Annotated in this window: 58 protein-coding genes and 3 tRNA genes (2 of these 61 running past the window's edge); 29 read left to right on the forward strand and 32 right to left on the reverse strand. The window is 71.5% G+C overall.

Annotated features, from left to right (window positions below; genetic code table 11):
- Both ACFO4E_RS19430 and ACFO4E_RS19435 read left to right on the forward strand, forming a co-directional pair.
- Window positions 1-337 carry the 3' portion of a CU044_5270 family protein gene (locus ACFO4E_RS19430; protein ID WP_378576813.1) on the forward strand. 728 nt of this gene lie to the left of the window's left edge, so the window shows 337 of its 1,065 coding nt (coding positions 729-1,065); the start codon falls outside the window, past its left edge; it ends in the stop codon at window positions 335-337.
- A 326-nt stretch (window positions 338-663) separates the two neighbouring features.
- Window positions 664-1,116 carry a hypothetical protein gene (locus ACFO4E_RS19435; protein ID WP_378576815.1) on the forward strand — a complete coding sequence of 151 codons (453 nt, stop codon included), beginning with the start codon at window positions 664-666 and terminating at the stop codon, window positions 1,114-1,116.
- Window positions 1,117-1,237: 121 nt separating this feature from the next.
- On the opposite strand, the gene ACFO4E_RS19440 is transcribed toward ACFO4E_RS19435, so the two are convergent.
- Window positions 1,238-1,618, reverse strand: coding sequence for a hypothetical protein (locus tag ACFO4E_RS19440; protein WP_378576816.1), 381 nt, complete (start codon window positions 1,616-1,618; stop codon window positions 1,238-1,240).
- Window positions 1,619-1,888: 270 nt separating this feature from the next.
- On the opposite strand from ACFO4E_RS19440, the gene ACFO4E_RS19445 reads away from it, so the two are divergent.
- A complete protein-coding gene (locus ACFO4E_RS19445) occupies window positions 1,889-2,137 on the forward strand; it encodes a tyrosine-type recombinase/integrase (RefSeq protein WP_378576818.1) in 249 nt (82 codons plus the stop codon).
- Window positions 2,138-2,261: 124 nt separating this feature from the next.
- Here ACFO4E_RS19445 and ACFO4E_RS19450 read toward each other — a convergent pair.
- Window positions 2,262-2,338, reverse strand: a tRNA-Pro gene (locus ACFO4E_RS19450).
- Between the two features lie 322 nt (window positions 2,339-2,660).
- Here ACFO4E_RS19450 and ACFO4E_RS19455 point away from each other — a divergent pair.
- Complete coding sequence (locus ACFO4E_RS19455; RefSeq protein ID WP_378576819.1) at window positions 2,661-2,996, forward strand: hypothetical protein; 336 nt, start codon at window positions 2,661-2,663, stop codon at window positions 2,994-2,996.
- Between the two features lie 74 nt (window positions 2,997-3,070).
- On the opposite strand, the gene ACFO4E_RS19460 is transcribed toward ACFO4E_RS19455, so the two are convergent.
- The 3 genes from ACFO4E_RS19460 to ACFO4E_RS19470 form a co-directional block, all read right to left on the reverse strand.
- Entirely contained in the window at window positions 3,071-6,127 is a 3,057-nt protein-coding gene (locus tag ACFO4E_RS19460) for an AfsR/SARP family transcriptional regulator (protein ID WP_378576821.1), read from the reverse strand.
- Between the two features lie 126 nt (window positions 6,128-6,253).
- A complete protein-coding gene (locus ACFO4E_RS19465) occupies window positions 6,254-6,481 on the reverse strand; it encodes a hypothetical protein (protein ID WP_378576823.1) in 228 nt (75 codons plus the stop codon).
- 39 nt (window positions 6,482-6,520) lie between these two features.
- Window positions 6,521-6,715: a hypothetical protein gene (locus ACFO4E_RS19470; RefSeq protein ID WP_378576824.1), complete on the reverse strand. Its 195-nt coding sequence runs from the start codon at window positions 6,713-6,715 to the stop codon at window positions 6,521-6,523.
- Between the two features lie 394 nt (window positions 6,716-7,109).
- On the opposite strand from ACFO4E_RS19470, the gene ACFO4E_RS19475 reads away from it, so the two are divergent.
- The 3 genes from ACFO4E_RS19475 to ACFO4E_RS19485 all read left to right on the forward strand — a co-directional run bounded on the left by ACFO4E_RS19475 (window position 7,110) and on the right by ACFO4E_RS19485 (window position 9,365).
- Window positions 7,110-7,817, forward strand: a complete 708-nt coding sequence (locus ACFO4E_RS19475; protein ID WP_378576826.1) for a hypothetical protein — start codon at window positions 7,110-7,112, stop codon at window positions 7,815-7,817.
- A gap of 4 nt (window positions 7,818-7,821) precedes the next feature.
- Complete coding sequence (locus ACFO4E_RS19480; protein WP_378576828.1) at window positions 7,822-8,439, forward strand: DUF4352 domain-containing protein; 618 nt, start codon at window positions 7,822-7,824, stop codon at window positions 8,437-8,439.
- Between the two features lie 398 nt (window positions 8,440-8,837).
- On the forward strand, window positions 8,838-9,365 hold the full coding sequence (locus ACFO4E_RS19485; protein WP_378576830.1) for a hypothetical protein: 528 nt from the start codon (window positions 8,838-8,840) through the stop codon (window positions 9,363-9,365).
- A gap of 42 nt (window positions 9,366-9,407) precedes the next feature.
- On the opposite strand, the gene ACFO4E_RS19490 is transcribed toward ACFO4E_RS19485, so the two are convergent.
- On the reverse strand, window positions 9,408-10,691 hold the full coding sequence (locus tag ACFO4E_RS19490; protein ID WP_378576831.1) for a hypothetical protein: 1,284 nt from the start codon (window positions 10,689-10,691) through the stop codon (window positions 9,408-9,410).
- Between the two features lie 164 nt (window positions 10,692-10,855).
- Here ACFO4E_RS19490 and ACFO4E_RS19495 point away from each other — a divergent pair, with 164 nt between their 5' ends.
- The 4 genes from ACFO4E_RS19495 (at window position 10,856) to ACFO4E_RS19510 (ending at window position 14,046) form a co-directional block, all read left to right on the forward strand.
- On the forward strand, window positions 10,856-11,749 hold the full coding sequence (locus ACFO4E_RS19495; protein ID WP_378576833.1) for an NUDIX hydrolase: 894 nt from the start codon (window positions 10,856-10,858) through the stop codon (window positions 11,747-11,749).
- Window positions 11,750-11,988: 239 nt separating this feature from the next.
- Window positions 11,989-12,420, forward strand: a complete 432-nt coding sequence (locus ACFO4E_RS19500; RefSeq protein ID WP_378576835.1) for a hypothetical protein — start codon at window positions 11,989-11,991, stop codon at window positions 12,418-12,420.
- Between the two features lie 86 nt (window positions 12,421-12,506).
- Window positions 12,507-13,316, forward strand: a complete 810-nt coding sequence (locus ACFO4E_RS19505; protein ID WP_378576934.1) for a DUF2786 domain-containing protein — start codon at window positions 12,507-12,509, stop codon at window positions 13,314-13,316.
- A gap of 301 nt (window positions 13,317-13,617) precedes the next feature.
- Window positions 13,618-14,046: a PPOX class F420-dependent oxidoreductase gene (locus ACFO4E_RS19510; RefSeq protein WP_378576837.1), complete on the forward strand. Its 429-nt coding sequence runs from the start codon at window positions 13,618-13,620 to the stop codon at window positions 14,044-14,046.
- Between the two features lie 4 nt (window positions 14,047-14,050).
- On the opposite strand, the gene dnaN is transcribed toward ACFO4E_RS19510, so the two are convergent.
- Together dnaN and ACFO4E_RS19520 are read right to left on the reverse strand one after the other, a co-directional pair.
- Window positions 14,051-15,196 carry a DNA polymerase III subunit beta gene (dnaN, locus tag ACFO4E_RS19515; protein WP_378576838.1) on the reverse strand — a complete coding sequence of 382 codons (1,146 nt, stop codon included), beginning with the start codon at window positions 15,194-15,196 and terminating at the stop codon, window positions 14,051-14,053.
- A 147-nt stretch (window positions 15,197-15,343) separates the two neighbouring features.
- Entirely contained in the window at window positions 15,344-15,811 is a 468-nt protein-coding gene (locus ACFO4E_RS19520) for a DUF4442 domain-containing protein (RefSeq protein ID WP_378576840.1), read from the reverse strand.
- Between the two features lie 236 nt (window positions 15,812-16,047).
- Between ACFO4E_RS19520 and ACFO4E_RS19525 the strand changes: the two genes are divergently transcribed.
- Both ACFO4E_RS19525 and ACFO4E_RS19530 read left to right on the forward strand, forming a co-directional pair.
- A complete protein-coding gene (locus tag ACFO4E_RS19525) occupies window positions 16,048-16,206 on the forward strand; it encodes a glycine zipper domain-containing protein (RefSeq protein WP_378576842.1) in 159 nt (52 codons plus the stop codon).
- A 271-nt stretch (window positions 16,207-16,477) separates the two neighbouring features.
- A tRNA-Ser gene (locus tag ACFO4E_RS19530) sits at window positions 16,478-16,566 on the forward strand.
- Window positions 16,567-16,609: 43 nt separating this feature from the next.
- Here ACFO4E_RS19530 and ACFO4E_RS19535 read toward each other — a convergent pair.
- The 3 genes from ACFO4E_RS19535 to ACFO4E_RS19545 all read right to left on the reverse strand — a co-directional run bounded on the left by ACFO4E_RS19535 (window position 16,610) and on the right by ACFO4E_RS19545 (window position 18,442).
- A complete protein-coding gene (locus tag ACFO4E_RS19535) occupies window positions 16,610-16,858 on the reverse strand; it encodes a hypothetical protein (RefSeq protein WP_378576844.1) in 249 nt (82 codons plus the stop codon).
- 143 nt (window positions 16,859-17,001) lie between these two features.
- Window positions 17,002-17,289: a hypothetical protein gene (locus tag ACFO4E_RS19540; RefSeq protein ID WP_378576845.1), complete on the reverse strand. Its 288-nt coding sequence runs from the start codon at window positions 17,287-17,289 to the stop codon at window positions 17,002-17,004.
- 373 nt (window positions 17,290-17,662) lie between these two features.
- Complete coding sequence (locus ACFO4E_RS19545; protein ID WP_378576847.1) at window positions 17,663-18,442, reverse strand: GntR family transcriptional regulator; 780 nt, start codon at window positions 18,440-18,442, stop codon at window positions 17,663-17,665.
- A gap of 30 nt (window positions 18,443-18,472) precedes the next feature.
- On the opposite strand from ACFO4E_RS19545, the gene ACFO4E_RS19550 reads away from it, so the two are divergent.
- Window positions 18,473-18,919 (forward strand): NUDIX hydrolase, encoded by a 447-nt coding sequence (locus ACFO4E_RS19550; RefSeq protein WP_378576849.1) that lies wholly within the window; start codon window positions 18,473-18,475, stop codon window positions 18,917-18,919.
- A gap of 509 nt (window positions 18,920-19,428) precedes the next feature.
- Here ACFO4E_RS19550 and ACFO4E_RS19555 read toward each other — a convergent pair.
- The 7 genes from ACFO4E_RS19555 to ACFO4E_RS19585 are packed head-to-tail and all read right to left on the reverse strand — an operon-like array spanning window position 19,429 to window position 24,336.
- On the reverse strand, window positions 19,429-20,589 hold the full coding sequence (locus tag ACFO4E_RS19555; protein ID WP_378576851.1) for a DgaE family pyridoxal phosphate-dependent ammonia lyase: 1,161 nt from the start codon (window positions 20,587-20,589) through the stop codon (window positions 19,429-19,431).
- Between the two features lie 14 nt (window positions 20,590-20,603).
- The gene (locus tag ACFO4E_RS19560; RefSeq protein WP_378576853.1) at window positions 20,604-21,296 is read right to left on the reverse strand and encodes a DUF4310 family protein; all 693 of its coding nucleotides are present in this window, start codon (window positions 21,294-21,296) and stop codon (window positions 20,604-20,606) included.
- Window positions 21,296-22,084, reverse strand: a complete 789-nt coding sequence (locus ACFO4E_RS19565; protein ID WP_378576855.1) for a DUF4311 domain-containing protein — start codon at window positions 22,082-22,084, stop codon at window positions 21,296-21,298. The genes ACFO4E_RS19560 and ACFO4E_RS19565 overlap by 1 nt, the downstream gene beginning before the upstream one ends.
- A gap of 35 nt (window positions 22,085-22,119) precedes the next feature.
- Window positions 22,120-22,455, reverse strand: coding sequence for a DUF4312 family protein (locus ACFO4E_RS19570; RefSeq protein ID WP_378576857.1), 336 nt, complete (start codon window positions 22,453-22,455; stop codon window positions 22,120-22,122).
- Window positions 22,455-22,835 (reverse strand): SFCGS family glycine-rich protein, encoded by a 381-nt coding sequence (locus tag ACFO4E_RS19575; protein WP_378576859.1) that lies wholly within the window; start codon window positions 22,833-22,835, stop codon window positions 22,455-22,457. The genes ACFO4E_RS19570 and ACFO4E_RS19575 overlap by 1 nt, the downstream gene beginning before the upstream one ends.
- Window positions 22,836-22,838: 3 nt before the next feature.
- Window positions 22,839-23,213, reverse strand: a complete 375-nt coding sequence (locus ACFO4E_RS19580) for a hypothetical protein (protein ID WP_378576861.1) — start codon at window positions 23,211-23,213, stop codon at window positions 22,839-22,841.
- The gene (locus ACFO4E_RS19585; RefSeq protein WP_378576863.1) at window positions 23,197-24,336 is read right to left on the reverse strand and encodes an amidohydrolase/deacetylase family metallohydrolase; all 1,140 of its coding nucleotides are present in this window, start codon (window positions 24,334-24,336) and stop codon (window positions 23,197-23,199) included. The genes ACFO4E_RS19580 and ACFO4E_RS19585 overlap by 17 nt, the downstream gene beginning before the upstream one ends.
- A gap of 83 nt (window positions 24,337-24,419) precedes the next feature.
- Between ACFO4E_RS19585 and ACFO4E_RS19590 the strand changes: the two genes are divergently transcribed.
- A complete protein-coding gene (locus ACFO4E_RS19590) occupies window positions 24,420-25,265 on the forward strand; it encodes an IclR family transcriptional regulator (protein ID WP_378576865.1) in 846 nt (281 codons plus the stop codon).
- 12 nt (window positions 25,266-25,277) lie between these two features.
- On the opposite strand, the gene ACFO4E_RS19595 is transcribed toward ACFO4E_RS19590, so the two are convergent.
- Window positions 25,278-27,356: a nucleotide-binding protein gene (locus ACFO4E_RS19595; RefSeq protein WP_417618673.1), complete on the reverse strand. Its 2,079-nt coding sequence runs from the start codon at window positions 27,354-27,356 to the stop codon at window positions 25,278-25,280.
- Window positions 27,357-27,587: 231 nt separating this feature from the next.
- Here ACFO4E_RS19595 and ACFO4E_RS19600 point away from each other — a divergent pair, with 231 nt between their 5' ends.
- Both ACFO4E_RS19600 and ACFO4E_RS19605 read left to right on the forward strand, forming a co-directional pair.
- Window positions 27,588-28,571 (forward strand): NAD(P)H-quinone oxidoreductase, encoded by a 984-nt coding sequence (locus tag ACFO4E_RS19600; protein WP_378576867.1) that lies wholly within the window; start codon window positions 27,588-27,590, stop codon window positions 28,569-28,571.
- A 39-nt stretch (window positions 28,572-28,610) separates the two neighbouring features.
- On the forward strand, window positions 28,611-29,147 hold the full coding sequence (locus ACFO4E_RS19605; RefSeq protein ID WP_378576869.1) for a bacterial proteasome activator family protein: 537 nt from the start codon (window positions 28,611-28,613) through the stop codon (window positions 29,145-29,147).
- A 75-nt stretch (window positions 29,148-29,222) separates the two neighbouring features.
- On the opposite strand, the gene serS is transcribed toward ACFO4E_RS19605, so the two are convergent.
- From serS to ACFO4E_RS19645, 8 genes are all read right to left on the reverse strand, one after another.
- Window positions 29,223-30,488, reverse strand: a complete 1,266-nt coding sequence (serS, locus tag ACFO4E_RS19610) for a serine--tRNA ligase (protein WP_378576871.1) — start codon at window positions 30,486-30,488, stop codon at window positions 29,223-29,225.
- 68 nt (window positions 30,489-30,556) lie between these two features.
- A complete protein-coding gene (gene pheA / locus ACFO4E_RS19615) occupies window positions 30,557-31,504 on the reverse strand; it encodes a prephenate dehydratase (RefSeq protein WP_378576873.1) in 948 nt (315 codons plus the stop codon).
- A gap of 74 nt (window positions 31,505-31,578) precedes the next feature.
- A complete protein-coding gene (locus ACFO4E_RS19620) occupies window positions 31,579-32,073 on the reverse strand; it encodes a DUF4446 family protein (protein ID WP_378576875.1) in 495 nt (164 codons plus the stop codon).
- A 60-nt stretch (window positions 32,074-32,133) separates the two neighbouring features.
- On the reverse strand, window positions 32,134-32,973 hold the full coding sequence (locus ACFO4E_RS19625; protein ID WP_378576877.1) for a glycosyltransferase family 2 protein: 840 nt from the start codon (window positions 32,971-32,973) through the stop codon (window positions 32,134-32,136).
- Window positions 32,973-33,329 (reverse strand): STAS domain-containing protein, encoded by a 357-nt coding sequence (locus tag ACFO4E_RS19630; RefSeq protein WP_378576879.1) that lies wholly within the window; start codon window positions 33,327-33,329, stop codon window positions 32,973-32,975. Before ACFO4E_RS19630 ends, ACFO4E_RS19625 begins: the two co-directional genes overlap by 1 nt.
- A 128-nt stretch (window positions 33,330-33,457) precedes the next feature.
- The gene (locus ACFO4E_RS19635) at window positions 33,458-33,955 is read right to left on the reverse strand and encodes an ATP-binding protein (RefSeq protein WP_378576881.1); all 498 of its coding nucleotides are present in this window, start codon (window positions 33,953-33,955) and stop codon (window positions 33,458-33,460) included.
- Between the two features lie 181 nt (window positions 33,956-34,136).
- Entirely contained in the window at window positions 34,137-36,053 is a 1,917-nt protein-coding gene (locus tag ACFO4E_RS19640; protein ID WP_378576883.1) for a PAS domain S-box protein, read from the reverse strand.
- A gap of 95 nt (window positions 36,054-36,148) precedes the next feature.
- A complete protein-coding gene (locus ACFO4E_RS19645; RefSeq protein WP_378576885.1) occupies window positions 36,149-36,481 on the reverse strand; it encodes a rhodanese-like domain-containing protein in 333 nt (110 codons plus the stop codon).
- A gap of 92 nt (window positions 36,482-36,573) precedes the next feature.
- On the opposite strand from ACFO4E_RS19645, the gene ACFO4E_RS19650 reads away from it, so the two are divergent.
- Window positions 36,574-37,059 (forward strand): SSI family serine proteinase inhibitor, encoded by a 486-nt coding sequence (locus tag ACFO4E_RS19650; RefSeq protein ID WP_378576938.1) that lies wholly within the window; start codon window positions 36,574-36,576, stop codon window positions 37,057-37,059.
- 138 nt (window positions 37,060-37,197) lie between these two features.
- Here the strand turns inward: ACFO4E_RS19650 and ACFO4E_RS19655 are convergent.
- Window positions 37,198-37,280, reverse strand: a tRNA-Leu gene (locus ACFO4E_RS19655).
- A gap of 247 nt (window positions 37,281-37,527) precedes the next feature.
- On the opposite strand from ACFO4E_RS19655, the gene ACFO4E_RS19660 reads away from it, so the two are divergent.
- From ACFO4E_RS19660 to ACFO4E_RS19695, 8 genes are all read left to right on the forward strand, one after another.
- Window positions 37,528-38,286, forward strand: a complete 759-nt coding sequence (locus tag ACFO4E_RS19660) for an FhaA domain-containing protein (protein ID WP_378576887.1) — start codon at window positions 37,528-37,530, stop codon at window positions 38,284-38,286.
- A 256-nt stretch (window positions 38,287-38,542) separates the two neighbouring features.
- Window positions 38,543-39,022 carry an FHA domain-containing protein FhaB/FipA gene (locus tag ACFO4E_RS19665; protein WP_378576889.1) on the forward strand — a complete coding sequence of 160 codons (480 nt, stop codon included), beginning with the start codon at window positions 38,543-38,545 and terminating at the stop codon, window positions 39,020-39,022.
- Window positions 39,019-40,425 carry a Stp1/IreP family PP2C-type Ser/Thr phosphatase gene (locus ACFO4E_RS19670; RefSeq protein WP_378576891.1) on the forward strand — a complete coding sequence of 469 codons (1,407 nt, stop codon included), beginning with the start codon at window positions 39,019-39,021 and terminating at the stop codon, window positions 40,423-40,425. Before ACFO4E_RS19665 ends, ACFO4E_RS19670 begins: the two co-directional genes overlap by 4 nt.
- Window positions 40,426-41,859 (forward strand): FtsW/RodA/SpoVE family cell cycle protein, encoded by a 1,434-nt coding sequence (locus ACFO4E_RS19675; RefSeq protein WP_378576893.1) that lies wholly within the window; start codon window positions 40,426-40,428, stop codon window positions 41,857-41,859.
- Entirely contained in the window at window positions 41,856-43,295 is a 1,440-nt protein-coding gene (locus ACFO4E_RS19680; protein ID WP_378576895.1) for a peptidoglycan D,D-transpeptidase FtsI family protein, read from the forward strand. Before ACFO4E_RS19675 ends, ACFO4E_RS19680 begins: the two co-directional genes overlap by 4 nt.
- On the forward strand, window positions 43,292-44,782 hold the full coding sequence (locus ACFO4E_RS19685; protein WP_378576897.1) for a serine/threonine-protein kinase: 1,491 nt from the start codon (window positions 43,292-43,294) through the stop codon (window positions 44,780-44,782). The genes ACFO4E_RS19680 and ACFO4E_RS19685 overlap by 4 nt, the downstream gene beginning before the upstream one ends.
- Window positions 44,783-44,832: 50 nt before the next feature.
- Complete coding sequence (gene pknB / locus ACFO4E_RS19690; RefSeq protein WP_378576899.1) at window positions 44,833-46,620, forward strand: Stk1 family PASTA domain-containing Ser/Thr kinase; 1,788 nt, start codon at window positions 44,833-44,835, stop codon at window positions 46,618-46,620.
- Window positions 46,621-46,793: 173 nt separating this feature from the next.
- Window positions 46,794-47,048 carry a cell division protein CrgA gene (locus ACFO4E_RS19695; RefSeq protein ID WP_378538547.1) on the forward strand — a complete coding sequence of 85 codons (255 nt, stop codon included), beginning with the start codon at window positions 46,794-46,796 and terminating at the stop codon, window positions 47,046-47,048.
- 170 nt (window positions 47,049-47,218) lie between these two features.
- Here the strand turns inward: ACFO4E_RS19695 and ACFO4E_RS19700 are convergent, their stop codons facing one another.
- Window positions 47,219-48,091 carry a rhomboid family intramembrane serine protease gene (locus ACFO4E_RS19700; RefSeq protein ID WP_378576901.1) on the reverse strand — a complete coding sequence of 291 codons (873 nt, stop codon included), beginning with the start codon at window positions 48,089-48,091 and terminating at the stop codon, window positions 47,219-47,221.
- A gap of 9 nt (window positions 48,092-48,100) precedes the next feature.
- A complete protein-coding gene (locus tag ACFO4E_RS19705; protein ID WP_378576903.1) occupies window positions 48,101-48,628 on the reverse strand; it encodes a peptidylprolyl isomerase in 528 nt (175 codons plus the stop codon).
- A 261-nt stretch (window positions 48,629-48,889) separates the two neighbouring features.
- Here ACFO4E_RS19705 and ACFO4E_RS19710 point away from each other — a divergent pair, with 261 nt between their 5' ends.
- Window positions 48,890-49,492, forward strand: coding sequence for a hypothetical protein (locus ACFO4E_RS19710; protein WP_378576905.1), 603 nt, complete (start codon window positions 48,890-48,892; stop codon window positions 49,490-49,492).
- A gap of 47 nt (window positions 49,493-49,539) precedes the next feature.
- On the opposite strand, the gene ACFO4E_RS19715 is transcribed toward ACFO4E_RS19710, so the two are convergent.
- Window positions 49,540-50,178: a DUF1707 and DUF4870 domain-containing protein gene (locus ACFO4E_RS19715; protein WP_378576907.1), complete on the reverse strand. Its 639-nt coding sequence runs from the start codon at window positions 50,176-50,178 to the stop codon at window positions 49,540-49,542.
- A 258-nt stretch (window positions 50,179-50,436) separates the two neighbouring features.
- On the opposite strand from ACFO4E_RS19715, the gene ACFO4E_RS19720 reads away from it, so the two are divergent.
- Window positions 50,437-51,222 (forward strand): hypothetical protein, encoded by a 786-nt coding sequence (locus tag ACFO4E_RS19720; RefSeq protein ID WP_378576909.1) that lies wholly within the window; start codon window positions 50,437-50,439, stop codon window positions 51,220-51,222.
- A 747-nt stretch (window positions 51,223-51,969) separates the two neighbouring features.
- Here ACFO4E_RS19720 and ACFO4E_RS19725 read toward each other — a convergent pair.
- The gene (locus ACFO4E_RS19725) at window positions 51,970-53,415 is read right to left on the reverse strand and encodes an HNH endonuclease (protein ID WP_378576911.1); all 1,446 of its coding nucleotides are present in this window, start codon (window positions 53,413-53,415) and stop codon (window positions 51,970-51,972) included.
- A 410-nt stretch (window positions 53,416-53,825) separates the two neighbouring features.
- On the opposite strand from ACFO4E_RS19725, the gene ACFO4E_RS19730 reads away from it, so the two are divergent.
- Window positions 53,826-54,244 carry the start of an epoxide hydrolase family protein gene (locus ACFO4E_RS19730; protein WP_378576913.1) on the forward strand. The gene runs 886 nt beyond the window's last position, so only the first 419 of its 1,305 coding nucleotides appear in the window; its start codon is at window positions 53,826-53,828; its stop codon lies beyond the right edge, outside the window.

Below are 54,244 nucleotides of genomic sequence, written 5' to 3' on the forward strand. Positions count from 1 at the left end.
GATCAACGAGCTGTACAACGAGCAGCCGGTCGACCCGGACGTCCAGGGCGCGGTGCTGCGCCTGCTGGCCGAGCAGGACGACGTCCGGTTCGCCGGCGAGGCGGAGGACCGGTCCGGCCGGACCGGGCTGCTCTTCCTCGTGCAGTCCGACGAACTGGGCCCCGGGACGGAGCTGGAGCGCCGCATCATGTTCGACGCCGATACCGGGATGCCGCTCTACACCGAGACCGTGCAGACGGAGAACCCCGAACCCCTTGACTACGATCTCCCGGCGGTGGGCGACTACACGATGTTCCAGACGTCGGCATGGGTGCCGGAGGTCCGGGACACGCCGTAAGGAACCCGTTGCACGTCCCTCCGGACACGTCCGGAGGGACGACATCGCGTCCCGGTCCAGTCGGCGTCTGCGGCCGCGAGCCTTCCGCCGGCGAGCTGTAGGCTCGGGCACCGATCGGCTCATAGGGTCCGCACGTCACGATCGGACCTCACCCGATCTCCTCGTGCACACGCGCCCTGAGCCGACGTTGACGGGGAACTCTCGGGTGGCGCAGTGGCTTTCCGCAGCCGGGCGGACGACGGTATGCACGCGAGCGCCGCCGTGGTCCGGTCGCAGGCGCGGCCATACGGCCGCTGTCGCGCGACGGCGCGGGAAGGGAACCACAGATGGTCACGGATCCGACGATCATCCGGATCGGCCAGGTCGTGCAGCTCGGCCACCAGGGCGAGCGGGAGGCCGCCCGCCTCCGGTTCGCGGAGATCTGGGAGGAGATCGGCGGCGAGCACGGCGACCCCCTACAGCGTTGCACGCTCGCGCACGCGATGGCCGATGTGCAAGACGACGTACACCAGGAACTGCTCTGGGACCAGCGAGCAATGGCGGCCGCCGGCCTGATCACCGACGCGCGCGCCGAGCAGGCCGGGGTGTCGCCTTCGCCCGCCGGACTGTACCCCTCGCTGCACCTGAACTTGAGCGAGTGCTACCGCAACCCGGGCGATCGCGCCCGTGCCCGTGAGCACCTCCAGCACGCACGCGCCACGATCGGCGCACTCGGCGACGACGCCTACGGACAGATGATCAGGGAGGGCCTGGAACAGATGGCCGAACGCCTGCGCTGACGCGACAGCGGCGACCGCGTCGCCGGGGTTAACATCCCCGATCCTCCGCAGGCCAGAAGGGGTCTCGCGCATCACGCGAGACCCCTGTTTCCTGCGTCACCGCGGCGGCTGCCGCCCCGCGCTACTCGGCGGCCTGGCCCGGCTCGACCGGCTCCACCGGCTCCCAAGGCTGACCGGGCTCCACAGGCTCGACCGGCTCGACCGGCTGCCCGGGCTCCACGGGCTCCACGGGCTCCACGGGCTCCACGGGCTCCACGGGCTCCACGGGCTCCCAAGGCTGACCGGGCTCGACCGGCTCCGCGGGCTGCCCAGGCTCGACCGGCTCGACCGGCTCGGTGGGCCCTTCGCCCGGGAGCGCCGGAACGCCGGGCTCGCCGCTCGGCACGCCCGGCGGGTGCTCCGGCACATCCGCGGTGTCGGCGAACGCGGCGGCGGTGCCCGCACCGAACGTGATGCCCAGGCCGAGAACGACCGTGGCGACCCTGCGCAGAATCCGTGACATGGGGGTCCCCTTCTCTGGAGTAGCTCGCCCGGCGGTCGCTCCGCCGGGGCGGCCACAGCGAGTGGCTGCGGCGGGACCAATACAGCCAGACCCGCGGTTAGACCGCGGTTATCGCCAACGCCTCGTGATCTCCATAGGTCGGCCACATCCCGGCCGGGGGCGCGGGATCGCACGGAGCGGCGGACACTCCGCCACGGGCACGGATCACGAAGGACCCCGGTCGTCGCCGGTGCGTACGGTCGCGAAATCCGCGACGGCGAAGACCACAAGGTGCGCCGACCGCCGCCGTCGATCACACGTCACACCGCGGCTTCGTGGCTCGTGCAGAACGGCGTCGAGGCCACAGAGATCCAGCGGTCGCTGGGGAACGAGGATGACAACACGACGCTCCGGTACGCCCATCCGGCACCCGACAGCCACGACAAGCTCCTGGAGGCACCGACCCGGCGCTGGGAGGATCGCTGCGCCGGCGGGCCCGCGCTCGCCCTCACTCGGCCGTGGCGGTATCGGACCGCCTAGTTCGCCCCTCTCCGGGGCGACGGCTCCGAGCGGGATCGGAGGGAGATTTCAAAGATCATCTCCCGAAAATCTCCCGATACGCCGAAGGCCCTCCTCTCCCAGAAGGAGAGAAGGGCCTCTGACCTGGTCGGGGTGGCGGGATTTGAACCCACGGCCTCTTCGTCCCGAACGAAGCGCGCTGCCAAGCTGCGCTACACCCCGAAGCAACGTGCATCAGTCTAGCGGACGGGGAGAGGTGGTCGCACCCGGATTGGGGCGGGGTGCAGGCGCCTGGTGCCAGTGGGTGCGGCGGTGCTCGGCAGGGGGTGCGGGGAAGGCGGGACGGCTGATAAAGGGTGTCGCGCAACCCTTGATGTGGCGCGACCGGAACGGAGGACCGGGGAGGCCCGGTGGCGTCGCGTGGAGGTTCGCGGGGTGCCGGGTTTCTTCCGCGATCCGCTCGGCGGGAAACGTCTCTAGAGAGGATCGGCCGGAGTCGGCCGCCTCCCTTGCCTGAGCGGGGCGCGGGTCGCAGGTTGGGGGCATGGGCGCCGCGAACAACGTCCCTGACCTCGACCCGCGGCCCGCACCCTGGTGGGTCCGCCTGTCCCGCTGGCTGAACGGGACGCGTGTGTGTTCCGTATACGACTGCATCCAGCTCACCGAACCCGACGAAGTCCACTGCACGACCCACATCCGCGCCTTCCGCGCGGAGCTGGGTGAGCGCCGGTGCGCCGTCGCCCGTTGCGTCGATCCGCACGGCGACGGCGACTCCCTCTGCTTCCTCCACCGCGAGGCCGCCGTCATCGACGCGGTCGCCTCCGCCCCCGGGCAGTGGAACGCCCCCCGGAAACGCAAGCGCTTCCAAGAGCCCGCATGAGGCCGCCCGCCCCCTGACCGGCGGCACCGTCAACGAGTGCCCGGACGGCGGAACGGGGGCGGGGACGGGGACGGTCAGACGCTGTCGCGGATGCGATCGAGCGCGGTCTGCGCCTCTTCGGTCAATGGGACCCGCAGATCTCTGAAAATGGTCAGGGCCGTGGAGAGGCCGGCCATCGCCGTCGCGCGGTCGACGGTGCCGCGCGGCAGCTGTCCGATCGCCAGCAGCGCCCGCCCCTCCATGTAGCGTTCGCTGCGTTCCACCGCCAGCGTCCGGGCGCGTTCGAGTGCTAAGAGAGCCTGCCCCGGCTCTCTCGCTCGTGCATGGGTGACGCCCAGCTCCACCAGGATCTCGGCGGCGCCGCTGTACTGGGCGGTCTCCTCGCTGAGTTCGAGGGCACGCGTGTGCGATGCGACGGCGGCCTCCGTGTCACCGGCCCCCCGCTGAGCGACCCCCAGGGCGTTGTGGATGAAGATCTGTTGCTGCGGAGTTTCGGTGATCTGCGCGTAGTGCAGAGCCTCCCCGAGTTTCTTGAAGGCTCCCGCGAAGTCCCCTTGCTGTGCGCTGGCCTCGCCCAGTTGCCGCAAAGAGATGGCGGCGATGCGAGGCAGCCCATCGCCAAGGTCGGTCTGTAGCGCGGCCTCAGAGTATTCGACGACCTTCGGAATGTCTCCGAGCGTCAAATAGAGCATGCCGATGTTGTTGCGCTGAACGGCGCTGAGCCGGACGTCCCCGACGGACAACGCGTAGTCGAGGACCTGGTGGAAGCAGGCCAGCGCGTCGTGGAAGCGACCCATCCGCTCGTATACGACGCCCAGATTGCCGGCGACTCGTGCTTCACCGCGGGGGTCGGTGACGACTTTGAGGATGTCGCGTGCCTCGTTGAGTAGCTTCAGTGAAAGCTCGAACCGCCCCGCCAGGCAATGTGTGATGCCGAGCCCGATCAGGGTGACCGCACTGCCCCTGTCGTTCTTCTGAGCGCGGCTGATGCTCAACGCCCGTTCCTGGATGGCGACGAGCAGCTCGGTCTGGCCGTGCAAGGCGTAGAAGCCCCACAGGGAATCGGCGAGCTGCCATGCCTTCTCGCCGTCGCCGAGCGCCGCGTAGAAGTCGACGGCGGGCGCCAGGTTCGCCTGATGCCGACGGAACCACGAGACCGCCTCCTTGTTGCTCGTCAGCTCCCTCCGGTATCGGGACGCGCCGTTCGCGGAGACCTCGTATTCGTGCCCCCGCGGCCCTATGAGGTCGGCGGCTCGGTCGGCCATGTCGAGGTAGTGGTCGGCGAGGCGAAGGCGTGCGGCTTCGGTCTCGGCCGAGTTGATGTCGGCGAGCGCCTTCTGTCGCGCGTATGCGCCGATCAGGTCGTGGAAGCGGTAGAGATCGACCCCTGACTCGTCGAGGAGGCGGACGCTGACGAGCTCTTGGAGGAGGTCGTCGGCGGTGGGCGGGTCCTCGCCGAGGAGCGCCGCGGCTCCATGCAGGTCGATGCTGCTGCCGATCATCATGCCGAGCAGCATGAACGTGGTGCGCTGCACGGTGTTCAGGCTCTGATACGACAGCTCGAAGACGGCTTCGACGCTCTGCCCGTCGATGCGCAGCTCCCGGAAGCGCCGCTGCTGCTCGCCGAGCCGCTGCGCGACATGGGCGAAGGTCCAGCGCGGTCGGCTGAGCATCCGTCCGACGACGATGCGCAGGGCAAGGGGCAGTCCGCCACACAGCTGCGCGACCTGCTGAGCCTGCTCTTGCTCGCGCTCCACGCGCTCCGGGCCGAGCACCGTGGAGAAGAGCTGGAGAGACGTCTCGGCGCTGAGCATGTCCAGGGAGAAGTAGCGCGCCCCGCTCACCCCGGGAAGGTCGTTGCGGGTCGTCACCAGTGTCATGGAGCCGGGCGATGCGGGAAGAAGCGGGCTGACCTGCGCGAAGTTGACGGCGTTGTCGAGCACCACCAGGAGTCGCTTGCCGACGATCATGGACCGCCACAGAGCCGAGCGCTCCTCTAAAGATTCCGGCAGGGTCTCGGCCTCGGCACCGACCGCCCGGAGCAGGGCACCGAGCGCGCCGAGCGCAGCCAGCGGCTCACGGTCCACCGTATAGCCGTAGAGGTCGATGAAGAGCTGGCCGTCGGGGTAGTTGGCGGCGAGCTTGTGCGCCGCGTGGATGGCCAGCGTGGTCTTGCCGGCTCCCCCCGGGCCGGTGATCACGGCCACCTCGGCCCGTTCGGCTGCTTGGCCGCCGATGCGGAGCAGCTCGCGGAGATCGTACTCGCGCCCCGTGAAGTCCGGAATATCCCGGGGAAGGTCATTCCGGGATTGGAAATCCGGCGCCGCCGATCCTTCGGAAAATGGACCGCCGGGCTCGGTATCGGAATACACCGAATCATCATTGAAATGCGATTGTGGCTCTCCTGAAACCACATCCGAGTCTTGCAGGATGCGCTGGTACAGCTCCATTACCTCGGGGCTGGGGTCGACGCCCAACTCTTTTGCGAGGTAGCCCCGGGTCTCGTGGAAGACGTTCAGCGCGGCGGCGCGCTGTCCGCTCCTGTGGAGGGCGGCGATGAGCAGGTACTGCAAGCGCTCCCGCAGAGGATCCTCGCGCACGAGCGGGGTGAGCCGCGTCACGATGTCCGAGTATCGGAGCAGGGAGAACGCACATTCGGCCCAGGCCGCAATCGCCGCCCACCGCTCCTCCAGCAGCGGTTGGCTCACGGCGTACCAGAGCTGGTCGGACCCGGTCCCGGAAAAGGGCTGTCCCCGCCAGCAGGACAGCGCGCGATCCCAGAGGAGCAGGGCGTCGGCGGGGCGTTGGGCCCGCTGCGCCTCGGCGACGAGCCGGCGGAAGCGGTGCAGGTCAACGCGATCCGCCTGCACCTGGGCCATGTAGCCGCCGGCCGTCGTCTGGATGACGTCGGGAAACGCACGGCGCAAGTGGGAAATCTGCACCTGGATCACCGAGCGTGCGGTGCGCGGCGGATTGTCGTCCCAGAGGTATTCGATCAGGCGATCGACGGTCACCTCTTTGCCGAGGTCAACGAGGAGGACGCCGAGGACACAGCGCTGCCTCGGCCCGCCGACGGGGATGGTTTCACCGTCGGACCAAGCCGAAATCGGGCCGAGCACACCAAATTCCACAAATGGCACTGTAGCAAGGCCATTTGCGGAACATGCGGGAAGAGAAGGATGTAACGCCGCCGCATCGCAGTGCCCGTCCATCAAAGCACTGCGATACGGCGTCGTGTGCGGGATACGGAATCGTCACTACCGTCGCGCGGGCTCGGGCTCCCGAACCGGCTCGGGCTCCTCCGCGGGAGCCTCGAGTTCCGGGGTGGACTCCTTCGGCCCGTCCTCCTGATCGGTCCACTCCTCGTCGATGAGCGGATCCGTGAAGGGAGTCGCCTTCCCGGTGATGGGCTCCCCAAGCCCGGCGACGATCTCCGCAAACTCAGCGTCCAGGTCGAGCGACGCCGAGGTCAACTGCTGCCCCATATGGATTCTCCTCGATACGGATGTTTCACATCATCGTGGCTACGGCCACTCCGCGTCGCCGATCTCGACACCGTCCTCCTCTTCCAGGGGCTCGATGTCCTCATAGCGCCGGGGCGCGTCGTCCCCGTCACTGAACGGTGTCGTCTTCGCGGTCACGGGCATCTGCGCCCCCAGTCGGGCGACGATCTCCAGGAACTCGGTGTCGATCCGGCTCGACTCGGTGAGAAGCAGCATGTCTCCTACGTCCTATCCACACAGATGACCGTGCGTAGGCGCCCGCCAGGGACCGTCCCGGAAGGGGCAGGGCCCGGGTGGGATCGCCGGACCGGTGCCCGCAGGCCGTCCTCCTGCGGGTCCCGATCTCGCCTGAACGCGACTGACACTAGGAACGCCGTCTTGCGAGTGGCTTTCATCCGCCTTACGGCTGTTTTGCCCAACTACCCGTGAGTAGTGAAAGCCTCCCGCAAGCCGCCGCTCCCGGCGGGTCCGCCGCCCCTGGAAGTGGCGCCGGAACCGCCTTTCACGCTACGACGGCCGCCGGCCCCGGCCGGTTCCACCCCCGCCGATCAGTGGCCTGATCAGGCCGCAAACCCACGGAACCCGGTCATAGCATCTACACTGCTCCCTTGTGGCTCATCATGCGGCCGATCCCGGCGAGGGCTCGGGAGGGTTCCTCCCCCAGAGCCCCCTGTGGCGTGCCGTCACCGCGGTCGTCGCCGTCACCGTGGCCGGCGCGGTCACGGCCGTGCTCTGGGTGACCGGCGGGCTGGCCCCCGCCGCGGCCACCGCCGAGGAGCCCGGGGGCGAGGCGGCCAACGACATGCTCACCCTCACGGTGCACGACGCCGCCATCAACCCCGAGGGGGACTCGATGGGCCCCACCCTCGACGTCCGCGCCGACCTCGTCTCGAAGGACACCCGTCCGTTCGACGTCGGCGCCCTGAACCGGATCGTCACCGCGGAGCTCACCCCCGGCGGCCTCGAGACCGCCCAGCTGAGCGTCGTCTTCACCCGCCACCCCGACGGCTATGTCTCCGAGATCCAGCCGGACATGCCCGAAGAGGTCGTGCTGAGCTGGCTGCTGGTCGAGGCCGGGACCGAGCCCGAGGACGACAACCCGCTCGGGGCGCTCGCGGGCGAGGAGCCCCCGTCCATGGATTTCGACTGGCTGCTCGAGGAGCCCAAGGACCTGTCGGGCCTCGTCGCCGAGGAGGAGTCCGCGACCATCGTGGTCACCGATGCCGCGTTCGAAGAGGGCTTCACCGACCAGACCGAGCGCTGGACCCCCGGCGACGAGACCGTCGGCCGGTTCAGCCTGCCCTTGGACGAAGGGTGACCCGGTGAAGGGCCTGCTCGCACGGCGGTCGACCACGATCGTGCTCAGCCTGATCCTCCTCGGGCTGATCATGGGGGCCCACTCGCTCATCCCGCCGACCCTCGCGACGTCCGAACCCATCGGCTACGCGGGCGGCATCGGCACGACCGTCGACGCGCGGCAGTTCACCATCGAGGTCCGGGATGTCCGGTTCGCCCGCAGCATCACCGACGACAGCGGCGACGACGAATTCGGGGTCCCGTCCGAACCGATCGAGGCCAACGGGGTGTGGGTGGTCGTCGACGCGACCATCGAGTCGACCCGGAGCACGATGCGCAACGTCCGCGCCGAACTCGACACCGGCGAGGACTACGCCTACTCCGGCACGACCTGGTCGAGCAACGTGTTCGACTCGGCCTCCCCGAGCCTTTCGCCCGGGCGCCCCGTGACCGGGGCGTTCGCGTTCGAGGTGCCTGAGGAGCGGCTCACGGAGCTGTCCCTGCGCGCCGTCGTGAGCCACTCCCTCGACGAGCGCCTGGCCGCTCAGGCCGACATCGACCTCGGCCTGAGCGGCGCCGGGCTCACCGACAGGATCGACGGCGCGGACGACGTGACCGCGATCCCGCCGATCGAGACGCACTAAGAGGTCCTGCGGCCATGCATCCACGCGATCCCCGCCACCAGGGTCCCCCGCCCGGCTACCCGCCCCCCGGCTTCGCGCCGCCCGGCGCACGGCCGCCGTACGGACCGCCGCCGGGCCCTCAGCGGCCCATGAACCCCCCGCCGCCCCAGGTGCCCCAGGGCCCGGCCCCGCACCGGGGCGGCCCTGGAGCCCGGCCCCCGTACCCGGGCGGCCCCGGGTACGGTCCGCCGGGCGCCTATGGCCCTCCCGGCCCCCTCCGGCCCTCCGGGCCCCCGGCACCCCCCGGACCGCCCCGCGGCACCGCCCCCGCTGAACCGCCGCGCGGCGCGCGCCGGGCCCGGCGCGCGCTGCCGCTGTGGAAGCGCCTCCAGCTCCCCTACGTCGCCGGGCTCGCCGTCATGCTGCCCCTCGTGATGGGCCTGCCCTGGTACCTCGACCGCCAGGACATGCTGGAGTCCGGCGCCATGCCGCCCGACCCCGTGCCCGTATCGGGGAGCGTCGCCGAGCTCGCCGGCAGCGAATGGGACTTCCGCGGGTCGGTCGTCGGCGAGACCGGCGGCTTCCCCCTCGCCGACGACCTGGAGCTGGTCGACGCCGTGTACGCGGTGACCCCCGGCGACGCGACCGCCGGCGAGCTCCTGGAGGCGTCCTGCTCGTTCCGTGCGATCGACGACCAGGGCCGTTCGTGGGAGCCGACCTCGGAATTCGATGCGCGGGAGCTCCCCGAGGACCTCGGATCGACCGGGTTCGGCTGCACCGATGCCGACGGCGAGACCGTGCCCGCCGGGGAGGAGACCGGCTTCGTCGTCAGTTTCGTGGTACCCGACGACGCCGTCGACTCGCTGCGGTTCGAGGTGCGGTCGCCCACCAGTACCGACCCCCAGGAGTCCCGGCCCGCCGCCGTCCTCTTCTCACAGCAGGGCTGACCCTTCGGCGGTACCGGCCCCGGCCGCCGCGGCGGGTCCGCGTCAGGCCGCGCGGCTCGCGCGGCGGGCCCTGCGCCCCGTGCTGGACTCCCCCACCCGGCGCAGCGCGACCTCGAACGTCGCGGCGAGCAGGCACACCCGCAGCAGCTCGTGCAGGGCGCCCACGGCGAAGTCGATCGGCGTCAGCCACGGCCACCACCAGCCGAGGAAGTCGTCGGGCCCGACGAGCACCAGGATCCCCCGGTGCAGCCACTCGAAGCCCAGTTCCAGCAGCACGTAGTAGAGGCAGAAGGACAGGTAGAACACCGGGCTGACCCGCAGGATGAAGCGGAACGCGTTGAGGAAGGGCGTGTACTTCTCGCGCATGCCCCGCTGGGCGAAGCGGCCGATCCCGGAGGCGGCGCCGGGGAGCCGCCCGACCCGCTCCTCGATCCGGGCGGCCCGGGTCCCCTTGGAGAAGAGCTGCTCGCTGGATTCGACCTCGGCGCCGTAGATCACCGCGGCGATCGTGAGCCAGAGCAGCGGCCCGACCAGACCGTCCTTCAGGTGGCCCCACGCCGTGGCGACGCCGTCGAGCGCCGCCAGGTAGCCGGTCTCGAACGGCAGCGAGGTGAGGTCGCCGAGGGCGCGGAAGGCGTCGAGCACCCCGGTCTGCACCCCGACCCAGAACACGCGCCCTTCGAGCCACTCCTGGCCGGTCGTGGTGATCTGCACGACCGAGAAGACCGCGAAGAACATCCAGTTGGCCTCGAACAGGGCGGTGAGCACACCGAGGACCTTGTTCTCCCGGCGCACGTAGAAGGTCTCGCAGAGCATGCGCAGCAGGTAGGAGCCCACCGCGATCGCCAGCGGCAGCCCGAGCGCGCTGAGGCTGCCGGATTCGAGGTAGCCGTCGAGGCCCCGCTCGTTCAAAAGTCCCTGGCTGTAAACGCGGAACTCTTCGCCGAACATGCCCCAGGCACTGTAGAAGAGGAGGAACGGCAGGATGGCCATGGCGATCGCGTCGACCACGTGCCGTTCGCGGGCGCCGAGGGTCGTGCGCTCCGGCGGGAGCGCGCCCACGAGCTCGATGTCCACGGTCGGCAGACCGGGGCGCAGCATGTGGAACATGATGATCGTGGTGGTGAGGGTCACCAGGACCGAGACACTGAGCCCGAGGAGGGCCACGGTGGCGTCGATCTCGGAGAGGCGGACCATGCCCCGCATCAGCATGTCGTGCAGGAAGGTGCCGACCGCATAGACGAACAGCAGTGGCGCCCAGTACCGCCTCGCGAGGTCGAGGGAGTACAGGGGGAGCTTTCCGGCAGAGATCGCCATCCTGGTCATAGCGGGCACATCCTAGCGTCGTGCGAGGTCGGAGTGGTGGGCGGTGGAGGGGTAAGAGGTGGCCGAAGGCGGCCGGAACCGAACGGGATCCGGTGCGTCGGCGGACCGGAGAGACGGTGGGCGGGGGCCGCGCGCTCCCGGAGGCGACGACGGCGGGAGATCGGATGAGCGCAGGCGACGGCGACGGATGGGTGGAATTCCCCGACGGCTCTCGGCGCTGGGGCAGGTACGGGGCGGCCGGCCTGCTGCTGCACGCGGCGGGGACGACCGGGGCGAGCGCGCCGCCGGAGGGCGGCCACGTGCTGTTGCAGCACCGGGCGGTGTGGAGCCACATGGGCGACACATGGGGGATCCCCGGCGGTGCGCTCGACAGCGACGAGACCGCCGTGCAGGCGGCGATGCGCGAGTTCCACGAGGAGGTCGCGGGCGACTCCGGCGACCTGGAGCTGATCGGCGTCTACCGGCAGGAGCTCACGGTCTGGCGGTACGACACCGTGCTGGCGCGGGTCGTGGAGACGCGCCCGCTGACGCCCGGCGACGGCGAGAGCCAGGAGGTGCGCTGGGTACCGCTGGACGAGGTCTCGGCGCTGCCGCTGATCCCGGCGTTCAGAGGGGTGTGGCCGGACCTGCGCGCGGCGCTCGCGCAGCGGCTGGAGGTCGTGGTGGACGCCGCCGCCGTTCTGGGGACGCCGTCCCCCGAGCCCGACTCGGTCGTCCGGCTGCGCGACGACCTCGCCGCCCTGGCCGCCGACGGGATCACGGCCGCGGCGCTGCCCGATTCGGTCTCCCTGGCGCCGCTGGAACGCTGGTTCCCGCGGATCCGGCTGCTGGTCGGCGGCGCCGTCGCGGGTGTGCTGCCCCGCCCCGGTGTGGAGCCGGTGGCGGTGGGCGATACGGGGCCGGACCCGCTCACCCACACGTGGCCGGACGCGGCCGGCTGGGCGGCGTGGACGCAGCCCGGGACCCTGGTGGTGTCCGCGGGCCCGCGGCGCCCGGGCGGCCCGGAGGTCGTTCCCCCCGGCTGGCTGGTGGGCCCGAGCGGGCTGCTCGCGGTCTGATCCCGCGGTCGGCCGCGCCCGCGGGCACTTCGCCGCGCCGCCGGTCGTTGTCCGGGCAGAGTTCCGTCCCCAGCCTGTGGACCGCGATGTGCGGACACGGGCCGGGACAGGTGCCGATCGGCCGGGTCAGGGGTAAGTCAGGGGTGTGCCCTGATGCGCCGCCCGCGGCCACGGCGGCACCCTGGAAGCGTCGGCCGCTTGGGCACGGCGCGCACCGCTCACGAATCAAAGGAGCAGACATGACGCTGGAGCGCGGCAACGCATTCACTCCCGTCGCCTCGGCGACGATGATCTGGCCTTGGGGCACCGCGCTGGCAGCAGGGGCGGTCAGCGGTGTCGCCTCCTTCCTGCTGACCGGGCTGTCGCTGTCGAGCGGGCTGACCACCGCGATCTTCTTCTTCTCGCTGGTCGGCGGCGCCGTGGCCATCCTCGGCAGCAAGGGCGACCGCCGGGCCCGGCGCTACGCCGGGCAGTACCCGTGGCGCTTCGCCGCCGCCCCCGCCCTGCTCGGCGGGGGCGCGACCGCGGTCGTGTCCTACGCGATGATGCTGCTCGCGGGCGCGCCGATCGCGGGCCTGTTCGGTGCGGCGTGGGTCGGCCTGGGCTCGGCCGCCGTCATCTGGGTCATCCTCGGCATCATCGGCATGGTCGCGGGGAACAAGTCGGCCTGAGCCCGGGGTTGCATCGGACCATGGGCAATTCTCAGACGGGGACGACCACGCGCTCTATGTCGACGTCAACCGAAGCTCGCCAGAAGATGATCGAGCGGGTCCGCGGGCTCCTCCGCATGGCGGAGGACCCCGCGGTCACCGACGCCGAAAGCCAGGCGTTCACGGCCAAGGCCGCGGAGCTGATGACCCGGCACGCCATCGCCGAGGCCGATGCGCGTGCCCAGCGGGGCGAGGCCGCCGAATCGGTCACCCGGCTCGACTTCCCCGTCTCGGGGGTCGGGGGGCACGGCAAGGCCCGGGTGAAGGCGCTGGCCGGCATCGCCGCGGCCTACGGCTGCCAGTCGGCCGTGCGCGGCAATACGGCCGCCAACACCGAGCGGATGCTGATCATCGTCGGCACCGTCACCGCGCTCGACTCCCTGCGCGTGCTGCTGCCGTCCATCACCATGCAGATGGAGGCGTCGGCCCGGTTCACCGCGCGCGAGCACGTCACCGGCCTGCGGGAACTCCGCAATTATGATCGTTCCACATTGGCCACCGAACGCAGCCGTTTCTACCGGTCGTTCATCCGCGCCTATGGATACGCGGTGGCCGAGCGGATCCGCGAATTCCGTGCCCGGCTTCGCGACGACCCGAATGCGGCGGGCGGCACGGCCGAATCCGGGAACGACGGCGAGGCGGCACGCAGCGGTGCGGAAGTGGTGCTGCGCGCCGATGTCGATCGCGTTCACGAGGAGTTCCAGCGACGTTTTCCGCAGCTTCGCCCGACCAGGCCCGAGCGCACGCACCACCGTGCGGGGTACCGGGCGGGATATCTGCGGGGCCGCCGCGCGGAACTGGGGATGGAGACGGCGGTGGGCGGCGGGGGATCGTCGTCGCTCCCCGAAGGGGAATAACGGGGGACCGGTTCCGCGGCACCGCCGCCGATGGACTCGTGATCGGTGGAAAACCCTGTGGAAAACGCCGGAGAAACCCGATGATGGCCAGAAGTGCCTGTGGATAAACCACGTGGCGGAGGATTTTCCACGCGTACGAGCAGAGCCGTGCCGACATCTCGCAGACGGCGCACCGTCACCCGCCCGTGGCGGTTTCCCCCGCGATTTTCCGCAACCGTGCCCATGGCGAAGGTGACACAGATCACCTAATGGGGAAGGGTGGAGTGTGGAGCGTCTCCCCGCGGAGAGGAAGCACACGCCGATGTCCACAGCCACACTCCTCCGGCCGTTTCGCGCCCATAGGACCGCCCTGTTGACGACCTACCGCAGCGACGGCCTGACGTGCGTCAACACCCCAGTCACGATCGTCATCGACGACGGCCGCGTGCTGTTCCGCACGTGGGAGGACTCCGGCGAGGCCGAGCGGCTGCGCCACCACCCGCAGGCCGACCTGCGGCCGTGCACGCTGCGCGGGGAGCCGGTGGGCGGTCCCATCAGGGGGGACGTCGGGCTCCTCGAAGGCCCGGGATCGCAGCACGCCGAACGGCTGCTCGCCAGACGCCATCCGATGCTCCAGCGCTTGACCGTGCCGATCTCGCTGCGGCTGCTGCGCTACCGGACCCTGCACTACGAACTGATCCCCCGGGTCGAGAGCGAGGAGTTCGAGAACATGGAGGGCTGCCCCGACTGAAGGCTCAGGACCGCAGCGGCATCACGAGGTAGCGGAACTCCGGCCGGGCGCCTTCCCCGGCCGGCGCCTCGGCAATCACCACCGGCTTGGTGGGCTTGGTGAAGTGCAGGTACGCGGTCTCGCCCTGCACCCCCGCGAGGCCGTCGAGCAGGTATGCGGGGCCGAACGAGACCCGCATGGGCTCTCCCTCGTACCGCACGTCCATGGCCTCGGCCGCTTGGGCGTCGTCGCCGGACCCGGCTTCGAGGACGACCTCGCCGGCCGAGAACGACAGCCGGACCGGGGTGTTGCGGTCGGCGACGAGCGCGACGCGCTTCACGGCTTCGAGCAGCGGCGCGGTGGCGATCTCGGCCCGCGCCTCGAACTCGGTGGGGAAGCGGGATTCGTAGCCGACGAAGTCGCTGTCGATGAGCCGGGTGGTGGTGCGCCTGCCGCCGTTCTCGAACCCGATCATCCCCTCGCCGGGCGCCGACCCGCCCGCGGCCGCGGCGGCCGAAAGCGCGATGTGCACGTTGGAGTTCGCGACGAGCGACCGCGCGGTGTCGTGGAGGGTGCGCGCGGGAACGAGCGCCGAGGCCGAGAGGTCGGCGTGCTCCGGCTTCCACCACAGTTCGCGGACGGCGATGCGGTAGCGGTCGGTGGCGGCGAGGGTGAGGCTCTCGGCGGTGAACGCGATGTTGACCCCGGTGAGCATCGGCAGGGTGTCGTCGCGGCTGGCCGCCGGGCTCACCTGGCGCACCGCGGTGGCGAAGGCGTCGGCCGCGAGCGACCCCGCGGTGCGCGGCATGTCCGGAAGGGTGGGGTAGTCCTCCAACGGCAGCGTGAGCAGGGTGAACCGCGCGCTGCCGCAGGTGACCAGGACGCGGGTGCCGTCGGACTCGACGTCGACGGGCGCGGCGGGCAGGTTGCGCGCGATCTCGGCGAGCAGCCGCCCCGACACCAGCACCGCCCCGGGCTCGCCGCCGGTGACCTCGACCTCGGCACGGGCGGAGACCTCGTAGTCGAAGCCGGACAGCCCGAGCGCGGAGCCGGCGCCGGGCAGGTCCAGGCGCATGCCCGCGAGGACCGGCACGGCGGGGCGGGCGGGCAGGGCGCGCGCGGTCCACGCCACGGCGTCGGCGAACGCATCGCGGTCGACCCGGAACTTCACGGAGCCTCCTGTGGTGCCGGCCGGGCGTGTGGTGACCCGGGTCGCAGCAACCGTACCCAGGGGCGGGGACATTCGTATCGGGGCCGGGCGCGCTCGTATCCGGGTGGGGCACGGTCGTATCCGGGTCGGGCCGCGCAGCCGCCGGGGCTACGCGGGGGCGGCCTTGAGGGTCCACACGACCGTCATGGAACCGGTGACCGTTCCGTCCGCGGTGCGCAGCTCGATCTCGACGGGGAACTCCGGGCGCGCCCCGGCGTCGAGCTCGGCGACGACCTCGCGGGGGTCGCGGCCCAGGCGGGCGTCGGCGACGACGTCGCCCATGGCCCGTCTGGCGTAGTGGATCTCCGCCGAGACGGCGAGGGGGACGGCGCGGTCGAGCCGGTCGCCGAAGGCGGCGAGCACGATCGCCCCCGAGGCCGATTCCGCGAGGGTGAACATGGCACCGGCGTGCGGGCCGCCGATGTGGTTGTGGTGGTCCTGCCGGTCGGGCAGGCGCAGCACGGCGTGCCCGTGGTCGAGGTCGACGAACTCCACGCCCAGTGTCCGCGCGAACGGCACCGCTGCGAGGAACCCCGACTTGACCAGCTCCGCCGTTTCGGCGTTCATCGTTGCCATGGACGGCATGTTACTCACGAGTAGCACGTGCGATCCAGCCCCCGCGGGAGCCGCCGCCGGGACGCCGATCGGCGCGGCGCGCCCACCTGCCCCGACGTCGGCCGGGTCCGGACGTGGCCATAAGCGGCCGAATCGCCCCTGACGCGGCCGATGGCAATGATCATTGGAACGGAATGGACGCACGGGGCGTCCCATCGACGGCATCGGCCGGAGCGCTCCGGCCTGGAGGGGGAGGCGTGAAAAGGGGTTCGGTATACGGGGGCGGCCTCGCCGTGGGACTGGCGCTCGGCGTCGCACTGGGCCTCACCATGGAGAACCTCGCGATCGGCATCGCACTGGGCGCCGGCATCGGCGTGGCCCTGGCCATCGGCTTCGCGGATCTGAAGCGCCGATGACCCGCCGCCCACCCCGCGGGACCGTGCCGGCGAGGCCGGCCACCGGCCATCGCCGCCGGTCCCCGCGGGCCGCGGCCGAGAGCGCCGGGCGCCACCGGCGCACCGGCCCGCACCCGGCCCGCACTTCGCGGCAGGCCGCGGTCCCGCCGGGTGCCCGCCGCCCCCTGGACCGCCACCCGGCGCCTCGGCACCCCGCACGCCCCCGCGGCACCCTGAACCGGGCACACCACCGTGCGCTACTCTGGAGCTCCAGCCGATAGGCTGGCCCGATGGAGGGTTCGCATAGTGGCCGAGTGCGACGCTCTTGAAAAGCGTAAGATCCTCAACGGGATCTCGTGGGTTCGAATCCCACACCCTCCGCTCACACCCGAAGACACCGCAGGTCGTTGGTCCTGTGGAGGGTTCACGAAGGCTGGGCGTCCCCGGACCGGTGCACATTCGGTGCACATGGATCGGGACGGTCGGCCTTTGCCGTTTCACGGGGCAGGGTCGCCTTGATCCGTGCGGCGTCCATCGTTTCGGCCACCTCGCCCCGGCGGTCGGGGAACAGGTGCCCGTAACGGTCGAGGGTCATGATCGCGGCATTGCGCCCGAGCACCGCATGAACGACCTTGGCGTCCGCCCCGGCGGCGATGGCGAGTTTGGTGCTCAACTCAAACCGTCTTCAAGAGGACGACACGCGCAAACCAGGGGCCAGCGGCCCCGGCATGGATATCCGCACATACCGGAGCCCTGGTGTGGTGCGCGGCCGGGGGAAGGCCGTTACCGGTGTCCGGCCGCGCAGCTCGGTCCGCCCTACTGGCGGTTGTCGCCCCAGAAGACGCCGTCACCAAGCTCGGTCAGGTGCTGTGCGATCCACGGCGCCGAGAGCGGAGAGCGGAAGGCGGAGCCCACCCGACGCGGAGGGTCTTCGAGCTGGCGGACGAAGATCTCAATGTCCGGCTCGATCAGCGTGGGAACGTGGTCGGCGTTGCGGTCGGCGGTGCTGGCGATCCACAGGTGTTCGGTGCGGCGGATGGTCCAGCGCTCGGAGTAGTGCAGGCGCAACAGCGCCAGCAGCGGATCAGCGTCGGTCGCCATCATGGCGTACCGATGGCGTTGAAAGCCGCCCAGGCCGCCTGACGGCTCGCTTCAAGGGATGCCCGTTCCGCGGCTTCCCGCTCGCGCACCCTCCGCTCGTGAACGAGGATGTACGGCCGGACGTAGGACCGAGGAGCGCCGTATTGTCCGGAGGAAGGCATAGCTAGTCTTGTCATCGTTCCACCTGCTTTGCTCAGGTTGGGAGCACGCCCCCGGACGGCGCCCACCGTCGCGGGGGTAAGTCATCGGCAATCAGCGGCCACTTATGTATATATCTCGATCATCGGTACTCATGTATATAAGTAGTCTGAGGTAAGAGTGACGCACTCATGTACATGAGTCAAGCGATCCGGCGAGAAGACTCCGAGGCTTGCCTTCAGTCCGTCGCCGGTATGCGGTAGTCCAGGACGAATTGATCGGCGGCCATGATCGTGTCGCAGACTTCGACCACGCGGCCGGTGGTGGTCACGGCGTTGCGCGTCAGATGGATGACGGGTGACCCCGGGCTGAGGCCGAGCGCGGTCGCCTCTTGCTTGGTCGCGAGGCGAGCCCGCACCGTCTCGGTGTACTCCAGGAACTCGTGACCGTGCTCCTCGAGCCTGGCATAGATGCCACCGCCACCGGGGTTCTCTTCGAATAGCTCGGGGATGTCGCGTACGACGTCCCATGGCAGGTAGGAGGTGGCTTCCTCTGTGGCCACCCCGTCACTGAAGTACAGGCGCCGACGAGCGAGTACCTTGGCGCCTTCCGCAACGGCCAGCCGTTCGGCGATCTCGGCCGGAGCGGCCACCGGCCCAACGGACAGTACATTGACCGTCGCCTTGACCCCGGCTTGCTCGGTCTCGGCGATGTAAGCGGCCTTGCCCGCCTTGCGGTGCGAGCGCCGGAACCGGTCCGAAGACTTGCGGGTGACCGGCGGACGGGACGTCACGAACGAGCCCTTGCCCTGGTACGTCTTCACCAGTCCGATGGTGCGAAGCTCGGCGACCGCCTTGCGGACCGTGCCCGACGAGACTCCGTAGCGTGCCATGAGCGTCGCTTCGCTCGGAATCTCTTCGGCAGGGCCGAGGCGCCCGTCCTTGATCTGCGCTTCGATATCGTCAGCGATCTGGAGGTACATGGGCTTCGCCGACTTCGCCCCTGCTGTGCTCGCCATGGTCCTTCAGTTCCTCCTATGCTCCTGTACATGAGTAACAGCACCGGCGACGGCCAGTCAACGCCGCTGCACTCGGTATCCGTTGCCGGAGCAGTCGTGCGGGAAGATGGCCGGCTACTGGCGATCCGCCGCAGGGACAACGGAACGTGGGAGTTGCCCGGGGGCGTCTTGGAGATCACCGAGGCACCGGAGGACGGCGTGATCCGGGAAGTCTGGGAAGAGACCGGCGTCCGCGTCGAGGTGGACGAACTCACCGGCGTCTACAAGAACACGTCACGCGGCATCGTCGCACTGGTCTTCCGCTGCAAGCCTTCCGGCGGCATTGAGCGCCCATCTTCGGAGTCGACCGCCGTCACATGGCTCACCCCGGAGGAGGTCGCCGAGCGCATGTCCGAGGTCTACGCCATCCGGCTCCTTGACGCTTTGGACGCCGACCGGCCACATGTCCGGACACACGACGGACGACGGCTGATCTGAGAACGCTGCCGAATTGGGCTGTATGGGATCAAGGCGACGGCGCTTCGCGCCGTCGCTCCCGGCGTGCCGACCGCCCCCAGTGCCGACACGGAACCTGGCGCGACACCGGACGTGCGTCGGTGCGGACCGATCGCGCCAGAACCCGCGCCGGTCCGTTACCGTGGTCGCCCGCCGCCGGGGCCGGGAGGACTGCCACCCACCGTGAGCGCGGAGGGCGCGCGTCATCTGTGGTCGCCCGACGGTGGCTGAGCAAAGCAGTGAGCGCGGTGTGGGGCCGACGCTGGACCTGCGACGACGGCGAACGTGCCCATGCACATTCGGTGCACATGGCAGCAGGAAGCGGCCGGGAACGATGGGAGGACGTAGGAGCATCCGCCCAGGTCACCGACCGCTTTCGTGGTCTACCGGCACCTCGTGATCATGGCTCGATGTAACGGGATCTCGTGGGTTCGAATCCCACACCCTCCGCCAGTGACGCCCCCCGGGGATGACCCGTGCCCCAAGTGGGCTCAGGCCGGGTCCTGCGGTGGGGTCATGATCTCTGCCAGGCGTCGCAGGACCGCGTGCTCCTCTCCCGGTGCGAGGGGGCGGGGGTCCACGGCGAAGACGCCCTCTGCCGCGCGGTGGCCGCGGACCACGATGGCGGGGTCGCCGGCTGCCAGCCGGGCCACCACGTCCTCGGCGCTGAGGCCCGTCGCGGCCGGATCGACCCTGATCTCGCAGCGGACGATCGCGCGGCCCGCCTCGTCGGGGACCACGGCCGCGCGCAGGCCCGGGATCGCGGCGACCCCGTCACGCAGCTCCTCCATGCGCGTCCGCTGATCGGCCGCCTGCGCCGGGCCGTCCGCGTCGTCCGATCGGCCGACCCCCGTGTACGCCTCCAGGGCGGCGACCAGGCCGGCGATGGTCTCCTTGCCGACCTTCATCGCCCGGGCCACGCCCTGGTACTGCATGCGGCACGCCGCCACGAGGTCGCTGCGGCCGCAGATGAAGCCCGACGCCGGGCCGCCAACCGCCTTGCCTCCGCTGTAGACGACCAGGTCGCCGCCTGCCGCCGCGTAGGCGCGCAGGTCCTCCTCCGCCGCGGCGTCGATGATGAGCGGCACCCCGTTGCGCCGGGCCACGGCGGCGAACTCGGCCAGGGGCGGCATCCCCTTCCGCACCGCATGGTGGGACTGCACGTAGAGCAGCGCCGCGGTACGCGCCCCGATCGCGCCCTCCAAGTGGTCGGCGGTCACCGTGTTGGCGCTGCCCACCACCACGGGGCGGCCGCCCCCGAGGCGCACCATCTGGGTGACCGGCGCGCCGAAGTGCACCGCGTGGCCCAGCGGCAGCACGATCTCGTCGGGCAGCCCGCCCGTGTCGGGCAGCCGTTCGACGGCCGGCAGCGAGGTGCCCGCGATGACCGCGGCCGCGCTGATGGCGATCCCCGCCGCCGCCCCGCTGGTGGGGCAGCCGGCCTCGGTGCCCGTGGCCGCGGCGATACGGCGCCCGGCCGCCGCCATCAGGTCGTCGATCCGCACGTGCGCGCCCGCCGCCTCCGCCATGGCGGCGCTCACGCGGGGGCTCGGCAGGCTGCCGCCGAGCGCGGTCATCATGCCGCTGGCGTTGATGACGGTGGCCACGCCGAGCCGCCGGTAGACGTCCTCTTGGTGGGTGGTGTCGGGCATGCGGGACCGCCTTCCTAGGACGAGAGGGGGAAGAAGACACCGATGGCCATGGCGCCGAGGATCGCGCCCCCGGTGAGCGGCTTGTGCCACAGGTAGAAGAGGAGTGCGCCGGCGGTCGCCCCGATACCGATGGGGATCGACGCGGTGGCCGCGGCGATGATGATCAGCGGGCCCAGGTAGCGGCCCGCGGAGTTGCCGGCGCCCATCATGATGCCCGCGCCGAACGTGGAGGGGACCGCGGAGGAGTTGACGGTGTAGCGGCGGATGAGGATCACGATGGTGCCGATGGCGGCCCCCGCCACCGCCCCCACGAGAAGGGACAGCCAGAAATTCTCCAGCGGGAGGGTGAAGCCGGCGCCCAGGATCATGGCCGGCAGGCCCACCCCGATACCGGTCTGGATCGACCCGCCGATGTCGAGGATCCCGACCATCGGCCCCTCGATGACGCGCGCCACGAGGAAGCCGGTGCCGAACGCCGCCGCCGCGCCGTAGCCGCCGCCCTCCATGCCCGCGCGCAGCAGCGCCACGACGGCGATGTCGTTGAAGATGCCCGTGCCGTAGACGTAGTAGAGGTGGGTCCCGGCGAAGACGCTGGCCGCCAGCGAGGCCACCAGCAGCGGGAACGTCCACTCCGCGTACCAGAACCCGGAAGGGGCGGCGTCGCCGCCGGCACCCGCGCCCTCCGGGGCGCCGTCCGTCGTACTCATCAGTCGATCTCCGATCCGAGTGCCGTGTGCAGGCCGGCCAGCCAGTCGGGGACGGGGAGCTCCATGTCCTGGAGGAGCTGGATGTCGATACCGCGGAAGAACGCGCTCAGGGTGAACAGCAGCACGACCGCGCCGGCCAGGACGCGCGTGACCCGGTTCCAGCCGCCGTCGTCGACGCCCTTGCCGACGAGGATGCCCAGCACGATCCCCGGCACCGCGTTGCCCATGACCACGTGGGCGAGGCCGCCGAGCACCGTCGCCCAGGCGCCGGTGCGGCGCCCGGCGTCCATGGCCGCCATCCAGAAGAGGATCGGCATCACCGGGTTGATGAGCCACTCCGACGCCGGCACCAGCACCTCCGCGGCCACGGTCTGCAGGCCCGCGGGAACCGCGCTGACCGTGGAGTTCAGGGCGGTCACCAGCACGGCGCCGACCACCGTGCCGCACAGTGCCATGCGCCGCGGGTTGTGCAGGGTCTCGGCGACGGTGCGCCGGCGCAGCAGGGTGATCGACGCCGCCCAGTGCGGGATGATCCGGTGGTCGACGTCGGCGGTCAGCGCGCCGGTGCCGACCGTCGACGCCCAGGAGTTGAAGACGAACCCGAACCCGAAGGAGAAGTGCGCGACCGAGTCGTTCTCGCACGCGTTCAGCTCGCCGAGGGTGCGGAACGCGCCCATCCCCTGGACCGCTGGGGCGTGGAACATGCGGGCGACACCGGCGCTGGCGCCGAAACCCGCGAGGGCGCCGATGACGACGGATTCGAGCAGGACGATGAGGAAATCGCTCACGGGGGGGACCGCTCCCATCTCTCGCGCTGAGGGGGTCAGCGCAGGTGCAGCAGGCGCTGGATCGGGGAGAGGCGTTCGTCGCGGAGGGCGAACTCGACGTCGTCGAGGGGGAAGGCGGTCACCTGCACGGTGACGCTCACGACGAGGGTGAAGTGGCTCCTGGTCCGGGGGAGGAACAGGCCGAGGAAGCGCTCCGTGCGCCGTTCCTCGGTGGCGCGCACCAGGGCGATGCCGCGGGGCTCGATGCGGACCGGCATGCCCGGCACCCGGTCGCGGACCTGGGCCTGCACCTGGGCCATGGCGGCGCCGAAGGCGCGCTCCCGGGTCGGGCCGGCCCCGCTGACCTCGACGGCCAGCTCCTCGGCGGCCATCAGGCGTCCCCGCCGTGCAGCAGCAGGTACTCGCGGGTGATGCGGTAGCCGAGGTCGTGCTGGTCGAGGAAGCCGAACCCGACGATCCGCTTGCCCGCGCGGATCGCGGTGACGCCCGCCTCGATCGTGCGCAGCCCGAACTCCACGTCGTAGCCGTACTTGACCTTGGCGGTGATGGCTCCGGCCCCTCCGCTACCGCAGAAGCTGATCCCCAGGTCGGCGCCCTCCCTGTTCATGATGTCGCCGATCTTCATGTCGGCGCCGGGGCCGGGGATGAGGATGGCCTCGCCGCCCGCCTCGGTCACCCCCGCCGCGACGTTGTGCCCATTGCCCAGCCGGTCGCCGATGACGACCTTGATCCTGCCGGTCCTGTCGGTCATTGCTCATCTCCACGAACTGCTCTTGGCGATCTGGAAGTGGATGGCGAAGAGGAGGACTTCGTCGTCGCCGGGGCCGGCGCGGCCGCTCGCCCGGGTGTGGCCGCGCAGGAGGCCGGCGACGGCGCCGCGCACGTCGTCGTCGATCTCGTCGAAGAGCGCGGCGCTGACGGACGGCAGCGGGGGCGCGCCGCGCAGGCGCCGGACGAACCCGGCCGAATGCGCCGCGAGGCCCATGGCCCGGCCCTCGTCGAACCTGGCGCCCAGCGTTTCGGCGGTGCGCTCCGCCGCGGCCAGGAACGTCCGCAATTCGGCGGCCTCGCCGGGGCCGAGCGCCATCTCCGCGCACACGCGCCGGGCCGCGTCAGCGAGCGGGTACATGCGCACCACCCCGCACCGCTCCCACCGGGCGCACGACCCGCGTGGCGCGCAGGCGCGCGCCCGTCGAGTCGGTGAACTCGCGGTCGGCCGCCTCCACCCGGAAGACCGTCAGGTCGGCGACCGCCCCGGCCCGCAGCGCGCCGAGGTCGGGGCGGCCCAGCACGCCGGCCGGGGCGCGGGTGACGGCCGCGACCACCTCGTGCAGGGTGTAGCCGATCGCGAGGAGCTTGCCCATGGTCTCGGCGAGGCTGTGCACCGGCCCGCCGGCGTTCTCCCGGTGCAGATCGGTGCTGACCGTGTCGGCCCGGAACCCCGCGGCCAGCGCCCGGCGCGCGACGTCGAAGGAGAAGCTCGCGCTCCCGTGTCCGACGTCGAAGCGGACCCCGCGCCGCCGGGCGTCGAGCACCGGGCCGGCCACGCGCCCCTCGCGGGTGAGGAGGCCGTCGCCCTTGCCGTGCAGGGCATGGGTGATGACGTCGCCGGGGCGGAGGTGGCGGGCGACGTCGCCGAGGGACGGCGGCGCCTGGCCGACATGGGCCATGATCGGCAGCCCGAGGTCGTCGGCGAGGGCGCGGCCGTGCAGCAGGGGTGCGATGCCCTGGTCGCCGACGACGGAGCGGCTCATGCGGACCTTGATCCCGCGGATCCCGGGGTGGGCGTCGAGCAGCGCGCGGAACCGGCCGGGGTCGGGGCGCAACGGGCAGGCGAGTTCGCTCAGGCCCTGGGACAGCCCGGCCGGCGCCAGGTTGAGCCAGCTCAGTACCCGGGTGGTGGCGGCGGTGACGACGCCGCGGTGGAACGCGGCGTGGGTGTCGAGCCCCGTGCTCCCGGCGTCGGCGACGGTGGTGACCCCCTGGCCGACGCCGATCGCATCGGCGTCGACCCCGAGGCCGGTGGCCGGGGCGTCGACATGGACGTGCAGGTCGATGAAGCCGGGGGAGACGTGGCAGCCGGCGGCGTCGACGACCGGGTGCCCGGTCGCGTCGAACGCCCCGGGAGCGTCGACCGCCGCGATCCGCGGACCGTCGACGAGGACGTCCATCGGGGCGTCGAGCCCGCCGCCGGGGTCGAGGACGTGGCCGCCGCGCACCACCAAGGGGCCGACCGGACGGGGCACCGGCATGACGGACCTCCAGGATGTTCCGTAGAATGAACCGGAATTCCGTAGAATGGACTACAAGGTAATTGAAGGGTGCGGCCTGGTCAATGAGTGCACTCACGCCGGACGGCGATGCCGATACGCCGCGGGGGGCCGCGGCCGACGCCCCGCCGGACGCCTCCCCGGCCGACTCCCCCGCCGATCCCCCGCCGGGCGCCACGGCCGGGAACTCCGTGGGCAAGACCGTCCGCGTCCTGGCGGCGCTGGGGCGGCTGGGCGGGTTCGGCAGGCTGACCGAGATCGCCGACGCCGCCGGGGTCCCCAAAGCGAGCACGCACCGCATCCTGGCGACACTGATCGCGGAGGGCTTCGTCACCTCCGACGGCTCCCGGCGCTACGGGCCCGGCACCGGGCTGCGCGCGCTCGCCGCCAACATCGCGGCCAACGAGCAGCACGGGATCGAGGCCGTCCTCCAGCGGCTCCAGGCACGGGTCGGCCACACCGTGCACCTGGCCGTGCTCAGCGGCGACCAGGCCACGATCACCTACGTGGCCGACGCGGGGCGCGTCTTCCAGATCGCCTGGCACGTCGGGACGCGCCTGCCGCTGCACGCCACCGCCCTCGGCAAGGCGATCCTGGCCCACCTCGACCCCCATGAGGCCGACGAGATCATCGTCCGCACCGGCCTGCCCGCGCTGACGGAGCACACGATCACCGACCCGCGGCGCCTGGGCGAGCACCTGGCCCGGGTGCGCGAACGCGGGTACGCGGCCGACAGCGGGGAGAGCGACGACGTGCTCTGCACGATCGCCGCCCCGGTGCTCTCGGCCGAGGGGCGCCCGCTCGGCGCGGTCTCGATCGCCGCCCTCGCGCCCCTCACCCCGCCCCGGGAACTGGAGGAGCTGGCCCCGGAGGTATGCGAGGCGGCCGGGGACGTGGCCCGGCGGTCGTGACCGCCGCCGGGCTCAGCGCGGCCAGGCGAACGCCTCGCCGACGGTGGCGGCGAGCTGGAGGTAGGCGTCGCGGGTGGCCGGCGAGAGGCGGTCGAGGTCGACCTCGGCCCCCTCCTCCAGGTGGGAGTCCCACGGGACCCGCACCACGGCGCGGCAGCGGCTGGCGAAATGCTGCTCCAGCCGGTCCAGGTCGACGCTGCTCTTGCCGTCGGTGCGCACCATCGAGAGCACGACCACCGCGCCCCGCACCAGGTAGCCGTACTGGTGCGCCTCCAGCCAGTCGAGCGTGGCGCTGGCGCTGCGGGCGCCGTCGACCGAGGCGGAGCTGACCAGGACCACCTGGTCGGCCAGGCCCAGCACGCCGCGCATCGCGGAGTGCAGCAGCCCGGTCCCGCAGTCGGTCAGGCAGATCGAGTAGTAGTGCTCCAGGATCCGCGAGACCTCGCGGTAGTCGGCCTCGCTGAACGCCTCGGACACCGCGGGGTCGCGGTCGGAGGCGAGGATCTCCAGCCGGGAGGCGGCCTGGGAGGTGAAGCCGCGGATGTCGGCGTATCTGGAGATCGTGGCCTTCTCGTTGAGGAGGTCGCGGATGGTGGCCGCGGTCTCCAGCCGCACCTTGTCCGACAGGGTGCCGCGGTCGGGGTTGGCGTCGACCGCCAGCACGCGGTCGCCGCGCAGGGACGCCAGGGTGGAGCCGAGCGCCACCGTGGTCGTGGTCTTGCCGACCCCGCCCTTGAGGCTGAGCACCGCCACCCGGTGGTGGCCGCCCGCCACGTGCGTGCTGGCCCGGGCGGTCAGCTCGCGGCGCCGGACATCGGCGGCGGACTCCCCCGGGTTGAACAGGCCGAACGTCGCGGAGTTGAGCGCCTTGCGCCAGCCCCGGTGGTTGGTCTGGCGCTTGGTGTTGCTGACCAGGGTCTCGGCGTTGAGCGCCTCGGAGGTCTCGGGTGCGCCCGGCGCGGCCTGCTGCTCCCCGGTGATGTGCACGCGGTACTGGAAGGGCTGGCCCGGCTGCGGCGGTCCGGCCGGGCCGGGGAGCGGGTGCTGGGGGGGCGGCATCGGCGGGCGGGCGGCCTCCTGCGGGGCGCCCGGGTACGCCTGGCGTCCCCACCCCGGCATGGGCTGGGAGGGGTGCTGCGCCGGCGGCTGGACGGCGGGCTGCGGACCGGTGAAGCGCGGCGGGGCGCCGTCGCCGGGCGGCGCCTGGTAGGGGCCGGGCCAGGACTGCGGCTGCGGGGGCTGCTGCTGTGGCGGCTGCGGCGGGGGAGCCGGGTAGCGGTCGGCGGCCGGCCGGTCCGGCGCGGCGGGCGGCTGCTGGGGGTACCACGCCTGCTGGGGCGCCGGGTGCCCCGGGTAGGACGGCGGCGCCTCGGGCGGGGGAGCGGGTGCCTGGTACGGGGACTCCTGGGCCGCGCCGCCGGGCGGGGGCGCGGCGTAGGGGGCGGAGTCGAGCGGCGGCAGCTGCTCGGGCTCGGGGATGTCGTCGTCGAACCGGCCCTCGGGTGCCGAGGGGGCGGGGCCCGCACCGTTGCCGAGGTAGGGCGCCGTGGCCTCGGGGCCGTAGTCGGCCGTAGGCACCGACGGCGGCACGGACGGGGGCACCGGCCACTGCGCGTGCTCGGCGCCGGGGGCGCCGGCGGACGGCGCCGACCACCGCTCGTCGGCCGGGGCGGGCGCGTCGTACGCGCCGGGATCGCCGTACCCGCCAGGTCCGCCGTGGGGCTCCTGCGGTGCCGCGCCGGCGGCGTCCTGGGAACCCAGCCGGACGGTGCGCGGCTCGTCGTCATCGTCGTCGTACTGCGCGAGCGGGGCCGGAGAAGCGGGCGGAGCCCAGGGGTCGGCCGGCGCAGCGGGCGGCTGGGCGGGGCTCGGCTGCTGGTCGGCGGGTTGGGGGTCGTAGCCGGGCACCGCGTAGGGCGGCGGGGGCGGGACGTCGCCCATCGCATAAGGTGGGGGCGGCGGGAAGCCGTCGTCGCCGAACCACTGGTCGACCGGAGACAGGTCGGGCTGCTGCCCGGAGGGAGCCTCGGGGTCGCCGTCCCACGGACGCGTACCGGCATGCTCCGAACCGTCGTGCTCTCTCTGTGCCAACGCGGTTCTCCTCAAAACGCTTGCTCAGGTTCGCGGATGCCCGATCACTGTGCGTGCACGATCCGCGCTGAGGACGAGGCCGGCAGACCAGCCCCCAGCGTCGCGATTATCTCGGCCTCCGTCAACAAAGATATGACCCCCGCGCAAAGACGGGCACCACCGACCGGCGGCGTTCCCGCAATACCCGCCGCGGCGGGTGCGGCCCCTGTCCCCGGGGGTAGCGTTCGCACCATGCACGCCATTGTGATCAGCGAACCCGGCCCCGCCGACGTCCTGTCCTGGAGCGAGGTCCCCGATCCGGTCCCCGGCCCCGGCGAGGTCCTCGTCGACGTCGCCGCGACCGCCGTCAACAGGGCCGACATCGCCCAGCGCGAGGGCACCTACCCGCCGCCGCCCGGCGCTCCGGAGTACCCCGGGCTGGAGTGCTCGGGCCGTATCGCCGCGCTGGGCCCCGGCGCGGAGGACAGCGGGTGGGCGGTCGGCGACGAGGTCTGCGCCCTGCTCAGCGGCGGCGGCTACGCCGAGCGCGTGGCCGTCCCCGTGGGCCAGCTCCTGCGCATCCCCTCGGGCGTCTCCCTCGTCGAGGCCGCCGCTCTGCCCGAGGCCGCCGCCACCGTGTGGTCCAACGTGTTCATGGTGGGCGGGCTCCGCTCCGGTGAGACCCTGCTCGTGCAGGGCGGGGGCAGCGGGATCGGCACCTTCGCCATCCAGCTCGCGCACGCGCGCGGCAGCCGCGTGATCGTCACGGCCGGCAGCCCCGAGAAGCTGGAGCGCTGCCGGGAGCTGGGCGCCGACGTCGGGATCGACTACCGCCGCGAGGACTTCACCGCCCGGGTGAAGGAGGAGACGGGCGGCGCGGGCGCCGACGTCATCCTCGACATCATGGGCGGTTCCCACCTGGAGCCCAATGTGCGCTCGCTGGCCGTGGGCGGTCGGTTGACGATCATCGGGCTGATGGGCGGGCGCAAGGCCGAGCTCGACCTCGGCCGGATGCTCGTCAAGCGGCTGTCCGTGCACGCCACGACGCTGCGGTCGCGTCCGCTCGCCGAAAAGGCGGCGATCGTCGCCGGTGTGGCCGAGCACGTGTGGCCGCTCGTGGATGAGGGCGCGATCCGGCCTATCGTGGACCAGACGATCTCTTTGCCGCGCGCTGCCGAAGCGCACCGCATCATTGAGTCGAGTACGCACGTCGGCAAGATCGTGCTCTCCGTCTGACAACGCCGGGATACCGCGACACCTCAAGGTGAGGGTTTGATGAGCAACGGACCGAACGAAGAAGAGCAGCCGCACGTCCTGATCGTGGGCCCCGGCGGCTCCGTGGGCGCCGGGCAGGGCGAGGAAGGCGACGAGGAGAACGGCGAGCGCCCGCTCAGTGAGATGGTGGAGCAGCCCGCCAAGGTGATGCGGATCGGCAGCATGATCCGCCAGCTCCTGGAGGAGGTGAAGGCGGCTCCCCTCGACGAGGCCAGCCGCGCCCGGCTCAAGGAGATCCACACCAACTCCATCAAGGAGCTGGAGGACGGCCTGGCCCCGGAGCTGACCGAGGAACTGGAGCGGCTGACCCTGCCCTTCACCGAGGGCGGCACCCCCAGCGACGCCGAGCTGCGGATCGCCCAGGCGCAGCTGGTGGGCTGGCTGGAGGGGCTGTTCCACGGCATCCAGACCACCCTGTTCGCCCAGCAGATGGCCGCGCGTGCGCAGCTGGAGAACATGCGCAAGGCGCTGCCGCCCGGGCTGGGCAACGGCGGCGACCAGGACCAGGAGCGCTCAGGGTCGGGCCCCTACCTGTAGGGCCCGGGCACGGACACGGCCGGAGCGGAACGAGGTCGTTCCGCTCCGGCCGTGCCGTCCGGTGCCGGGCCCGGTCTAGGACTTCACCGGCTCCAAGACCTCGCGCCCCACGAACGGCCGCAGCGCCTCGGGCACCACGACCGAGCCGTCGGCCCGCTGGTGGTTCTCCAGCAGGGCGACGATCCATCGGGTGGTGGCCAGCGTGCCGTTGAGCGTGGCCGCGAAGCGCGGCTTGCCGTCCTCGCCGCGGTAGCGGATGTTCAGCCGCCGCGCCTGGAAGTCGGTGCAGTTGGAGGTGGAGGTCAGCTCGCGGTAGCGGCCCTGGGTGGGCACCCACGCCTCGCAGTCGTACTTGCGCGCGGCGCTCGCGCCGAGGTCGCCCCCCGCCACGTCGATCACCCGGTAGGGCAGCTCCAGCCGGTCGAGCATCTCGCGCTCCCACGCCAGCAGCCGCAGGTGCTCCTCGTGCGCGTCCTCGGGCCGGGTGTAGACGAACATCTCGACCTTGTTGAACTGGTGCACGCGGATGATCCCGCGGGTGTCCTTGCCGTAGGAGCCGGCCTCGCGGCGGAAGCACGTGGACCAGCCCGCGTAGCGGTTCGGCAGCGCGTCGGCCGGCAGGATCTCGCCCGCGTGGTACCCGGCCAGCGGGACCTCGGACGTGCCCACCAGGTAGAGGTCGTCGGCGGGCAGGCGGTACACCTCGTCGGCGTGGGCGCCGAGGAACCCGGTGCCCTCCATGGTCTCGGGCTTGACCAGGACCGGCGGGACCATCGGGGTGAACCCGTTGGCCGCGGCCTGCTGCATCGCCATGTTGAGCAGCCCGAGTTCGAGCATGGCGCCGACACCGGTGAGGAAGTAGAAGCGGGCGCCGGAGACCTTGGCGCCGCGCTCGGTGTCGATGGCGCCGAGCATCTCGCCCAACTCCAGGTGGTCGCGCGGGGTGAAGTCGAACTCCCGCGGGGTGCCCACGCTGTCGAGGACGGTGAAGTCGTCGACGCCGCCTTCGGGCGCGCCCTCCTCGACGAGGTTGGCCACCCCGGACAGGGCGGAGTCGAGTTCGGCCCCCAGGCGGTCGGCCTCGGCCTCGGCCCCCTTGACGTCGGCGGCCAGGCTCTTGGCCGCGGCCAGCAGCTCTTCGCGCTCACCGGGGGACGCCGCGGAGACGGACTTGCCGACGCTCTTCTGCTCGGCGCGCAGCGACTCGAAGCGCGACAGGGCCGAGCGGCGGCGGGAGTCGAGGTCGAGCAGGAGGTCGGCGATGGAGTCGTCTTCACCGCGGGCCCGCTGCGAGGCGCGGAGTCGGTCGGGGTCGTCTCGGAGAGCTCGGAGGTCGATCACGTGAGCAGGTTACCGGGCCCGGGCCGACGCCACACACCGGTTTCGGCGCGCGGCACGCGGCGCGCGGATCAGGCGATCTCGCCCCGGCGGATGCGTTCGAGCCACAGCGCGGCCTCGTGGAAGTCGGCGTTGGTGGTGCCGCGCGACGGCATGAAGGGGGTGAACTCGGTGTCGGCGCCCGCCCGCGGGTAGCTGCCCAGGAACCGGACGTCCTTGCAGATGCGGCGCAGGCCCATCAGCGCCTCGCCCACGCGGGCGTCGGCGACGTGGCCCACGGCGTCGAGGCAGAAGCAGTAGCGGCCCAGGCCGTCGCCGGTCGGCCGGGACTCCAGCCGGACCAGGTTGACCCCGCGCACGGCGAACTGGTTGAGCAGTTCCACCAGCGCGCCGGGGTGGTCGTCGCTGAGGAACGCCACCAGGGAGGTGCGGTCGGCACCGGTGGGCGCGGGCAGCGGGCCGGGGCGGACCATGCGGATGAAGCGCGTGGCGGCATCGGGGCGGTCGCCGATGCCCTCGACCAGGGCGGTGAGCCCGTAGCGCTCGCCGGCGATGGGCGCGGCGATCGCGGCGTCGTAGGGCGCCCCCGGCTCGGCGACCGCTTGGGCGGCGGCCGCGGTGGAGGACACGGTGAACGTCTCGGCGTCGCCGAGGTGGCGGGCCACCCAGCCGCGGCACTGCGCCAGCGCGTGGGGGTGGGTGGCGACGCGCTTGATGTCGGACAGGCCGGTGCCCTCGCGGACGAAGAGCGTGAACTGCACCGGGACCGCGACCTCGGCGTCGATGAGGAGGGGCTCGCCGGCGATCAGCTCGGCGATGGTGGCCGGCACCCCGCCCTCGACGGAGTTCTCCAGCGGCACCACGCCGCCCTCGACCTCGCCCGCGCGGACCGCGGCGAACACCGCGTCGACCCCGTTGCACGCGACCAGCGACGCGGCCGGCGCGCCGGGCTCCAGGGAGCGGAGGGCGGCCTCGGTGAAGGTGCCCTCGGGGCCGAGATAGGCGTAACGGTTCGGCATACCCAGCAGGCTATCCGCTGATCGCCCGGCCGGCGTCCACCCCCGCGCGGCGCGCGGCGCGCCGCGGGCCCGGGTCAGGCGCTCTCGGTGACCTCGCCCCGCCGCGGCTCGGGGGGTTCGCCGCCCAGCGGGCGCACCGGCGGCTCGCCGCTCTCGGGGTCGGCGGCCCCCGCATGCCCGGTGCGCGTGCCCATGTCGCCCGGCCCCTGGCCGAGCCGGGCCGCCCGCATGGCGCGGTACTCCTCGGGCGAGAGCGCTTCGTAGGCGCGCCCGGCCTCGATGATCTTGGCGTAGGTGCGGGACTCCGAACGCCCGTTGATGGAGGTGACCACGACGCCGTCGCCGGCCGAGTTGAGCATGGCCAGGGAGAACGACCGCGCCCCGCCCATCTCCTCCAGGGCGTCGTAGCGGACCACGGCGACGTCGCGGATCGCCCGGACGTCGAACCCGCTGGTGTCGGGGAGCATGCGCTGGATGAGTTCGCGGCAGTCGTCGATCGCCTGCCGGGTCCGCAGCAGCGCGTAGCCGCCCAGGGCCACCCCGCTCACACCGGTCAGCACGCCGAGCACGGCCAGAAATATAGTCAACACAAGAAGCGAGACTAATCGCTACCGTTCGCTTTCGTTGTACTACTCAGCGTGTTTCTTGGGCCTGCTTTGCACGATTTTCCGGGATACGGACCTGGCCGTGGTACGCGCATTGTCCCGGAGGGCGCGCAGGCGCCGGGCCAGGGCCGGGCGCAGCTCGCGTGCCGCCAGCGCGCGGCCGACGTCGGCGAACTGCCGCGCCCGGTGCAGTTGGGCGCGCAGGTCGGTGCCGGTGGCGCGGTGGTCGAGCGGCACCTCGACCTCGACCACCCGGAAGCCGCGGTGCAGGACGTCGATGGTCAGGCCGGTCTCGACCCCGAATCCCGGGGCGAGCGGGCGCGCGGTCTCGAAGGCCGCGCGGGTGATGCAGCGCTGGCCGTTGAGCGGCTGCTCGGGTTCCCAGCCCGTCGTGCGGCGGATGCCGTCGCGCGCGAGCCGCACGACGAAGCCGTGCCCGCCCAGGCGCATGCGGGTCGCCGGGAAGAGGGCGATGGCCATGTCGGCCTCCCCGGCGCGCACGGGGTCGATCAGCGGGGCCGCCCCCGATGCCGACACGCCGAGGTCGGCGTCGAGGAACAGCAGATGGCGTGGTGGGACCGCGGCTTCCGGGGCCGTTGCGGCCTCGTGCTCCTCGATGAGGCGGACGCCTTCGGCGCCGGTCTCCATCGCGGTGCCCTTGCCGCGGTTGCGGGCGTGGCGCAGGACGCGGGCGCCGGCCTCGGCGGCGATATCGGCGGTGCGGTCGGCGGATCCGTCGTCGACGACGAGGACGAGGTCGACACCGGGCAGTCCCCGCGCGGCGGCGACGGTCGCGGACACGCGGTCCTGCTCGTCCTTTGCCGCGATGACGACCGCGACGCGCGCGGCGGCGCCGCCGGACATCAGCCGGACGCGTTCGTGCCGGCCGCCATGGGGAGGTCGTCGGTCGAGTCGCGGATGGTGAAGACGGTGTCGAGCCCGGTGACTTCCAGGATCTTGCGGACCGCGGGCTTGGGCGCGACCAGTTCGAGGTCGCCGTTCTCGGCCCGCACGCGCTTCATGGCCGAGAGCAGCACGCTCATGCCGGTGGAATCGCAGAATTCCACCCGCGACATGTCGACGATGAGGCGGCGCGCGCCGTCGTCGACCGCGTTGACGAGCCCGCTCTGTAGCTGCGGTGCGGTATAGAGGTCGATCTCGCCGCGCACGGTGACCACCGCGTAATCGGCATGAGATCGACTTGAGATCTTCAGCTCCACAGTCGTGACTGTAGCGGTCACGGGGTCGGCTGGCCACCTCGTCAACGGTGTTTCGCGATATCGATGGCGATGCGACGATTAGAAACCGCCGAACCGGGGAACCTCGGGCCGCCCGGCGGCGTACGGGCTCAGGCCCCGGCGGCCGGGCTCCGGCCCGACACCGCCGCGAACGCCTGCGGCTCGACCGGGCCCGCCGCCTCCCCGCCGACGACGACCTCCAGCACCGCCCACACGGTGGTGACCCGGTCGTCGACCTCGGTCCCCCACTTCGCGGCGATGTGCTGGACGATGCCCAGCCCGCGGCCGCCCAGAGCGGACAGCGACGGCCGCGCGATACGCGGCAGGGTCTCGGCGCCGCCGTCGCGCACCGATATCTCCAGCCATCCGCTCCCGGCGCCGCCGGCATCGCGGCCGACCTCCCAGGAGACCTGCACCGATCCGGGTGGGAACGGTTCGGGCAGGGGAGCCGCATGGCGGAGGGCGTTGCTCAGCAGTTCGCTCAGGACCAGTGCGGCGTCGTTGACCTTGGTCGCGTCGAGATTGCAGGCGCGCAGGTCGGTACAGAGATGCCGGCGAGCGCTGGTCACGCTCGACGGCGCGTGCGGCAGCAGTACAGCCCTCGGCACGTCCGATCTCCTCCTTCCTCGGCGCGATGTCGCCCCGTGACACCGCCCTTGACCTCGATGTCGACCCGTATTCTCCGGGCCGGGCAACGGCAAAGTCCTGGTGTGCGACCCCGCCAGGGCCGAAATGCCCCGTTCGGTCCCTCTGGAAACACCGGATGACCACAGAACTGCGGCGTTGTGCCTAATCAGCCTTATTGTCCGGAGCCACCGCGTCCGAATCCGGCCGTGCACCAGGGGAATCCGTCATGTGAACGTCAGCCCTGTGTAACGTGAATCTCATCCGCGTCCCGCACAGGTCTCCGGGGTGCGCCGTGACCTCGCCGCCCTGGGCGCGCGCAAGGCGCCGCACGATGTAGAGCCCCAGCCCGATCCCGCCGAACCTGCGGCGGTCGCCGGCCTCCCCCTGCACGAACCGCCCGAAGATCCGCTCCTCGTCGCCGGCCGGGATCCCGATCCCCTCGTCCTCGACCGTCACCACGACCAGTTCGGCGTCGCCGACCGCGCGCACCACGATGCGCCCGCCCTCGGGTGAGTACTTGAACGCGTTCTCCAGCAGCTGGCCGATGACGACATCGGTGGCCACCGGGTCCCCGATCACCGGCGGAAGGGCGTCGGCCACCTCCAGCAGCAGCGTGTGCCGCGGGGAGAACGGCCGGAACACCGCCGCGGTGTCGTGCAGCAGCCGGTCGAGATCGAAGGGGCGGTTGCCGGTCGTGAACTCCGCGCCGACCGCGTCGGAGCCCAGCAAAAGGTTTTCCACCAGGTGCGCCAACGTGGCCGAGCGCTCCGCGATGGTCGCGATCGCCGCCTTGCGCGCGCCCTCGTCCAGCTGGTCCCAGCGCTGCACCAGCGTCGTGGCGAACCCCTGGACGACCGTGATCGGCGTGCGCAGCTCGTGCCCGGCGGTCGCCAGGAAGAGGTCCTTCTCCTCCTCCAGCGCCTTGGCCTCGCTGATGTCGCGGAAGTCGACGACACGCTCGCCGGTCTCGGGGATGTCGGTGATGAGGACCTCCAGCCACCGGCCCCCTTCGAGCCGGTGGCGGATGTTCTCCCCCTGCCGCGCGGGCAGCGGGAAAGGCGGCGGGCGCCCCACGACCTCGGCGATGGAGTACCCGGTCAGCTCCGCCGCCGACCGGTTCCACTTGCGCACCCGGCCGTTGCGTCCCAGCACCGCGATGCCGTCGGCGCTGGAGTCGACGACGGCGTGCTCGTGCGCGCGCTGGCGGACGATCTCCTGGTAGGCCATGGAGTTGCCGATGGCCACCCCCGCGTGCGCGGCCAGCAGCTCCAGCAATTCCAGCTCGACATGGCCCACCCTGCGTCTGCTGTAGAGGGCGTAGAGCGCCCCGTAGGGGCGGCCCTGCACGTTGGAGACGCCCAGCGCGATGGTGTGCAGCCCGTCGAGATCGGCCCAGATGAGGTCGTCGAGACTGCGGGTGTCGTCGGTGGCCAGCAGCACGGTCTTGCCGCTGCGCAGCAGCTCGCCGAAGAGGCTGGAGTCCAGGGGCGCGCTGAAACCGCGCAGGTGGTCCGAGAGCCGGGTGAGGCTGACCAGGCGCAGGCGGTCGTCCTCGATGAGGACGAACCCGCCGGCGTCGGCGCCGGTCAGCTCGGTCAGGCTGTGGGCGATCCGGTCCAGGACCGCGCCCAGGTCGAGGTCGGCGTTGATGTCGGCGACGACGTCGGTCAGCCGCCGCACGAGCCGCGCCCGCTCCGTCATGTGCGACCGCACCGACCCGGCGTCCTCGTAGGGGTGGTGGACCGCGACCCATCCGGCCACCGCGCCGTCGCGGCCCGGCAGGCAGCTGGTGTCGACCCGGACGTCGACGAGCGAACCGTCGCGGTGCAGCCTGCGGGTGACGATCGACAGCGGGCCCCCGGCCCGCACGCGCTCCAGGACGGCGTGGTGCTCCGCGGTCAGCTCATCGGGGACGATCGGCGTGGTCGCGCCCACCACCTCCGCGGCGGTCCAGCCGAACATCCGCTCGGCCGCCGGGTTCCACTGCACGATCCGCAGCTCGGCGTCCATGGCCACGATGGCGTCGGCCGAGTACGCGAGGACGGCTTCGGCGCTGAGGTGTGCACGGTCGGGGGCCACGTCGACATAGTGCCACCCGCGCGCGGCCCGGCGGCCGGCCTTTGCGGAAAAGCGGGATGCGCGGGCGGGCGACCGCCGCGCACCCCGCGCGGGTCTCACACGACCTGCGGCGGGGCCCCGTTCTCGCTCGTCATGTCGCGCCCCGAGAGCGCCCACGCCTGCATGCCGCCCGCGATGTTGGCCGCGCGCCAGCCGGCGTCGTTGAGCGCCTGCACCGCCTGGGCGGAGCGTCCGCCCACCCGGCAGAGGACATAGACCTGGCGGTCGCGGGGCACCTCGGCCGCGCGCTGCGCCAGTTCGCCGAGCGGGATGTGCACGGCGTGCGGAGCGTGCCCGGCCCGCCACTCGTCGGACTCACGCACGTCGAGCAGGAAGCCGTCGACCGGAACCGTGCTGACCTCGACGACCGGCACATTGTCTCCGAACATCCACACACTCCTCGGATGGCTTTGCGTATCCACGGAACAACGGGATGGAACCGGGATGGAACCGCGGCCACCGCCCCCGCGTCGAACAGGGTATGCGCAAGGACGACCGATCGACCGCGCTGGTCCGACTCGCCTCACTCGCGGCCCTGGGGTTCCTGGCCGCGGGGTGTGGCGGCACCACCGCGGTATCGACACCAGAGGACGAACCGACCCCTGCCCCGGAAACCGAACTGACCATCACGGTGTCCACGGCCGAGGACGGCGCCGCCGGCGCCCCTTCCGCGAGCCCGTCGGACCCGCCGTCCGGCGCGCCCGCTGAGGAGTGGACGCTGACCTGCTCGCCGGCCGGCGGCGACCACCCCGATCCCGAGACCGCCTGCGCCGACCTGGAACAGGCGGGGGCCGAGCCGCTCGCCGAGGTGCCCGCCGACCAGATGTGCACCCAGATCTTCGGCGGCCCGGAGGTCGCGGCCGTGTCCGGCCATGTCGGCGACGCGGAGGTCGACACCGAGTTCACCAAGAGCGGCAGCTGTGAGATCGAACGCTACGAGGACATGGGCGCGGTCCTGACCCCATGAGCAGGGCGCCGGCCCGCCCGGTCCCGCTCCATGGGAGAAGAGCGGGAACGACGAAGGTCCTGGCTCCGTGGGGTAACCTCAGGGAACCAGGACCTTCTACCGCATGTGTGCGATCCGATTCGCACCGGATGCGCTGTGTGGGCGAGGAGGGATTTGAACCCTCACATCCTTTCGGACACACGGACCTGAACCGTGCGCGTCTACCGTTCCGCCACCCGCCCGAGTGACATATACATGGATGTGTCGACCAGGCCCGATGGTCCGGTTTCCGGCCGTTCGCCTGGCGACAGAAGTAAGGCTAGCACGGTCACAACACCGGTCGCGCACCCTTTTCCTCCCGTCCCCGCGCTCCCCTCCGACCCCGGGCGGAGCTCCGGGAACGGCGGCTCGGGCAGCTCGTGAAACCAAGGACACGATTACCCGGTTACGATCGTCAGTACATCGGGAGTGAAGTAAGGGAGGTACCTCGTGGGAGTGCTCCAACGCTTCGAGCGCAGGCTTGAAGGCATGATCGAAGGCACCTTCGCGCGGGCCTTCAAGTCGGAGCTACAGCCCGTCGAGATCGCCAGCGCGGTACAGCGAGAGATGGACGAGCGAGCGGCCATCGTCGCCCAGGGCCGGACCCTGGTGCCCAACGACTTCGTCGTCGAGCTTTCCGGCGACGACAAGGAGCGGATGGACGTCCTGGCCGACAGCATCGGCCAAGAGCTCGCCAAACTGGCTCGCGACTACGCAACGGAGCAGGGGTACTCCTTCGTCGGTCCGGTCCGTGTCCACTTCAAGGCCCAGGACGACCTCCAGACGGGGCGGTTCCGCATCCGTTCGGGCGTCATCCGCGGAACCACCGTCGAAAGCGGCGAGATCCGCCAGCCGGTCAGCGACCAGCCGCGGGAATCACTCTCGCCGGGACGCCCCCGCCTGCTGATCTCCCCCGGCGGCGCCGCGGTCGAGGGCACCTCCGCGGCGCAGGGCATGCAGCAGTCCTTCGAACTGAACACGCCGGTGACCCTGCTGGGGCGGGGCACCGACTGCGACCTCAGGCTGGTGGACAACGGCGTCTCCCGGCACCACGCCGAGATCCGCGTCGAGGATGAGGAGGCCACCCTCATCGACCTGGGGTCGACCAACGGCACCTTCGTCAACGGGCAGCAGGTCAAGCGGGCCCGCCTGGTCGACGGCACCCGCATCAGCCTCGGCCGTACGACCATGACCTTCCGCCGCGACTGAGCAGGGCCGGACACGGCCGAAAAGCCCCGTCCGGCCCGCAACCAAATCCGTTCCCGTGGCGTCTCACGGGAAAGTCCGGACTCCACCCGGGGTTCCAGTGGCGAAGCCCCCTCCGACCGAGCACAATGACCCCCCTCCATTGAGTTCGCTGGGCTTTTCCGCAACGATCTCGTAAGGTTCGACGCCGAGAAGACGCGGTGGCGGCGCCGATGATCGCCACCCCGCCGGAACACGACAGGGGCTGAAGAGCAGTTCAATGTCCGACTTGACCCTCATGCTGATCAAGATCACGTTCCTCGGGGTGCTGTGGCTGTTCGTGATCATGGCGGTCGGAGTGATCCGCACCGACCTGCTCGGTCCCGTGTCCTCCAAGTCCAAACGGAAGAAGCGCGCCGAGCCCCGCCGCGCCCCCGCCGCCCCCAAGGCCCCCCGCGGCCGCCGCAATGAGCCGCGCTCCCTCGTCGTGACCCAGGGACCGCTCACCGGGACCACCCTCAACCTCTCGTCGCAGCCCATCGTCATCGGCCGTGCCAAGGACGCCACGCTGGTGATCAACGACGACTACGCCTCCGGCCGCCACGCCCGCATCTTCTCCGACAACGGCCAGTGGGTCGTGGAGGACCTCGGCTCGACCAACGGCACCTACCTCGGTCAGCAGCGGCTGACCCGCCCCCAGCCCATCACGGTGGGGCAGCCCATCCGCATCGGCAAAACCGTCCTGGAACTGCGCAAATGACAATCGCTCTCCGATACGCCGCGTACTCCGACGTAGGCTGCCTCCGCGAAGGCAACGAAGACTCCGCCTACGCCGGCCCGTACCTCCTCGCGGTCGCCGACGGGATGGGCGGGCACGCCGGCGGCGAGATCGCCAGCGCCATCGCGATCTCGACGCTCATGCCCCTCGACGAGGACGTTCCCAGCACCGAGCAGATGGCCGGCTCCCTCCAGCAGGCCGTCGAACAGGCCAACGGCACCTTGGCCCAGCGGGTCCGCGAGGAGCCCCGCCTGGAGAACATGGGCACCACCCTGACCGCCATGCTGTGGTCGGGCCCCCGCGTCGCCCTGATCCACATCGGTGACTCCCGCGCCTACCTGCTGCGCGGCGAGGAGTTCGGCCAGATCACGCACGACCACACCCTGGTGCAGACCCTCGTCGACGAGGGCAAGATCACCGAGGAGGAGGTCGCCACCCACCCGCAGCGGTCCCTGCTGCTGCGCGCCCTCGACGGCCGCAGCCAGGTCGACCCCGACATCTCCATCAGCGAGGCCCGGGTCGGCGACCGCTACCTCCTGTGCTCCGACGGCCTGTCCGGTGTGGTGAGCAAGGAGACCATCCGCGAGACGCTGGAGACCGAGCGCAGCGTCGACGGCGTCGCACGGCGGCTGATCGACCTCGCCAACCGGGGCGGCGGGCCCGACAACATCACCGCGGTCGTGGCCGATGTCATCGAGACCGCCACCGACCCGCAGGGGCCGACCCAGGAGCCCACTGTGGTCGGCGCCGCCGACCAGCGCCGCGAGCCCCTGATGACCCCCGACACTCCTGCGGGGCGCGCACAGGGGCTCAACCGTCCCGGGGGCGGCGACACCGCCGAGATGGACCGGATCCCCGCGTTCACCCCCGGTCCCGGCGCCGGCCCCGACCCCGACGACGAGCCCGAGGCCCGCACCCGGCGCTGGTGGCCGATGGTCGTGACCTTCCTGGTCATCGTCGCGGTCGTCGCCGGCGCCGGCTACTACTTCGGCTCGCGGTACCTGGCGTCCCAGTACTTCATCGGCCCGTCCGAGAACGGCGAGAGCGTCGCCGTCTACCAGGGCATCAACACCGACGTCGCCGGCTACAGCCTCGCCAACCAGGTCGAGGACACCCGCATCCCCATGGACGGACTGCCCGAGAACGCGCGCAGCGCCGTGACCGACACCATCCCGCTCGACGGCCTCGACGAAGCCGACCAGCGTGTGGCCGACCTCCGCGAGCAGGCCGACGCCTGCGCCGGCGACCCCGAGTCCTGCGGCATGCCGGGCGGTACGGGCGGCGATACCCCCGCCGGCGGCGACCGCCGGGAACCCGAGGGCCAGCAGAACGGCGCCGGCACCGACACCGCGGGCACCGCCGCGGAGAGCAATGGAGGGGAGTAGATGAGCGAGGCCCCCACCGCGCTGCCACCGGTCAAGCGGCGCAACGCCGAACTCGTGATGACGCTGTTCGCGGTCGCCATCACGCTGTTCGCGATGATCGAGGCCGGGCTCACCCGCAACGGCGAGATGCCGGCCAGCCTCTTCGTCTACGCCGTCCTCTTCGGCGGCCTCGCGCTCCTCGCCCACTTCTTCATCCGGTTCTTCGCCCCCTGGTCCGACCCCCTGCTGCTGCCGCTGGCCACGCTGCTCAACGGGCTCGGCATCGCGATGCTGTGGCGCCTGTACGAGGCCACCGGTGACACCGAGAGCGGCAGCGCGATGAGCCAGCTCATCCTCACCGCCGCGAGCATGGCGCTCTTCGCCGGCATCGTCTTCATCCTCAAAGAACCGCGCATCCTCCAGCGCTACCCCTACATCATGGCCATGGGCGCGGTGGTCCTCCTGCTGCTCCCGCTGATCCCGGGCCTGGGCATGACCGTCAACGGCGCCCGCCAGTGGGTCAACCTGGGCGTCACCACGCTCCAGCCGTCGGAGTTCGCCAAGATCGCCCTGGTGATCTTCCTCGCCGGGTACATGGTGACCAAGCGGGACGTGCTCTCGCTGGCGAGCAAGCAGATCAAGGTCGCCGGGTTCAAGGTGCTCGACCTGCCGCGCGCCCGCGACCTCATGCCGATGGCGGTCATGTGGGGCTTCTGCATCATCGTGCTGGTCATCCTGATGAACGACCTGGGCACGTCGCTGCTGCTCTTCGGCACGTTCCTCGCGATGATCTACGTCGCCACCCAGCGCTCGTCGTGGATCATCATCGGGCTCGCCGCGTTCTTCGGCGCCTGCGCCGTGCTGTACCCGTTCGTGCCGCACTTCCGCGTCCGCATGGTCACCTGGCTCGACGCCTTCCGCCCGGACGTGTACTGCACCGACGAGTTCCTCAACGACCCCGAGGCGTTCTGCCAGACCCTCGGCAACAGCCAGCAGCTCGTGCAGGGCCTGTTCGCCATGGCCCAGGGCGGGATGACCGGCGCGGGCATGGGCGGCGGCAAGCCGGCCTACGTGCCGGAGGTGCAGAACGACTTCATCTTCTCGGCGTTCGGTGAGGAGCTGGGCCTGACCGGCGTCATGGTGATGCTCATGGCGCTCGCGCTGCTCGTCGAGCGGGGCATGCGCATCGCGCTCGCGTCCAAGGAGCTCTTCATCAAGATGTTCGCCTCGGGGATCTCCTTCCTCCTGGCGTTCCAGACCTTCGTCGTCATCGGCGGGGTCACCCGGGTGATCCCGATGACCGGCGCCACCATCCCCTTCGTCGCGAAGGGCGGCTCGGCCCTGCTGTCGAGCTGGATCATGCTCGCCCTGCTGATGCGGATGAGCAACAACGCACGCAAGCCCGCGCCGCAGGCCATTCAGGACGAAGGCGCAACCCAGGTGATCTCACGATGAACAAACCCATCCGCCGGCTCTCGGTCTTCGCGCTGGCACTGTTCGGCGTGCTCCTGCTCAACGTGACGTGGATCCAGGCGTTCCAGGCCGATGCGCTGCGCGAGCACGACTACAACCGGCGGCAGTTCGTCGACAGCCTGAACCAGGCGCGCGGCGCGATCCTCGTGGGCAGCGAGGAGATCGCCTTCTCCGAGCCCGTGGGCGGCGACAGCGACCAGTACCAGCGCCAGTACGAGGCCGGGCAGCTCTACGCCCCGGTCACCGGCGCCTTCCGCGCCGGCAGCTCCACCGGGATCGAGCAGAGCGAGAACAACCTGCTCAACGGCACCGACGAGCGCCTGGCCGTCGGCAACTTCCTCGACACCGTCACCGGCGAGGAGCAGCAGGGCGCCAGCGTCCAGCTGACGATCGACCCCGATGCGCAGCAGGCCGCGATGGACGGGTTCAACGAGCTCGGCAAGAACGGTGCGGCGGTCGCCCTCGACCCCTCCACCGGCGCGGTGCTCGCCTCCTACTCCAACCCCACCTTCGACCCCAACTCGGTCGCGAGCGTCACCGAGACCACCGCGGCGGGCGAGGCGTGGACCGACCTGGAGGCCGACGAGCAGCAGCCGCTGCTCAACCGCGGCCTCAACGAGCGCTACCCCCCGGGGTCCACCTTCAAGGTGGTCACCGCCGCGGCGGCGCTGGAGGCGGGGGCGACCCCCGAATCCACCATTGACGCCCCGGCCACGCTGGACCTCGGGGCCCCGCTGCCCAACGCCTGGGGCGGCCCCTGCAACGGCGGCCAGCCCGACTCCCTCGCCCACTCCATCGAGCAGTCCTGCAACACCTCGATGGCCAACTGGGCGATCGACGTCGGCGGCCAGGCGCTGAGCGACCAGGCCGAGGGCTTCGGGTTCAACACCGAGATCCCCGACATCCCGCTGCCGGTCACCGAGAGCCTCGTCCCCGTCGAGACCGACCGCAACACGCTGGGGCGCGCCGGCATCGGGCAGGCCAACGTCGAGGCCACCCCGTTGCAGATGGCCATGGTCGCCGGGGGCATCGCCAACGGCGGCGACGTCATGGCCCCCTACCTCGTCGAATCCATCTCGGCCTCGGACCTCTCCGAGATCGAGTCGGCCAACCCCGAGGTACTGTCCACCGCCGTCAGCTCGTCGGTCGCCGACGACCTGACCGAGATGATGATCCGGGTCACCGAGGGCGCCGACGCGTCGGGCGAAAGCGCCCGCATCGACGGCATCCAGGTCGCAGGCAAGACCGGTACCGCCGAGACCAGCAGCGGCCCCACCCACAACTGGTTCATCTCCTTCGCACCCGCCGACGACCCCCAGGTCGCCGTCGCGGTCGTCATCGAGCACGGTGGCGGCAGCGGTGGCACACTGGCCGCGCCCATCGCAACGCGGATGATGGAAGCCGTGATCAACGAGTGAGCGACAACGACGTAGGCGCCCAGGGCCCGACCGGGCCCGGAGACCTCGCCGGAGAAGTCCTGAGCGGCCGCTACGAGCTCCAGGAGCAGGTCGGTTCGGGCGGCATGGGCACGGTGTGGCGCGCCACCGACGCCCTGCTCAACCGGCCCGTGGCCGTCAAGCTGCTGCACCCGGCGCAGATGGCCGAGCACACATCGCGCGAGCGGTTCCGTACCGAGGGCCGCATCACCGCCGGCCTCTCCCACCCCGGCATCGCGCAGGTCTACGACTACGGCGAGCAGGACGACCGCGCCTACATCGTCATGGAGCTGGTCACCGGCGAGGCGCTGTCGTCGATCCTCCGCCGCAAGGACGGCCTCGAACTGGGCGTGACCCTGGAGGTCGTCGGCCAGGCCGCCGCGGCGCTGGCCGCCGCCCACGCCCGCGGGGTCGTGCACCGCGACATCAAGCCGGGCAACCTGCTGGTCACCGAGGACGGCACGGTCAAGCTGACCGACTTCGGCATCGCGCGGGGCAACGAGTCGGTCACCCTCACCCAGACCGGCATGGTCATGGGTACCGCGCAGTACATCTCGCCCGAGCAGGCCTCCGGCCGGCCGGCGACCTTCGCGTCCGACATCTACGCCCTGGGCGTGGTCGCCTACGAGTGCCTGGCCGGCCGGCCGCCCTTCACCGCCGACACCCCGCTGGCGCTCGCCCTGGCCCACACCCGCGAGCCCCCGCCGCCCCTTCCCGGCGCCATCCCGTCCCACATCGCCGAGTTCGTCGAAGGGCTCCTGGAGAAGTCGCCCGGGGACCGCCCGGGGTCGGCCGGCGAGGTCGCGCGCACCGTCCAGCGGCTGCGCAGCGGGATCGGCCCGGCCGTTGGCGGGACGACCACCGCCATGGACCTCGCCGACCTCGACCAGACCCGGGTCGCCGGCGCCGCCGGACCGCCCACCACGCCCGAGGGCTTCCCGGCTCCCGGTGCGGGGCGAACCGCCGGAAACCCCGCCTGGTCCCCGGAGAACGGGGGCGGCTCCGATAGGCTGAGCCGCGAGTCATCGCAGCGGCGGCCCAGCCTGCCGATGGTGCTGGCGGCGGTCGCGGCCGCGGTCGTGCTCGTGGTGGGGGTCGCGTGGGCGGGCCGGCTGTGGGGCGGTGACCCGCAGGAAAGCGGCAACATCGGCAACCGGCAGCCCATCGACGCGCCGAGCTCGTCACCGTCCACCAGTTCCGACACCGAGACCCACCCGCACGAGGACCAAGAACCCGACACCGGTGGCGCACCGGCACCCGTTGTGCCGGACGATCCGGTGATCCCCGAGACCTCCGCCCCGGCCACGAGCCAGCCCTCCATTCCGGCTCCCGACGATGGAACGGACGAGACCGACCCCGGCGTTCCCGACGACGATGACGACAACGTCCCGCCGCCCCCTGGCGGCGGCGAGACCGGCGATCCCGATCCGGGCTCCGGCCCCGGCAACGGCGAGCCGGACGTCGAATAGGCGCGGGGCAGCACACTCACCACTCGCCAACACGAGGAACAGTTCACGACATGTCTCAGCCACGGCTACTCGGCGGCCGCTACGAGCTCGAAGGCGTCATCGGGCGTGGCGGCATGGCCGAGGTGTACCGCGCTCGCGACCTCCGCCTCGACCGGTTGGTGGCCGTCAAGACGCTCCGTCACGACATGGCGCGTGACCACATCTTCCAGGCCAGATTCCGGCGCGAGGCGCAGTCCGCCGCGTCGCTGAACCACCCCTCGATCATCGCGGTGTACGACACCGGCGAGGACACCTTCGACGGCGTCTCCATCCCGTTCATCATCATGGAGTTCGTCGACGGCCGCACCCTGAAGGAACTCCTCGACGACGACCGGCGGCTGCTGCCGGAGCGCTGCGCCGAGATCACCGAGGGGATCCTGCGCGCGCTGGAGTACAGCCACACCAACGGCATCGTGCACCGCGACATCAAGCCGGCGAACGTGATGCTGACCCGCCAGGCCGAGGTCAAGGTCATGGACTTCGGCATCGCGCGGGCGATGAACGACAACCAGGTCACGATGACCCAGACCTCGCAGGTCATCGGCACCGCCCAGTACCTGTCGCCGGAGCAGGCCCGGGGCGAGCGGGTCGACGCGCGCAGCGACATCTACTCCACCGGCTGCGTGCTCTACGAGCTGCTGACCGGCCGCCCCCCGTTCACCGGCGACTCCCCGGTCTCCATCGCCTACCAGCACGTGCGTGAGGACCCGGTCCCGCCGACCGAGATCGACCCCGAGATCCCCCAGTGGCTCGAGGGTGTCGTCCTGCGGGCGATGACCAAGGACCGCGAAGACCGGTACCAGAGCTCCGAGGAGATGCGACAGGACCTCCTGCGCGGGCTCCAGGGCATGCCCACGCAGGCCGGCACCATGGCCATGGCCGCGGCGGGCGCCACCACGACGCTGCCCCCGGTCCAGGACGGCCGGGACGGCTACGACGATTACGACGACTACGACGACCGCCGCAGGGGCGGCAAGACGGCGTTGTGGGTGCTGCTCGGCCTGGCCGTGCTCGCCGCGATCGGGTTCCTGGGGTTCATCCTCCTCCAGTCGCCCGCGGAACGGCTGGATATCCCGGAGGTCGCCGGGATGCCGGAGGACGAGGCCATGGCGACCCTGGAGGACGCCGGATTCACCAACGTCACCCCCGAGGGACAGCCCGATCCCGAGGTACCCGAGGGCGAGGCGATCGACACCGACCCCGCGGGGGGCCGGAGCGCGACCGCCGACCATGAGATCACGCTGCGGATCTCCGAGGGGCCCGAAGCGCAGGAGGTCCCCGACGTCATCGGGTCGACCGCCGACGAGGCCACCCAGACCCTCACCGACGCCGGCTTCGAGATCGGCGACCGGACCGAGGAGGAGTCCGACTCCTACCCGGCCGGCCAGGTGATCCGCACCGACCCGGCGGGCGGGACGTCGGCCGATCCCGGCACCGCGGTGAACCTCGTGGTGTCGTCCGGATCCGCCCAGGCCACCGTGCCCGACCTGGTCGGGATGACCGAGCAGGAGGCCACCGACGCGGCGGCCGACGCCGGGCTGTCGGTCAGGTTCGAGCAGGAGGAGAGCGACGAGGAGCCCGGCCGGGTCATCCGCCAGGACCAGGGCCCCAACTCCCGCGTCGACCCCGGCACCCAGATCGTCGCCACGGTGGCCGTGGAGCGCCCCGGGCAGCCCAGCGAGTCGCCCGGCCCGGGCTTCCCGACGGACTTCCCGACGGATTTCCCCTTCCCGGGCGACGGTGAGGAAGAGGGCGACGAAGGACAGCCGCCGCCTCCCGCTATGACGCGCGATCCGTAGGCGCGTCCCGCACGATGTCCGACACCGGAGCGCGGATCCGCGGCCGCGCTCCGGTGGGCCGGGTCCCGCGGACCCCCGCTGAGGCGTAGACTGGTGCACTCGTCACGCCTCAGTACGCCTCAGTACGCCTCAGTACGCCTCAGTTCCGGCCGATTCGTTTTGGAGCAGCGACCGTGCCCAAATCCCGCAACGATCGCAAGAAGAAGGCCGTCTACACGCCTCCGCCGTCGGCGGCGAAGCCGAAGGTCAGTCCGCGCTGGCTGGCGCCGACGATGATCGCGTTCGGCCTGCTGGGCATCTTGTGGATCGCGGTGTACTACATCGCGGGCTCGCTCATCCCCTACATGCAGGACCTGGGCAACTGGAACCTGGCCATCGGGTTCGGCGGAATCATCATCTGCGTCATCTTGTCCACACGCTGGCACTGACGGCGTTTTCCCTGGTCAGAGCGCCCTTCTGGCCAGTTATCCACAACCGGGCACCACACTGTCCACAGAGTTATCCACAGTCTGTGGGTAGCTGTGTTCGACGCGCCCGTCAAACGTGAGGGGCCGGGGATCAACCGATCCCCGGCCCCTTCTCGCTGATCGCCGGCCGCTCAGCCGCCGGTCCAGTAGACGGTCGCTCCCACCGCCAGCGCCACGAGCAGCACCGCGCAGCCGACCGTGGCCGCCGCGTGCACCAGGGTGCGCGTCCGGAGGTCCGGGCGATCCGCCCCGTTGCCCCCGCGCGGCAGGTAGGCGTAGGCCGCCGTCAGGGCGAACCCGGTGAGCAGCCCGCCCACGTGCGCGGTCCAGGAGATCTGCGGGACCACGAACGTGATCAGCAGGTTCACCACCAGCAGACCCAGGATGTAGCGCGTGTCCGTCCGCAGCCGGCGGCCCACCACGAAGACGGCGGCGAACAGGCCGAAGATCGCCCCCGAGGCCCCCACCGACGGCTGCATGGGCGTCACCAGCAGGGTGAGCACCGAGCCCCCAAGCGCGCCGAGGACCCACAGGGCGAGATAACGGCCGTGTCCGAGCCACTCCTCCAGCTGCCGGCCGACCACCCATAGCGCGAACCCGTTGAACGCCAGGTGCACGATCCCGCCGTGCAGGAACGCCGCGGTGAGCAGGCGGTACCACTGGCCGTTGATCACCCCCACGCCCCACATCTGGAATTGCAGGGTCACGTCGGGAACGGCCTGCTGCGCGAGGAAGCCGAGGCCGATCAGCCCCAGCAGCACCCAGGTGACGTAGGGGCGGTCGGCCACCCTCCCGCCGAACACGGTGCGCGGCCGGCGGACGCTCTTCTGGCCCTCAGCGACGCACTGGACGCACTGGTGCCCCACGGGGGCGTCGCGCATGCAGTCGGGGCAGATGGGCCGCTCACACCGGTTGCAGCGGACGTAGGTCTCGCGGTCCGGGTGCCGGAAGCAGGTCGGCACGGCCTTCGCTCCGGAATCCGGCTGGGAGGGGGAGGCGCTCATGGCGGGGTCCTAGGCCCGCTCGATCACGACGGACTCGATGACGACGTCGTCCAGCGGGCGGTCCTGCGGGTTCGTGGCCACCCCGGAGATGGCCTCCACGACGTCGACGCCCTCGACGACCTCACCGAAGATCGTGTGCTTGCCGTTGAGCCAGTGGGGCTCGTCCACGGTGATGAAGAACTGCGACCCGTTGGTGTTCGGGCCGGCGTTCGCCATGGCCAGCAGGTAGGGGCGGTCGAACGACAGGCCGTTGGCGACCTCGTCCTTGAACTTGTAGCCGGGGCCGCCGCGGCCGTTGCCCAGGGGGTCGCCGCCCTGGACCATGAAGCGCGGGATGACCCGGTGGAAGATCGTGCCGTCGTAGAGCTTGGCGTTGCTGGGACGGCCGGTGGTGGGGTCGACCCACTGCTTCGTGCCCTCGGCCAGGCCGATGAAGTTGGCCACCGTCTCCGGCGACTGCGCCTCGAACAGCTTGACGACGATCGTTCCCTTGGAGGTGTTCAGCCGGGCTCGGGGCTGACCGTTGACGTCGGACACCTGGGTGCCTTTCCGTTGAGCTTGTCTACCGGGCTCCACGTTACCCCGCTCTGTTCGCGGGGGCCGCGTTCCTACCGCTTGACGGTGGTACGGGCGGGCGCCGGCGTGGTGTGTCGAACCGCCCGGGACGGGGCCAAGAGGACGTATGTTGAGATAACGCACTGGTTACGCACGGTTTGTGAGCCGCGCGACCCGGCCCGCACGCATAGGAGCACCGCAATGGGGCAGGGGTTGGCCAAGCCGACAGTAAAGGAGGTCACCGTGCCCAAGACACTGAAGCGCCGCAAGGGCGACTTCGAGGCCGAGGCCGCTATCGCCCGCCTCCAGGAGCTCGCACGAGAGCAGACCGAACGGCTAGGGCCCTTCGCCGACCAGGCGCGGGAGACCGCGGCGCTCCGCTTCCAGCAGGCGCGCGGCTGGACCGCACCCCGCCTGGAGCAGGCCGCCCACCGCGTCGAGGACACCGTCGCGCCCAGAGTGGCCGACCTGCTGACCATCGCCGCACACAAGGTGGAGCCCCGCCGGACCCGCCGCGGGCTGATCGCCGCGCGGTACGGCCGCCGGCGCGTCCCCCGTGCCGTCGTCCTGACGGGCGTCGCCACCCTCGGCGCCCTCGCCCTCTACGGCGCGATCAAGCTCCGCCAGGCGTCACAGGACGCGGAGTGGCAGGAGAACCTGGACCAGGCGCGCGAGCAGGTACGCGAGACCCGCGAGAACCTCGCCGCCAAGGCGAGGAGCGCCAAGGCCAAGGCGAGCCGGTCCGCCGACACCAAGGCGGAGCCGGGCGCGGAGGAGCCGAAGGCGACCGCCGCCGCCGGAGCGAAGGGCTCGGCGTCCGACCTCAACGGCCGCGCGGCCCCCTGAGCGTCCCCCCTTAGAGAACAGCGAGGAACGAGGAACACGGCGCGCGCCTAGCGCCCCTTCACCGGCCGCCAGGTGAAGGGGTAGCGCCAGCCCCCGCCGAGCAGTGCCATGAGCCCCGCCACCATCGGCATGAAGCACCAGCCGAGCAGCATCAGCACCCAGGCGATAGCGGGGACGATCAGCCAGTACAGCCCCAGCAGCACGACCGATGCGACGGCGAACGTGATCTGGTAGTTGAGCGCCTCCATGGCGTGCCTGCGCACGAACCGCGAGCTGTCGCGGCTGGCCAGCAACATGACCAGCGGGCCCACGAACGAGAAGTAGCCCGACGCGTGGCCGGCGAACGCCATGAGGCGGTCGGCCCCGCTGAGCCGTCCGTCGGCGGCCGGCGCCGCCCCGCCCGCGGGGGGCGCCGGCTCCGCGGCGGGGCCGGGCTGGAGGTCGAGCAGCAGCGGGGTCAACTCGGAGCCCACCTTGGCGCGCAGCGCCAATCCGAGGCGCTCCTCCAGTTCGTCCTCGTCGAGCTGCCCGTTGGCGTAGGCATCGCGCAGCCGGTCGGCGACGGCGTCGCGTTCGGCGTGGGTGAGCCGCAGTTGGGGATGGGGCGAAGCGGGCCCGCTCGGTCGGGGCGAGGCGCCCCAACGGCGCTCCGGGCCGGAGGGGGTCATCGGTTCATGCACAGCCACGCTCACTCCTCGCCACTGTCACGTCGTCGGCGACGACATGCGACGGACGTGCTTCGCCACCCACCATCATGCGCCCGCGCGCGCCGTCCCTTCCATAGGGGAATCCCCTGAGGCGACCCCGGAATCCACCGTATGCGACGCTCGTGCACGGCCGGATTCGGCCGTGCGGCGGACGCCGGGAACGGAACCGGCCGGGGAGCCGTCCCACCTGCTGAGCCAGGGCATGAAGCGTGCCCGGACGGGAGGCGGGAGCGGTTCATGATCATGCTGCTGATCATCGGAGTCCTCGGGGTCCTGATCCTCGTCCACGGGCGGCGGTCGGCGTCCACGGCCAGCGCGGCCGAAGAGGCGACCGTCCGCGGAGTGGGCGCTACCCTCGACCACATTTCCGCCTCCACCTCTGTCCAGCGGTGCGCGGTGTACGGCACGGCCGTTTCGGCCGGCGGACACGGCCCGGACAAGGCGCCGCTGAGCGAAAGGGACGCGGTGTGGTGGCGCTTGCAGATCCACCCACGTGGTCCGCGCACCTCCCGTGGGATCGACCTGCCCCAGGCCGAGACGTCTGAGCGGGCATTCGACCTGGTCGAGGGCGACCACCGGATACGCGTCGAGCCCGACTCCGCGATGGCCCACGGGCCTACCGCCAGAGCCTCCTACGAGGAGCTTCACACCCAGACGTTCGTCGATCGCCGTACCCCGGTCACCGACCGGATCAAGGCCAGGTTCCCCCGGGTCCGCGAACGCCTGTCGGGCATGGTGGTCCGCAAGGTCGACTTCACCGAATGGCATGTGCCGGAGGGCACGCCCACCACCGTCATGGGGTGGGTCACGGTCGACGGTGCCACGGGCGAACCCGTGATCCGCGCCCGCCGTTCCCCGGAGGACGGTCCGACACTGTCCATCTCCGCCGGGTCGACCCTCGGCACCCGCGAGCTTCGCCGACAGAGCCGAGGGGCGGCCATAGTCGGCTGGTCCTTCGTCGTGTTCGGGTTCGGCGTCCTTCTCCTCGGCCTCCCGGCGTGGCTGTCCGACGTCTTCGGTTAGGGCCACGGCCGGTTTCCATTGCCTGTGCGGATGCGGAAGCGCGGATGCCCGTCCCCCCGGCGGAAGCCCGTCTCTGCTCGTCCTTTGTCGCCCGGCCGTGAGCTCGAACCCCTCGGAATGTGACCGATGCGTTCGGCCCGAGGCGCAGGCGGGCAGCGACAGCGCGACGGGGCGAGGCCAGGGTCGGGGACCGTTAGCGCGTCTTCCGGCGTCGGGCGTCCGGTTCACGGCGGCAGCGACCGCCGGAAATCGGGCGGGGGCCCGATCGGCGGCGACCGCGCCGAGCCGTGGAGGCCGAGCACGAAAGGTGGGGCCATCGGCAGTTCCGTTCAAGCAGGCAGCGACGGCGGCGACGGGTAGGGCCGGGCGCCGAACCTCAGGGGGCCGTGGAGTGGCGGTTCAAGCACGGCAGGCGCTGGTGGGAGATGAGGGCTCGCGGCGGGGCCGGGTGCCAGAAGGTGGTGGGGGTGGAGGCCGGGTGGTGGGGGTGCCCCGGGATCGCCGTCCGTCCGGGAAGGTTCCTGCGCGCCTGGCCGGTGAGGGGGAGGCGGCCTCGGCTCCCACTCACGCCTCTTCCCTCTCACTCCACTGTCCCCACCCTCGTCGGTTCGCGCAGGGGTGGCGGTCTGGCGGGTTCGTGTCTGCGGGCGGTGTCTGCTGGGGGGTCCGAGGCCTTCGGTCCGGGGATCTTCTGCGGGTTCTCACCCCGGCGCTTCGGTCTTCGGCTTTCCGTGTCCTCGATCCCGCTCATCCATCGGGGTAGGGGTCGGGGACGGTGGTGTGGGTGCGGTTGTGGGGGGTGCGCCACACCAGGGTTCCAGGAGACGGCTGGGCGAGTGACCAGCCCCGGGCCTGCTTGAGCCGGTGGTGGCGGCGACACAATGCGGCCAGGTTGGCCGGGCTCGTCGGACCACCGCGGTGGTGAGGGGTGGTGTGGTCGGCGTCGCACTCGACGGCGGGCCGGTTGCAGTGAGGGAACCGGCAGGTGCGGTCCCGGGAGTCGATGTGGGACCGGAGCCTGGGTGGCGGGCGGTAGGCGGTCGTGCCGTCGGCCACCGGGTTGCCTTCCTCGTCGACCACCGTGTAGCACCAGAGGGTGGCCTTCGAGGTGGCGCCCTTGGCCAGTTCCCGGGCGGCATCGGCCAGGATCGGCCCGTGTCCGGGGATCTCCCCCAACGCCCGGACCTCCTTTCCGCCCATCTCCTTCGGCAGCGCCGCCAAGGGGATGATGACGTGCAGTTTCCCGACCGGCGAGAACGGGACGGGTTCGGGCACCGCCACCCCGGGAATCCGCACCTGGTGTTCCCCGGCGGCGGGGTCTCCTGCGGTCCCGTCGGTGTTCTCCGGGGGCTCCTCGATACCGAAGGTGAGGGGAAGGCGGCCCAGGAGGAGCATGACGGCGACGTCGGCGCGGAGCTGGTCGAGGGTGAGTTCGCGAGTGGCACCGTTCATGTGCTCGACGCCGGGGGTGTCGGTCCGCAGGGCGCGGGCGATGGAGCCGAGCCTCTGGTGGATGGCGAGAGCGTCGGTGGCGTCGATGTCGGTGATGTTGACAGATCCGGTGCCAGGGGAGTGGGCGGCTTCGCCGTGGTCGACGCGCACCTGCCGTAGGGCGATGGTGCGGGCCCGGCGTTCTTCGGCCCGCGCGGGATCGAGGGCGAGGACGGTCTTCTTGGCGAGGTTCTTGAGCCGGACACCGGATTTGTCGCCCATGTTCGCGAGGATGCGCTGCTGGTAGGCGGCAATGGTGGCCGTGTCCCAGTCCTCGGGGACGGCCTCGGTGATGACCCGGGTGCGGTATTCGTCGATGCGCCCCTGCACGAGGGCCTGGTGCAGGGCGGGGAAGTCCTCGCCGAGGCGTTTGGCGTGCTCGATCCGCGACCGGGACAGCCCGGGCGGAATGCCGAGTTCGCAGCCGATCTCGGCGGCGGCGTCCTCTTCCACCGAAATCTGCGCGGCGGGTGGGGCTTCCTCGGCCCGGGTGCGGGTGAAGGCCGCCATAGCGTCGAGCTGGAAGGCATCCAGCCACCGTTTGGCGAATTCGGCCCGGGCGATGAGATCGAGCTGTTCGTCGCCGGTCATGGATGCGGTGTCGAGGGTGAGCACCCAGTCCGCCATGAACCCTCCGGCCGGCGGGTGCCGATCGTCGGGTGTCGCCCCCTCGCGGAGGGCGGTGGTGGCGGGGTTGCTCATGCCCTGATTTTATCGAACTCCAGTTCTAAATACAAGGAGTCGTCAGATGATTTCCTTTTGTAGTATTTGCTGATCAGGCGCGATCCTGGGTGCGCCCACCGGGATCGTGAGCGCGCCCCTGACCGGCCCTGGCTCGACCTGACCCGGGCCCCTCGCCGCCCCACCCCCGAAGACATGCCACGCGACCACCGGCCGGGGCCCACCACCCGCCGTCGCCGCCCGTCGTAACGGCCACCCACGCGACCGCCGCACGTTCCCACCTCCCCGTCCCCGCCACCGGCGCTCGCTGCCCGCGCGCACACGAGCCGGATCCACGAACGCAGACCAGCGAAGCCGGACCGGCGCAGATCGACCATGGAGACGAGAAACGAGGACGGAATCCGGCCGCGTCCCTCCCTAACCTCGCCCGCATGACATCTCCAGACCAGGACATGCAGGCCGTTCGCCCTTTCCGCATCGACATCCCCCAGGAACAACTCGACGACCTCCACGCGCGGCTTGCCGCCACCCGCTGGCCCGATGAGGTGCCGGGCGCCGGGTGGAGCCGCGGCGTCCCGGTCGGGTACCTGAAGGGTCTCGCCGAGTACTGGCGCCGCGGCTTCGACTGGCGGGAGCACGAGGCCGAGCTCAACCGGCACCCGCAGTTCACCACCCGCGTCGACGGTCAGACCGTCCACTTCCTGCACGTGCGCTCGCCCGAGCCCGGCGCCACGCCGCTGGTGCTGCTGCACGGCTGGCCGGGCGGGGTCGTGGACTTCCTCGACGTCATCGGCCCGCTGGCGGACCCCCGGTCACACGGGGGAGATCCCGCCGACGCGTTCCACCTGGT

This window comes from Nocardiopsis mangrovi (assembly GCF_042653925.1).
Classification (GTDB): domain Bacteria; phylum Actinomycetota; class Actinomycetes; order Streptosporangiales; family Streptosporangiaceae; genus Nocardiopsis_B; species Nocardiopsis_B mangrovi.

Excerpts from the sequence above, each read along its gene's own strand:
- ACFO4E_RS19505 (WP_378576934.1), top strand. The coding sequence starts at position 12,507 with ATGATCGAGCGGGTCCGCGGGCTCCTCCGCATGGCGGAGGACCCCGCG.
- ACFO4E_RS19560 (WP_378576853.1), bottom strand. The coding sequence starts at position 21,296 with ATGAGTACGACGGACGGCGCCCCGGAGGGCGCGGGTGCCGGCGGCGAC.
- ACFO4E_RS19545 (WP_378576847.1), bottom strand. The coding sequence starts at position 18,442 with ATGGCGAGCACAGCAGGGGCGAAGTCGGCGAAGCCCATGTACCTCCAG.
- ACFO4E_RS19680 (WP_378576895.1), top strand. The coding sequence starts at position 41,856 with ATGAACAAACCCATCCGCCGGCTCTCGGTCTTCGCGCTGGCACTGTTC.
- ACFO4E_RS19665 (WP_378576889.1), top strand. The coding sequence starts at position 38,543 with ATGTCCGACTTGACCCTCATGCTGATCAAGATCACGTTCCTCGGGGTG.
- ACFO4E_RS19675 (WP_378576893.1), top strand. The coding sequence starts at position 40,426 with ATGAGCGAGGCCCCCACCGCGCTGCCACCGGTCAAGCGGCGCAACGCC.
- ACFO4E_RS19670 (WP_378576891.1), top strand. The coding sequence starts at position 39,019 with ATGACAATCGCTCTCCGATACGCCGCGTACTCCGACGTAGGCTGCCTC.
- ACFO4E_RS19470 (WP_378576824.1), bottom strand. The coding sequence starts at position 6,715 with ATGCTGCTTCTCACCGAGTCGAGCCGGATCGACACCGAGTTCCTGGAG.
- ACFO4E_RS19485 (WP_378576830.1), top strand. The coding sequence starts at position 8,838 with ATGCTGCCCCTCGTGATGGGCCTGCCCTGGTACCTCGACCGCCAGGAC.
- ACFO4E_RS19600 (WP_378576867.1), top strand. The coding sequence starts at position 27,588 with ATGCACGCCATTGTGATCAGCGAACCCGGCCCCGCCGACGTCCTGTCC.
- ACFO4E_RS19540 (WP_378576845.1), bottom strand. The coding sequence starts at position 17,289 with ATGATGGCGACCGACGCTGATCCGCTGCTGGCGCTGTTGCGCCTGCAC.
- ACFO4E_RS19650 (WP_378576938.1), top strand. The coding sequence starts at position 36,574 with ATGCGCAAGGACGACCGATCGACCGCGCTGGTCCGACTCGCCTCACTC.
- ACFO4E_RS19435 (WP_378576815.1), top strand. The coding sequence starts at position 664 with ATGGTCACGGATCCGACGATCATCCGGATCGGCCAGGTCGTGCAGCTC.
- pheA (WP_378576873.1), bottom strand. The coding sequence starts at position 31,504 with ATGCCGAACCGTTACGCCTATCTCGGCCCCGAGGGCACCTTCACCGAG.
- ACFO4E_RS19585 (WP_378576863.1), bottom strand. The coding sequence starts at position 24,336 with ATGCCGGTGCCCCGTCCGGTCGGCCCCTTGGTGGTGCGCGGCGGCCAC.
- ACFO4E_RS19625 (WP_378576877.1), bottom strand. The coding sequence starts at position 32,973 with ATGTCCGGCGGCGCCGCCGCGCGCGTCGCGGTCGTCATCGCGGCAAAG.
- ACFO4E_RS19645 (WP_378576885.1), bottom strand. The coding sequence starts at position 36,481 with ATGTTCGGAGACAATGTGCCGGTCGTCGAGGTCAGCACGGTTCCGGTC.
- ACFO4E_RS19490 (WP_378576831.1), bottom strand. The coding sequence starts at position 10,691 with ATGACCAGGATGGCGATCTCTGCCGGAAAGCTCCCCCTGTACTCCCTC.
- ACFO4E_RS19550 (WP_378576849.1), top strand. The coding sequence starts at position 18,473 with ATGAGTAACAGCACCGGCGACGGCCAGTCAACGCCGCTGCACTCGGTA.
- ACFO4E_RS19720 (WP_378576909.1), top strand. The coding sequence starts at position 50,437 with ATGATCATGCTGCTGATCATCGGAGTCCTCGGGGTCCTGATCCTCGTC.
- ACFO4E_RS19570 (WP_378576857.1), bottom strand. The coding sequence starts at position 22,455 with ATGGCCGCCGAGGAGCTGGCCGTCGAGGTCAGCGGGGCCGGCCCGACC.
- ACFO4E_RS19500 (WP_378576835.1), top strand. The coding sequence starts at position 11,989 with ATGACGCTGGAGCGCGGCAACGCATTCACTCCCGTCGCCTCGGCGACG.
- ACFO4E_RS19510 (WP_378576837.1), top strand. The coding sequence starts at position 13,618 with ATGTCCACAGCCACACTCCTCCGGCCGTTTCGCGCCCATAGGACCGCC.
- ACFO4E_RS19455 (WP_378576819.1), top strand. The coding sequence starts at position 2,661 with ATGGGCGCCGCGAACAACGTCCCTGACCTCGACCCGCGGCCCGCACCC.
- ACFO4E_RS19520 (WP_378576840.1), bottom strand. The coding sequence starts at position 15,811 with ATGGCAACGATGAACGCCGAAACGGCGGAGCTGGTCAAGTCGGGGTTC.
- ACFO4E_RS19575 (WP_378576859.1), bottom strand. The coding sequence starts at position 22,835 with ATGACCGACAGGACCGGCAGGATCAAGGTCGTCATCGGCGACCGGCTG.
- ACFO4E_RS19495 (WP_378576833.1), top strand. The coding sequence starts at position 10,856 with ATGAGCGCAGGCGACGGCGACGGATGGGTGGAATTCCCCGACGGCTCT.
- ACFO4E_RS19700 (WP_378576901.1), bottom strand. The coding sequence starts at position 48,091 with ATGAGCGCCTCCCCCTCCCAGCCGGATTCCGGAGCGAAGGCCGTGCCG.
- ACFO4E_RS19555 (WP_378576851.1), bottom strand. The coding sequence starts at position 20,589 with ATGCCCGACACCACCCACCAAGAGGACGTCTACCGGCGGCTCGGCGTG.
- ACFO4E_RS19590 (WP_378576865.1), top strand. The coding sequence starts at position 24,420 with ATGAGTGCACTCACGCCGGACGGCGATGCCGATACGCCGCGGGGGGCC.
- ACFO4E_RS19580 (WP_378576861.1), bottom strand. The coding sequence starts at position 23,213 with ATGTACCCGCTCGCTGACGCGGCCCGGCGCGTGTGCGCGGAGATGGCG.
- ACFO4E_RS19605 (WP_378576869.1), top strand. The coding sequence starts at position 28,611 with ATGAGCAACGGACCGAACGAAGAAGAGCAGCCGCACGTCCTGATCGTG.
- ACFO4E_RS19440 (WP_378576816.1), bottom strand. The coding sequence starts at position 1,618 with ATGTCACGGATTCTGCGCAGGGTCGCCACGGTCGTTCTCGGCCTGGGC.
- pknB (WP_378576899.1), top strand. The coding sequence starts at position 44,833 with ATGTCTCAGCCACGGCTACTCGGCGGCCGCTACGAGCTCGAAGGCGTC.
- ACFO4E_RS19465 (WP_378576823.1), bottom strand. The coding sequence starts at position 6,481 with ATGGGGCAGCAGTTGACCTCGGCGTCGCTCGACCTGGACGCTGAGTTT.
- ACFO4E_RS19725 (WP_378576911.1), bottom strand. The coding sequence starts at position 53,415 with ATGAGCAACCCCGCCACCACCGCCCTCCGCGAGGGGGCGACACCCGAC.